This is a genomic window from Corynebacterium oculi (assembly GCF_001412105.1).
Taxonomy (GTDB): Bacteria; Actinomycetota; Actinomycetes; order Mycobacteriales; family Mycobacteriaceae; genus Corynebacterium; species Corynebacterium oculi.
In genome coordinates this window covers 169707-225456 of sequence record NZ_LKST01000004.1, presented here as the reverse complement: position 1 = coordinate 225456, position 55750 = coordinate 169707, and the positions used below count along the sequence as shown (strand labels likewise).

The following is a 55750-nucleotide window of genomic DNA, read 5'->3' as shown; positions in this document are numbered from 1 at the left end:
CCCCACGGTGGCGGACTTGATGGCCTGGGCACGCCAGGAATACATTGCGGTGGTGGCGATTGATAATACCCCGGGCAGCGTGCCCCTAGAGACGGCTCGATTGCCGCGCCGCTGCGTGCTGCTTTTTGGTCAGGAAGGCCCCGGGGTGACCCCGGAGGCCCAGGAGGCGGCGGTGATGACCTGCTCGATCGCGCAGTTTGGCTCCACCCGATCCATCAACGCCGGGGTGGCGGCGGGCATCGCCATGCACGCCTGGGTGCGCCAGCACGCCGATCTTGGCCGCGCGTGGTGATTCTTGGTTAGGATCGTGGGGAAGAACACCACGAAACACTAATGAGGCGTAACAGTGCTGGAGAAATGGGCACACCGGGCGGATCTTGCGGAGTCCGCCATTCATGATCGACATGCCAGCCGCCTATGGGGCCTGCCGCGCACCAATCTCGCGGTGGTGGCCTGGCCCCCCACGTCCAAGGACAAGCTTTTTATCCGCTGGCATTACTGGTGGCAGGCGCATTACCTGGACTGCCTGCTTGACGCCTATGCCCGCCGCAGCACCAACGCGCGCCGAACCCGGATCAATGAGACCATGCGGGGAATCCGCTGGCGCAACCGGAATAAGTTGGTGCACAACCGCTATTACGACGATAAGGCGTGGCTGGCCCTCGCCCTGGGGCGCGCGGCCTGGCTGAAAAAGATGAAAAAGCCCAAGCAACTAGACGCCCTGGAGTTCAATATCCTCAGCGGCATCGACGGGCTGACCAACGTGTTGCCGTGGCGCACCGGAGAGACCTTTTATAACGTGCCCTCCAACGGGCCCGCCGCGATCATGATGGCGCGCACCGGGCGGTTGGAACAGGCGATGGGCGTGGTGGACTGGATCCTGGACACCCTCATCAACGATGACGGCCTGATTATGGACGGCCTGCGCATGCGCATGCACGGCCCGGAACTGGTGCGCGATATTCACCCCTACTGCCAGGGCGTGACCATCGGGGCCTGCCTGGAAATCGCCCTGCGGCTGCGCGAGCGCGCCGGGTTCGCGGAGGAGGAGGTGCTCGCTTACGCCGACGCGGAGCGCGTGGACGACTCCATGAAGTACATCACGGCTATTCGCTCCATCGTGCAGGCGGTGGCCAAGGAGATGGCCACCCCCCAGGGGGTGATCGACTGGGACACCGGGGAGGGCGATGGCGGCCTGTTCAAGGGGATCCTGGTGCGGTACCTGGCGGACGTGGCGGTGCGTCTGCCTGCGGATTCGCCCACCAACCGCGCCACCAAGAAGGTGGCGGCGCGCCTGGTGCTGGCCTCCGCCCAGAGCGTGTGGAATCACCGCCTGGAGGTGGATGGCCTGCCGATCTTTGCCACGGACTGGACCGACGATGCCCGCCTGCCGCATAACTTTGGCCTGGGGCCCAAGAGCCTCGCGGAGACCGCCGGGGTGATCCGCATCGCGGAGCGGGATCTGTCCGTGCAGCTTTCCGGGTGGATGCTCATCGAGGCGGCGGCCCGGGTGCAGGAGCACCTGGAAGAGGCTTAGCGGTGGTGCTAGCGGCGTCGATAAGCGCGGGCGGCGAGGAACTGCCTGGTCGCGCCGATGATGCCGGGGAGGACGGAGACAAACACGATGAGCAGGAAGATCGCCTCGATGTTCTCCCTGATGAAGGTGTACTGGCCTAGCCACGCGCCGAGCAGCGTCACCCCGCCGCCCCAGAGCAGGCCCCCGAGGATGTTGTAGGTGATGAACACGCGGTAGCGCATGCCGGACATGCCAGCCACAAGCGGGGCGTAGGTGCGCACGATGGGAACGAAGCGGCAGATGATGACCGTGATGGGGCCGTGCTTTTCAAAGAATTCGTGGGATTGGGCGAGGTATTCCTGCTTGAAAAAGCGGCCGTCGGGGCGTTTTTGCAGTGCGTGGCCGAAGCGGGAGCCGATGAAGTAGCCCACCTGATCGCCCAGGATCGCGGCGGTGACGCACACCAGGATCACCAGCCAGAGGGGGGCGAAGGGATCGGGCTGCACGGAGAGCATTCCGGCGGTAAAGAGCAGGGAATCGCCGGGGAGCAGGGGGAAGAGGAGGCCGGATTCGATAAAGACGATGAGGGCCACGCCGGGGAGAATGAGGGAGCCGAAGGGGCCGGAGCCGCTGAGCAGGTGCATCGGGTCCATCCAGTCCGGCCCGAGCGCCAGGGTGCTCACGGTGGTGAGCGTGTCTGCCGTGTCGATCATGCTCCTTAGCGTAGGCGCGTTGCGGGTGCGGAGAAAGCCGCCGGGAACCCTCCGCCCGGCCCGCATGTATTTGATTATGTGGGATCATGTGGATTTTGGTGGGCGCGTGGGCGGCGGCGGAGTAGGGTGGAAGTTGGCATAATCGGTATATAGATCACGCCGCTGCGGCGTGTGCGACGATCACGACAACTGAGGAGTATTCATGCCTATTGCGACCCCTGAGGTTTATAACGAAATGCTCGATCGCGCCAAGAAGGAAGGCTTTGCCTACCCCGCGATCAACTGCACCTCGTCGGAAACGATCAACGCTGCGCTCAAGGGCTTCGCCGAGGTGGAGTCCGACGGCATCATTCAGTTCTCTACCGGCGGCGCTGAGTTCGGCTCCGGCCTGGCCGTGAAGAACAAGGTGGCCGGGGCCTGCGCCCTGGCCGCCTTTGCCCACGAGGCCGCCAAGCACTACGGCATCAACGTGGCCCTGCACACCGACCACTGCCAGAAGGAAGTGCTGGACGAGTACGTGCGCCCGCTCATCGCCATCTCCCAGGAGCGCGTGGATCGCGGCGAGCTGCCCCTCTTCCAGTCCCACATGTGGGACGGCTCCGCCATCCCGATCGACGAGAACCTGGAGATCGCCCAGGAACTCCTGGCCAAGGCCAAGGCCGCCAACATCATCCTGGAAGTGGAGATCGGCGTGGTGGGCGGCGAGGAGGACGGCGTGCAGGCCAAGGCCGGCGCGAACCTCTACACCACCCCGGAGGACTTTGAAAAGACCATCGACGCCCTGGGCACCGGCGAAAACGGCCGCTACCTGCTGGCCGCCACCTTCGGCAACGTCCACGGCGTGTACAAGCCCGGCAACGTCAAGCTGCGCCCCGAGGTGCTCCTGGAGGGCCAGCAGGTGGCCCGCAAGAAGCTCGGCCTGGCGGACGACGCCCTGGCCTTTGACTTTGTGTTCCACGGCGGCTCCGGCTCCGAGAAGGAGAAGATCGAGGAGGCGCTGCGCCACGGCGTGATCAAGATGAACGTGGACACGGACACCCAGTACGCCTTCACCCGCCCCGTGGCCGCCCACATGTTCTCCAACTACGACGGCGTGCTCAAGATCGACGGCGAGGTGGGCAACAAAAAGACCTACGATCCCCGCTCCTACATGAAGAAGGCCGAGCAGTCCATGTCCGAGCGCGTGGTGGAGGCCTGCCAGGACCTGCACTCCGTGGGCACCTCCGTGAGCAAGTAACCCCACGCAATTCGGGGGCTTGGGCCGTGCGGCCACCTGCCGGGGTGGCTTATGGTGGAACGCATGGCCAAGCAAAAAATGAGCACGCTTGCCCGGCTGCGCGTGGTGGATCAATCGCTGCACAGCCGGGCCGTCCGGGTACGCAAGCGCGCCTGGCCCATCGTGCAGTCCGCCGTGGCCGCCGGGCTCGCCTTCTGGGTGGCCCAACGCCTTTTCGGGCACCCGGTACCCTTCTTCGCCCCCATCGCGGCGGTGATTATCCTCGGCCTAGAGGGCGGGGACCGCATGAAGCGCGCCGTGGAGATGTCCATCGGCTGCATCGTGGGCGTGGCCCTGGGCGACCTTCTCTTCTACTACCTTGGCCCCGGAGCCTGGCAAATCTCGGTGGCGGTGGCCACCTCCCTGCTGCTGGCCTCCTTCATCTCCAAATCGCCCCTGGTGAACAACCAGGCCGCCATCGGCTCCATCCTCATCGCCACCATCATGCCGCCCGGCACCGTCTCCGCAATCACCGGCACCGGCAGCACCGGGCGCGTGGTGGACGCGATGGTGGGCTCCGTGGTGGGCCTCCTCGTGGTGGCGCTGATCCCCAGCGACCCGCTCAACGCCGGGCGCCAGGAGGTTTCCAAGGTGCTCGGCATCGCCTCCTCCGTGCTTCAAGACGTCTCCCAGGCCCTGCGCACGGGCGACCTCGACCTCATCAAGAACACCCTGGACGCCGTGCGCGGCACCCAGGGCGATATCAACTCTATGCTCGCCGCCGCCAAAACCGGGCGCGAATCCACCACCATCTCCCCGCTCATGTGGGGCAACTGGCGGCGCGTGCGCACCCTCGAACGCCTGCTGATCCCCGTGGACAACTCCATCCGCAACGTGCGCGTGCTGGCCCGCCGCGCACAGATCTTCATCGAGGATCAGGACTTTGTCTCCCCCGAACAGGTGGACATCATCGACGAGCTTTCCGACGTGGCCCTCCAACTCTCCGAGATGTACGAGCGCGGCACGGAGGTGAGCGAGGCTCAGGAGATTCCCGTGCTGGTGAATCAGCTGCGCCGCCTGGGTGGGCGCGCCACGATGGAGGTGGTGGAAGATCGGGTGCTCTCCGCGCACGTGGTGCTGGCGCAATCGCGCTCGCTGATTGTGGACTTCCTGCAAATCTGCGGCATGTCCAGGGAATCCGGGTTGGCGGTGCTGGCCCCCACCTCCTCCACGCCGGCGTATCCACCGGAGGTGTGGGAGGAATAGGGGTAGTAATGTGCCGTTAGGTGAGCTAGAATGTGAACAGGATCTTGCGGTTATCCCGCAAACCAACCCCGCCGCAGCCTCCACGGAAGTGGAGGCTGACGTGCTTTTACCACGTTCTGTGGTACCCGCGTTGAGCCAGGGGTTCTAGTTCTTTCCAGAGATTTTCAAAAACTTTGTGTGCGCGTGGGTCGGTATATTTCTGTATAAAGTTGCGTCGGTACACATAGGATATGAGATCAATTGCTTGCACCATGCGGCTATGGTGGGACGGGGTAAAATGCAGACCGTCGGTGAAACTGGTGAGTTTATTGGTGGGATCATCGGGTAGTCCATTCCTGCGAAAACTTGCGTACATGTCTTGGTAGATGGATTTATTTTGGACGTCATCGCAGAATGCTAACACTCTATCGTTTTTGCGCTTCATTAGAGTATCAATACATTCAAGGGTGAAAGTGAGTGACCACTTATGTGGATCATGCGGCGATTTTTCTGCGAGGCTGGTTGTCCCCCGGCAAATGGCAAGATCTGGGACGTGGGTTATCGCTGAAATAGCCTGCTTGTAGATGCGGGTCCGGGCTCGTGGTGTGGTGAGTGGTTCCCAGTCGCGTGTGCCGGAGCTGAGTTCATATCCGTGTAATTCCACCGTTGAGGGTATGTGGTGCTGTTTGCTGATTCGTTCTAGCGCCGCATTGAGATTTTCCTCGATGAGTGGAATCTGATCCATTGGTGAAACGAGCGCAAGAACGGAATGTTCTTTGCGCGGGTGAAAAGTTTCATCGAGATAGGCTACGTGCATGGGTCGATTGTACTGTTGTTTCGGCTTATGGAAGAAGGTTTGTGGCAACGTTGGTATTATGTGGCGTATGGACTACTTAATTCTTATCCTCGCCATCTCCCTCCCCCTTTGGCTCCTCTTTGTATTCTGGTACCAGCGCAAGCGCCTCAACCGCCGCAGGAAATATAAGGCTATGGGTGCGGATTGGCCGGTGGAGTGGATGGGCAGCAAGGGGATAGAGGAGATGTCCTGGGAGGACACCACCGCCCAACCGGCCTCCGCTGAGCGGGCAGAAGATTCACGGACGCGCGATCTGTAGATCCCGCAGGTGCCGGTAGAAGGTCACGCGCTTCACGGGCCGCTTGGCGCTCACTCCGTCCACGGTCACGCGAATGTTCTCCCCGCCGGATTGCACGGCGCGCCCAGTGGCGAGCGATTCTGGATCGACCACGCCCACGGGTTGCTCCGCCCCGCGCACCAGCCAGCGGGTGCCGGGGGAGTTCCACAGCCGTTCTACCCCGCGCGGCCCCACGCGGCGGCTCACCAGCGCACCGAGCCCGGAACCGCGTTGCGCAGCAGCCCCACCCTCAGCATCTGCTACCGCCGTGCGCAGTTCCACGGCGGCGATGCCGGGCGCGGTGGTCATGGGCACCAGCCGCGCCCCGTAGTGCCCAAAGAGGGGGCGTTTTTCCTCCCCGTGGAGGAGCAGGCGGTGATCGTCCACGATGATCTCCCCAGTGTACTCGGTGTTATCCCAGTGGGTGATGGTGGCGCTCCCGGCCACCGCCAGCCCGGAATCGGTGCGGATCACGGGCACCGGTCGCACCGGGGCCTCCGAGGCGAGCGCCAGGGCTTCGGCCGGGGCGTCGTTAAGCGGAAGCCCCCAGTTGGTCGCGGCGGGGGAGCCACCGGTGGGTACGTAGCCGAACTCCACCCAGAGGTAGTCGGCACGCATGGCGCGGGTGAGCACGGCGGATAGGGCGGCGTCGGAGCCGATGACCACCACGCGCAGGGGTTCGTCCAAGGCGCTCGCCTGCGGGGCGGGCTGTGGTTGCCCGAGGTGGGCGACGTCGGGCTGGGCGGCGATCTCGTCGAGGGAGGGGGTGGGGTCGTGGGGCAGGGCGCGGGCCGCGGCGGCGTCGATAAGCTTGAGTTCCTGGCGGGTGGGCACCTCGGAGAGTTGGTGGGAGTCCGGGCTGAGGGGGAGGGGCGTGGTGCCGCAGTGCAGGAGAATCGTCCGCATGGTTCTTATCTTAGGAATGAGGCGCGGAGGTGGGTACAATGTGGGGCTGTTCTGTGCGCGCCCCGGTGGGGCGGAAATCTACCTGTAGCGGAAGTGTGATGCCAGTATGGCTGCGATCGTGATCGTCGGGGCTCAGTGGGGCGATGAAGGCAAGGGAAAGGCCACCGATATTCTGGGCGGCCGCGTGGATTACGTGGTCAAGCCCAATGGCGGCAATAACGCCGGGCACACCGTGGTGGTGGGTGGAGAGAAGTATGAATTGAAGCTTCTGCCCGCCGGGTTGCTCTCTGAAAATGCGGTGCCGGTGCTGGGCAACGGCGTGGTGATCAACCTGGAGGCCCTGTTCGAGGAGATTGGGGGCCTGGAGGCGCGCGGCGCGGATGCCTCCCGCCTGCGCATTTCCGCCAACGCGCACCTGGTGGCCCCCTATCACCAGGTGCTTGATCGGGTGCAGGAGCGCTTCCTGGGCAAGCGAGCTATTGGCACCACGGGGCGCGGCATCGGCCCGGCTTATGCGGATAAGGTTTCGCGCGTGGGTATCCGCGTGCAGGACGTATTCGATGAATCTATTTTGCGGCAGAAGATCGAGTCCGCCCTGGACATCAAGAATCAAATCCTGGTGAAGATGTATAACCGCCGGGCCATCGAGGCGAAGGAGGTGGTGCAGTACTTCCTTTCCTACGCGGATCGTTTGCGCCCGATGGTGATGGAGGCGGAATACGAACTCAATAAGGCCCTCGACGAGGGCAAGCACGTGCTCATGGAGGGCGGGCAGGCCACCATGCTGGACGTGGACCACGGCACCTACCCCTTTGTTACCTCCTCGAATCCCACGGCCGGCGGAGCCTGCGTGGGCGCGGGCATAGGCCCCACGCGCATTACCTCCTCCCTGGGCATTGTTAAGGCGTACACCACCCGCGTGGGCGCGGGGCCGTTCCCCACGGAACTCTTTGATAAGTGGGGCGAATACCTGCAAACCACCGGCGGCGAGGTGGGCGTGAATACCGGCCGTAAACGCCGCTGCGGTTGGTACGATTCCGTGATTACCCGCTACGCCTCCCGCGTGAACGGCTTTACCGATCTCTTCCTCACCAAACTGGACGTGCTCACCGGCATTGGGGAGATACCCATTTGCGTGGCCTATGACGTGGACGGCGAGCGTTTTGATGAGATGCCGCTGACTCAATCCCAGTTCCACCACGCCGAGCCGATCTTTGAGACCATGCCCGCCTGGGACGAGGACATCTCCGAGTGCCGCACCTTTGAGGACCTGCCGCAGCGCGCCCAGGATTATGTGCGACGCCTTGAGGAACTCTCCGGCTCGCGCATCTCCTACGTCGGCGTGGGGCCGGGCCGCGATCAGACGATCGTGGTGCATGACGTGCTGGAAGCATAGGGCGCACCGAGGGATGGTGATGTTACCCCTGTTGCAGGTGTGAAAACCTGTGAACAGGGTGAAAAATCTGCTTTTTCTGGTAGATTCCGGGGAAGAAAAGCAATCACTCGCTCCCCGAGAGGCGTTATCCCCCATGATCTTCCGCAAAATCGCCGCTACCGTGACCGCTTTGACCGCGCTTCCTGTGAGCGCCGTGACCGCCCTTGCCGCCCCGGCGCAGGCGGATTCCCTGGCCTGGGGCGAATGCCCCGTGGGTGCGGTGGCGGACTCGGCGGCCCAGTGCGCCACCTTTGAGGTGCCCAAGGACTACGCCCAGCCGGAGGGTGAGAAGATCACCCTCACCATGAGCAAACTCCCGGCCATCGGGGAGTCGCGCGGCGTGATCGCCGGTAATCCCGGCGGGCCGGGTGCTTCCGCGCTCGGAATGTTCCGGGGTGCCGATAACCTGCCGGGCACGGTGAAGTTGCCCGATTCCGTGCGGGAGCACTATGACCTCGTGGCGGTGCAGCCGCGCGGTTTGCCGTGGGGCGAGCCGCTGGATTGCGGGTTGGTACCGAGCTTCGAGGCCTGCGAGGCCAATAAACCGGGCTACACGCGCACCGTGAACACGGAGAACACCGCGCGTGATCTCGATGAGGCGCGCAAGGTGCTGGGCCAGGATCGCCTGAACCTCTACGGCGTTTCCTACGGAACCCTGCTCATGCCTACTTACGCCACCTTGTTCCCGCAGCACACGGGGAAGATGATGCTGGATTCCTCCATGAACCCCGATGACATTTGGTTCCAGTTGGGTGCCAGCCGCAAGCAGGCGCGTATCGACGCCCTCAATGCCATGTTTACCTGGATCGCGGAGCGGGACGCGGAGTACGGCCTGGGGGATACCCCGCTCAAGGTGTATAAGGCGTGGACGCAGCGCGTGAACGAGCACATGGGGCTGAGCGCCGCGCCGATCACCCCGCCCCCGGCCACCGAGGGGGATATTCCTGCGGGGATTTCCGTGGGTGAATTGGCGCTGGCCGGAACAAACTTGGTGGAGGAGGCCAAGTGGCGGATCGGCCGCCTCATGATCCTGCCGGATATTGCGCGGTCCTTCATCGAGCAGCCGGACGGTAACGCTCAGTGGTTCACGATGGTGTACGAGGATGCTGTGTATAGCGAAAAGGCCTGGCCGCGCGTGGCGGAGTCGCTGAAAACCGGCACCATCGTCCTTGATCCCCTGGCGGAGAACCTGTTCAATCGCATCGACGGTTTCTCGGAAGAGCAGATGGGAACGTTTGTCCAGCAGCAGGTAGAGGTAGTCAGGGGCCTGGGTAACGTGGATAAGGCGGTGATATGTAATGAGAATCGTACCCCCGCCGATCCCTCGCGCGTGGCATCTATAGTGGTGGAATCTATGATGGGGGATCAGCGCAAGATGGCGGAGGACGTTCTGGCCTCCGGCCAACACTGCGCAGGCTGGCCGGAGCCCGAACCGCTGGTGTGGGCCACGGGCGAGGCCCTGGAGACCAAGCCGCTGCTGGTGGGCTATGACCGCGATACCGCCACCACGGGGGCCGGTAACTATGCCATGCAGCGGGCGATGGGTGGTGAATTGCACGTTCTCCCCGGCTACAGCCACGGGGTGCTGCTCAACGATCCCGAGGCCGTGGAATCCCAGGTGGCGGCGTATTTCTCCTAAGCTCTGCACAGGTTATGTGGCTCTAGTTTTTAGAGTCCACAGTCTCCTGTGGGCTAGGGTGTAACGCATCGTATCCAAAAGTAGATAGAGAGCGTGTATGGGCTCCGCCGTGGTGGAACCCCGGTGCACGCATAAAGATTGGACGCATACATGAAGAAGAACATCGCCGCCCTGCGCGCGGCCGTCGTTGGTGCCGTGGCCGTGCTGGGCATGGGCCTGGCTGCCGTTCCCGCCACTGCGGCCCCGATTGTTCCGCTCCCCGAGCTGCCGGAACTGCCCGGTACCGTGCCGCAGACCACCCCGAACGGCAAGCAGATCGTGGCCTTTGGCGATTCTTATACCGCGCATGCGGGCAAGGGTGGCCCGCGCGGGGTGGATCCCGCGCAGACCCCGTGGGCTGCTAAGTGCGCCACCGATCGGGAGAGCTGGCCCAAGTTGGCCGGTGAGAGCCTGGGCAAGACCGTGGGCGATTGGTCGTGCAACGGCATGAGCGTGGACATGGCCCTGTATCTGGAGATGGCCATTCAGTACGGTGACCTGGGCCCGGATACGGAGGAGGTCGTGATTATGTACGGCGGCCTCGATCCCTTCTACTGGGTGGACGGTGCCGTGCAGATGGTGAACCCGGGCGCGGTGAATAATTCTTCCGCGTTCCGCCAGTTTCTGATCCGCGTGCAGGATCGCGTGCGTGAGGTGGCTCCGAACGCCCGCCTGACGCTGGCGAGCTACCCCGAGTACATTTCCGGCGAGATGTACTGCCCGGTGAACTTCGGCCCGGTGTCTACCCCGATTCCGGTTCCGGGTGCCACGGCGGTGCAGACGGCCATGCGCGATACCGTGCGGGAGACGGCCGCCGGCATCGGCGCGAACTTCATTGACGTGTACGCCCAGTCCATCGGGCACGGCACCTGCAACCCTGATCCGGCTCAGCGCTGGACCGTGGGGTTCATTGATAGCACCGAGCACACCATGCCCTCGCACCCCTCGAACGTGGGGCAGCGGGCGATGGGGAATATCGTGGCCGAGGGGCTGCGGGGCTAGTTTCCGGTATCCGGTAAAACTCCGGTAGGCCCGGTACAGGGGCGCGTGCTTGCACACACGAGGCGGCACGCGCCCCTGTGTTGTGAGGCGGGGCCGAAAATCTTTCACACTAGTCACACAAATAAACAAAAATCGCAGTGGTGCGGTAACGTGTAGCCGGATATGAGCGATACGCCTGGAGAATACAGGCGGGGAATAAGCGCATTGCCAGGATGGAGCCAAAGAAGCATGAAGAAGTTTTCCACGATGATGAAGTCCGCTGCGGCCACGGCAGCCGCGGCGTCGGTACTTGCTCTTTCCGCGGCCGTTCCGGCGGCGGCCTTGCCCAGCGTTCCGCTTTCCTCCTCCCCCTCCGCGCAGGATAACCACGGGCAGGAACTGGTGGTCTTTGGTGATTCCTTTGCCGCTCACGCCGGTAAGAACGGGGAGCGCTGGCTGGAGCCCGCGCGTGCCCCGCACATTCCGTTCTGCTCCACGGACAAGGAAAACTGGCCCAAGTTGATCGGGCAGCAGACCGGCAAGAGCGTGGCGGATTGGTCCTGCAATGGCACGGGGCGGGTTCCCGTGGCGGATCTGGCGAATTACGTGGAATCCGCCATTCGGCGTGGCGATCTGGGGCCGGGCACGCAGGACGTGGCGATCATGTACGGCGGCGTGACCATGCTTCAGTGGGCCGACCTCCCCGTGGAGGCCATAACCCCAAGCGGGCTGGACTTCACCCCGTTCCGCCTGGAACTGCGCGCGATCAAGGAACGGATTCACAGCGTGGCCCCGCGGGCGCGGGTGACCATGCTGAGCTACCCGGAGCTGCTCAGCGGTGATTTCTTCTGCCCCGCCAACATGGGCTCCACGCAGACCCCCGTGTTGATCCCCGGCGGGAAACTTTTGCAGGACACCATGCGCAATAACCTCCGCGATACCGCCCGCTCCATCGGCGCGAACTTCATCGACGTCTACCAGGCCTCCCTGGGACACGGCATGTGCAACCCCGATCCGGCGCAGCGCTGGACGGTGGGCTTCATGGATGATTCCGCGCACACCATGCCCATGCACCCCTCCGACGAGGGGCAGCGCGCGATGGCGAACATCATCTCCGCCGGTCTCTACGGATAAGAAAACGGATAGGAAGAAGCCGAAGGGGCGTCGATAAGCAGGCGTCCAACCAAACCAGGGATTCTGTGGCCCCGCCGCGATCGCCCTATCATGGAGCGCATGGTTAATCCGGAAGTAATCGGAACCCCGCACACGCCCTCCGCCACCAAGGTCATGCTGCTGGGCTCGGGCTATCTCAGCCGCGAACTCGCCATGTCCTTTCAGCGCCTCGGCGTGGAGGTCCATGCGGCGGATCGGGCGCGCAACGCCCCGGCGCAGCAGGTGGCGCACGTGGCACATGTGGTGGACGTGGCCGATGCCCGGGCCGTGACCAACCTGATCGCCCAGGTACGCCCGGACTTCATCGTGCCCGAGGTGGAGAGCGTGGCGGCGAACGTCCTCACCGCCGTGGAGGCCACGGAACAGGCCGCCGTGGTGCCCAACGCCAAGGCGGCGGAACTGGCGCTCAACCGCGAGGGGGTGCGCAAGTTGGCGGCGGAGGAGCTGGGCCTGCCCACCACCAACTACCAGTTTGTTTCCGAGTACACGGAGTTCGAGGTGGCCGTGGGGTCCATCGGCTACCCCTGCGTGGCCAAGCCGGACATTGGCGGCCCCGGGGCCAAGGATCACCGCATGATCCGCAGCGAGGAAGAGGTGGAACCCGCCTGGCGCTACCTCACCTCCGATTTCCCCGCCGAGGTGCCCCCGGAGGGGCAGCGCATCGTGGTAGAGCGCGTGATCGACTTCGATTACGAGGTCACCCTGGTGGCCGTGCGCTCCATCGACCCCGCCACCGGGAAACTGGCCACGTGGTTCTGCGAGCCCATCGGCTGCATTTATCGCAGCGGAGAATACACCGAGGCGTGGCAGCCGGTGCACATGGAGCCCGCCGCCCTGGATAACGCCCGCTCCGTGGCCGCCCGCGTGTCCAACGCCCTGGGCGGGCGCGGCGTGTTCAGCGTCAAGATGTTCGTCTCCGGGGAGGACGTGTACTTCTCCGAGGTGCTGCCGCGCCCCCACTGCACAGGGTTGGTCACGCTGTGCTCCCAGCGCTTCTCGCAGTTCGACCTCCATGCCCGCGCGGTGCTGGGCCTGCCCATCGACGTCACCCTGGTTTCCCCCGGCGCCGCCGCCATGATCCTTAGCCCCGTGGAGACGGAAAACCCACAGTACAGCGGCCTGGATCGGGCGTGCGCGGTACCGGAGGCCACCGTGGAGTTCTTTGGCAAGCAGCGCGCCCGCGAGGGACGGATCATGGGGGTGGCCCTGGCCACGGGAGAGATCACGGAGGCGGCGCGGGAGGCGGCCGCCCAAGCAGCCGGTGCGGTCACCGTGAGGTGACGGTAATCTGACGGTGATCTAACGGTGGGCCCCGCAAAGAGAGGGCCTAATCTAAGGGGCATGGATACCCAGAATCCTCCCCTCATCCTGGCCATTACCGCGTGCCCCACGGGGATAGCGCACACGTATATGGCCGCAGAAAAGTTGCAGGCGGCGGCCGAGGAATCGGGCGTGCGCCTCAAGGTGGAAACGCACGGCTCCATCGGCGTGGAGGGCACGTTCAGCGCCGCCGACATCGCGGCGGCCGACGCCGTGATTATCGCCGCAGACGTGGCGATCCCCAAGGATCGCTTCGCGGGCAAACGCGTGCTCGCCACGGCCGTGGACGAGGCGATCAAGCGCCCCAAGGAACTTCTCGAACGCGCACAGGAGGCCTCCGTGGAGCGCGGCGTCGCGGCGTCGGCAAGCGACCCCGGAGCCTCGGCAGGCGGCGCGCAGGAGCACCTGCGCACGATGTACCAGGCGCTGATGAACGGCGTGTCCCACATGATCCCCTTCGTGGTCACCGGCGGGCTGCTGCTGGCCGTGGCGCTCTCCATAGGCGGGCAGCCCACGGCGGAAGGCCTGGTGATCCCGGAGGGATCGTTCTGGGCCACCGTGGAACAACTCGGATCGCTGGCCTTCAGCCTCATGGTTCCGGTGCTCTCCGCGTACATCGCGGCGGGGATCGCGCAGCGGCCGGGCCTCGCGCCGGGCTTCATCACCGGCCTGGTGGCGGTCACGGGTTCTCTCTATGGCTCGGAGGCGGGCGCGGGCTTCATCGGCGGCATTATTACGGGCATCCTCTCCGGGTACGTGGCCCTGGGAATTAGGCGTATCCCGGTGAATAGGTTTGTGGCCCCCATCTGGCCCATCATCGTTATTCCTATTGCCACCAGTTTGATCGTGGGGTTGCTGTTCATTTACGTCATCGGGCACCCCGTGGCGGCGCTTTTTGAGGCCCTGATGAGCGCCCTTCAGGGGCTCGATGGGGGCTCCGCGATTATCCTGGGCGCGGTGATCGGCGGCATGATCGCCTTCGATATGGGCGGGCCGTTTAATAAGACGGCGTTCCTCTTTGGCGGCGGGCTCATCGCCGCCGGTAACCCCTATCCGATGGGCATGGCCGCGGCGGCGATCTCCGTCCCGCCCCTGGCCGTGGGGGCGGCCACGCTCCTGCGGCGGCGCTGGTTCACCCCGGCCGAGCGTGAGACCGGCGCCGCCTCCCTGGTCATGGGGTTCTTTGGCATCAGCGAGGGGGCCATACCGTTGGCGGCGGCCCGCCCCCTCCAGGTGATCCCGGCCAACGTGGTGGGCGGGGCCATCGCCGGGGCACTGGCCGGGTGGTGGTCCGTGGCGGATCACGTGATGCACGGCGGGCCGATCGTGGCGCTTCTGGGCGCCGTGGACGGCGTGGCCTGGTTCTTCCTGGCGCTCACCGCCGGGGTGGCGGCCACCACCGCCATCATCGTGATCGCGGTGGGGGTGCGCCAGCCCAAGGCGCAGAAAGCGTTGCTGAGCGAGCGGGCGGTGCTGCTCGACGCCCACCCCCGCGACCGCGAGCACCTGCTGCGCCTGCTTATCGACGCCGCCGGTGACCGCATCGCGCGCCCCGATCAGGTACTGCGCGCGGCGCTCGACAGGGAGGCGAAGAGCACCACGGCGGTGGGCGACGCCGTGGCGATCCCGCACGCCCGCTGCGCCGGGGTGCGCGAACCGGTGCTGGCGGTGGCCCGGTTGGGGGAAGCCGAGGCGGTGGAGTGGGACGCGCCGGACGAACAGCCGGTGCGCCTGGTCTTTCTCATCGCCGTGCCGGAGGAGGCGGGCAAGCAGCACCTGGCCATTTTGGCGCGGATCGCGCGGGCGCTGACCACCTCCGATTTCCGCGCGCGGCTGCTGAGCGCGGAGAACAAGAGCGAGGTGGTGGCACATGTGACGTCCGTCCTGCCCCCGAATGAGGGGAATGGCTCCAGGGCCCTTGTGGACAGTGGAGAGCGGACTTAGTGTGATCGGTGACCCGAAAAACTAATAGCGGAAAAGAGCGCACACATGAGAATACGGCGTACAGCATGGGCCCTGATGGCCTCCCTGACGTGCGTGCCCGCCGTGGCCACCGCGGCAGAGGTGGCACCGGGCGCGCCCATGCGGATCTACCCCGTGATAGAGCAGGACGATCCCCTGGCGCAGGCCCCGCAGCACATGGTTACGCAGTACTGCACCCAGGGCGTGCCGGGCACCGTCACGCTGCCGGACGGCTCCCAGAAGAACGTGATGGTCACTGCGGCCCACTGCGTGTGGGGAACCACGGCACAGCCGGATGAATCTCACCCGGAGATATATGTTCCGCTGCCCGAGGGAGACCGGGTGATCGGCGTGCGCGAGGGCGGCCGCCAGCCCTTCGAAGCCGGGGAGGAGGCGACGCTGGAGGACGTGTACCACCAGGTGATCGACGACGACTGGGCCACCATCGCCCTCGACGAGGACGCCGAGATGACCCGCGTGGCGGATTCCGTAGACCAGTTTGGGCAATCCCACGGGGAACCCGTGGTGCTCACCGGGGTGCGCGATTACCCCTACCTGGAACAGGGCCAGCTTTCCTTTGACAACCTCGGCCAGCCCATCTGCCAGGACGGGCAGACCAGCGGGAGAACCTGCGGAGTGCAGCTCATGCGCGTGGGCAACCGCCTGTGGAGCGTGCAGGCCATCGACTCCGGCGATTCCGGCGGCATCAATTACGATCCCCACACCCGCGAGGCCCTGGGCGTATCCACCGATGGCTTTGGCCTGCTGAGCATCACGCAGGCGGCCGACGTAGCCCTGGAGGAAACCTACGGTATCCCCGACGGGCAGGTCAACGAGCGTTTCCGCCTGCCGGAATCCGAGCAGCCGCACACCCCCATGCGCACGATGGACGCGGATCGCCAGGAGGCCCTGGCCTGGGTGGAGGTCAACGCGCCCGAGTACGCCCCGGAGCCTGCTTCCGAACCCCCGGCGGCCGTGGAGGTGGCGCAGGCCAATGGCCAGGCCGCCGTGGAGGAGATCGCGCAGTGGGGCGAGCAAGCCCTGAACTCTGTGCAGGATCCCGCTAGTATCCCTACCGTGATCGACAACGCTCGGGATAGCGCCGCGTATCTGGGAGACCTCGCGGCGGATACTTTCTTTGCCTTTGATGAAGCCCTTCGGGAGGGATAGATGAAAAACCGTGGTGTGTTCGGCGTGGTCAGCGCCGTGATGGGTGCGGCCCTAGCGGCGTCGATAAGCGCTCCCGTGGCCGGTGCCGCCGAGGTAGCCCCCGGCGCCCGCATGCAGATGTTCCCGCCGCTGGAGGGGGCCATAACGGAGGATATTCCGATGGAGATCTTTGCCCAACACTGCTCCCAGGGCGTGCCGGGCACCGTCACTCTGCCGGACGGCTCCCAGAAGAACGTGATGGTCACCGCCGGGCACTGCCTGTGGGGCATCGAGGGCTCCGCGATGGGGGAGATGGCCCCCGAGGTCTATGCGCCGCTGCCCGGGGGGAACCAGCTCATTGCCGTGCGGGATCAGGGCCAGCCGGTGCACCCGGCGCTCGATGACCGCGACCCCGAGGAACTGCGGCTGATGTATGACGGCGATGACTGGGCCACCGCAGAGATCGCGCCGGACGTGGGAATGACCCGCGTGGCGGATTCCATCGACCAGTACGGCGTCTCCCACGGGGACTCCGTGACGCTCACCGGGGTGCGGGATTACCGCGACCTGGAGCCCTGGGAAATCTCCTTTGATAACGCCGGGCAGCCCATCTGCAAGGAGGGGCAGACCACCGGGCGCACCTGCGGCGTGCAGGTGCTGCGATCCAGCAACGGCCTGTGGTACCTCGGAACCTCGCTGCCGGGAGATTCCGGCGGCGTGAACTATGATCCGATGACCGGCGAGGTTCTGGGCGTGACCTCCATGAGCGTGTACGGGCTCATCGGGCGCGCGCAGCCGGTGGACGTGGCCGTGGAAAAGGCCTATGACATCCCGGACGGGCAGGTCAACGAGCGCTTTGCCCTGCCGGAGTCCACGGAGGAGCACACCCCCATGCGTTCCTTCGCGGAGGATCAGGCCACGGTGCAGGACTGGGCGCGGGACGTCATCGCGGAGGAACTTCCCACCCCGGAGACGGCGGTGGAGGTGGCGCAGAACAACGCCGAGGCTGCCGTGGACGAGGTGAGTGGCCTGGTGGAAACTTCCACCGAGCAGGTTCTGGAAGATCCCACTAATTGGGAGCCGATTCTCCAGAATACGGCCGAGACCATTGATACGCTGGGAACATTGGCCGAGGACACGGCCGGTGCGGCTCTTGGGGCAGGCCTGGGTCTGGCCCTGCAAGAGCACAACTGAGTTGGTGAGAAGAATAAGGATAAGAAAATGAAGATTCGTACTTCCGCCGTGGCGCTGTGCGCAGCCGCCACTGCCGCCACCGCCGTTCCGGCGTTGGTCCCCGCAGCCGGCGCCGCCGAGGTGGCCCCCGGCTCCCCCATGCGCGCGGATGACTACAGCGAGCTCACCGACTCGCTGCCGGAGAACTGCCCGATGAGTACAAGCGCCTGACCTGCTCCCAGGGCGTGCCCGGCACCGTCACCCTGGCCGACGGCACCCAGAAGGACATCCTGGTCAGCGCCGGGCACTGCGTGTACGGCGTGGAGACCGTGTCCGAGGTGGGAGACACGGTGTACCTGCCCACCCCGAGGGCGATGTGGTGATCGGCCACCCCGACGCGGGCGGCCCCATCACGGTGGGGGACGAGGAGGACTTCTCGCTCCTGGAGGGCATGAACCAGGCCTTTAACTCCCCGGACTGGGGCACCGTGGAACTGGAACCCGGCGTGACCACCACCCGTCTCTCTGACTCCGTGGACATGTACGGCAACTCCCACGGCGAGCCGGTGGAACTGACCGGGGTGCGCGACTACGAGGACCTGGGCTTCTGGGAGGTCTCCGCCGATAACTTTGGCCAGCCGATCTGCAAGGACGGCAACACCAGCGGGCGCTCCTGCGGCGTGCAGCTCTTCCGCACCCAAAACGGCGTGTGGAGCGCGGGCCTGAACTACCAGAACGGTGATTCCGGCGGAGTGAACTTTGACCCGGAGACGGGCGAGGCCCTGGGCGTGACCTCGATGGGCTTTGGCACCATCGGCCGCGCGCAGCCCATCGACCTGGCGATCTAGGAGGGCTATGGCATCGAGGACGGGCAGGTCAATGAGTACTTTGCCCTCCCGGACTCCGCCGAGCCCGCTAACCCCACCCGCACCCAGGACGATGACGTCCAGGGCGCCGTGGCGTGGTATGAGGAGAACCCGGAATCCGCCCCGGAGATTCCCGATCCCCTGGACCTGCTGGGGCAGGAATTGGAGTCCAGCCTGGATGAGGCCCTGGGCGGACTCTTCTAGGGGCTTCTGTGCCTTAAGGCCGGGGTATCAGTTCTGAGAACTGGCACCCCGGCCTTTCTTCATGGGAGCCGCACCCAGCGTGCCTACTGCCGCGTTTACTTGCTCAGCACGCATTCCCCGGGCAAGCCCACCCGCCCGCTGGCCTGCACTCCGAGGGATTCCCAATCACCTAGGTCAAGGCGGTGTTCGGTGTCGGTGCTGCCCATCGTGAAGGTTTCCATGCGGGGCGTATCGCCGGTGCCGGTGATGCTCACCTCGATCTCATCGCCGGGCTGCCCGCGATAGACCAGAACGTTATCCTCCACGCTTAGCACCTCCGGGTCGCAGGCCCCCTCCGCGCTTACGGCACCCAAAATGGGATCGTCGGGGGTGCGTATCCCCTCCATGCTCATGGATTCGCTGGGTTCGGTCACCTCCACCGTGCGCTGCGTGGAGCAGCCCGAGGCCGCTAGGCCGATGGCGATCAGCGCACAGGGGAGGAACATGCTTCGCGTCATTCTATGGTGAGCCTTCCGCTGAGAGCCCGGGAAAGGGTGAGCTCGTCTACGAACTCCAGATCCCCGCCCAGAGGCATTCCCGAGGCGAGTTTAGAGATGGTCAGTCCGGGGAAATCGCGCAGCAGCCGCACGAGGTAGGAGGCCGTGGCCTCGCCCTCGGTATTGGGGTCGGTGGCCAGGATCACCTCCGTGATCTCCGGAGCGGAATCATAGAGCGGATTCTCCGGGGTGGAGTCCGCGAGCTGGCGATCCGGCAGGGCCCCGCCGATGCGTTGCAGCAGGGTGGTGATGTTCAGCTCCCGGGGCCCGATGTTGGCCAGGGGATTAAGCGAGCCGCCCAGCACGTGATAGCGGCCGGTGTACTCCCCGGTGCGCTCGATCACCTGAATGTCCTTGGGCTCCTCCACCACGCACACCACGGAGCGATTGCGGCCGGAATCCGCACAGATGCGGCACACCTCCGCCGAGGAGATGTTGCAGCAGATGCGGCAGAATGTCACCCCCGTGCTGACCTCCCCCAGCGCGCGTTGCAGGCGCGCAATATCCTCGGGATCGGTGTGCAGGAGGTGAAACGCAATGCGTTGCGCGCTCTTGGGGCCTACGCCAGGTAGGCGCGAGAACTCGTCGATGAGGTCTTGGAGAGGTCCTTCAAACACCGCTGCTACGTTACCCGAGCATCCCGCCGAGGCCGCCGCCAAGGCCCTGGGAAAGCGGGCCCATCTTCTGCTCGGCCAGCTGCCCCACCTTCTTGTGGGCGTCCGCGAACGCCCCGGCGATGAGGTCCTGCAGGGTATCCACGTCCTCGGGGTCTACCACCTCGGGGGAGATCTGCACGTCCTTGACCTCCCCGCCGCCGGTCATGGTGATGGTGACCAGGCCGTTGCCTGCGGTGCCGGAGACGTCGGTGGCCAGGATCTCCTTCTGCGCTTGCTGGAGCTGCAACTGCATCTCCTGGGCCTGCTGGAGGATGGCCTGCATATCGGGCTGAGACATGATGATGCCTTTCTTGTGGGGATTAATTACTAGGCTTCGAGTCTACCGGCCTCCCCCTAGAGCGGCTTGGCCCCTAACTCCTGGGCGAGCAGCTCCATCACCACGGTCATGGCGTCGCGGCGATCCCGGCTGCCGGGTTCGCTGGCGGCCGCGCGCAGCATCTCCTCCTCCTCGGACTCCTCCGCCGGGGTGGGTTCCGGCGCGAGGGCCTCCTCCGGGGGCGCATAGGGGTCCTCGGGCTCGGGGGGCAGGGGCACCTCATCCACCGGGGGAGCCGGATCGGGCTGCCGACGCCCGGCGGTGGGCACCGTGATTTTGGGCGCGGACGTGGGCGAGGGCGGGGCTTTGGGGGCCTGTGCAGGGGCGGTCTGGGGGGTGGCTTGCTTGCTTTCCCGCCCGCCGAGGGCCGCCGGTTTGCCCCACACGGGGGCGGATCTGGCGGGCTCCTTGGGTTCAGAGGAAGCGGAGTGTTCCCTGGGGGTGGCCTTGGTGGGGGCGTCCGAGGGATTCCACGGACGCTGTTTCGGCGGGGCGGCCTCGAAGCCTTGGGCGGTGGGATCCGTTCCCACCACGCACTGCACCTTCAACGGGGTGCCCGCCAGGCGGGCCACCGCTTCCGCGATGTCCTTGTTATTGCGCTCGGCATTGATGCGGGCGGCCAGCGCCCCGGTGTTGTGCCCAAGCACCAGGGTGTCCTCGCGGATCCCCAGCACGGTGGCCTCGGTGAGCATGATCTGGGCTACGCGATTGCGGGCACCGATGGTCTCCCGCAACTGGGCCCATTCGCGCCGGATCGTCTCCAGCGCCGAGGCCGGGGGTTCCTGCGTGGATTTCTCGGGGGCGCTGGGGGGAGCGGCGGGGGGCTGCGGGGCTTCCGGCTTTGGTTGTTCCTGGCGCGCGGGCTGGGCCTGTTGGTCCTGGCGTCCCGCGCGCTGGGAGGGGCGCTCGTACACGCGCCCCCCGGCCCCGGTGATCTTCCCGGAGGGGGCCGATGGCGCGGTGGTTGATTGAGTGGTAGCCGCCTGCACTGCGGCCTTGGCGGCGTGCTGCGGGGAGGCCGCCAGCGGGGCGGGGGGCTGCTCGGCGGGAAGCAGGAGGTGCGCCGCCAGGATTTCCAGGAGCAGGCGCGGGGAGGTGGCCCCGCGCAGATCCGTGATGCGGCTATTGACCTGATCCGCCAGGCGCGTGATGTGGGGGCCGGTGAACCGCGCGGCCTGGGCTCGCAGCACCTCGGCGCGGTCAGCGGGGGCGTCCACCAGGCCCATATCCAGGGCCTCGGGCACGGCTTCGAGCACCATGAGGTCGCGCAGGCGGTCGAGCAGGTCGGAGACGAACCTGCGGGGTTCGATGCCGGTCTCGATGACCTCGTCGATGGTCTGGAAAAGCCGGGGCTTATCGCCCTCGGCGAGGGCCTCCACGGTGGCGTCGAGAAGCGAAAGGTCGGTGACCCCCAGCAGCGGCAGGGCCTCCTGGTAGGTCAGGCCGCCCGGCCCGGCCCCGGCGAGCAACTGATCCAGGATGGACAGCGAATCGCGGGGGCTGCCGCCGCCGGCGCGGATCACGAGCGGGTAGACGGAATCCTCCACGGACATGCCCTCGGACTCCACCGTGCGCGCGAGCAGGCCCTTCATGGCCTGGGGGGTGAGCAGGCGGAAAGGGTAGTGGTGCGTGCGGGAGCGAATGGTGCCGATGACCTTTTCCGGCTCCGTGGTGGCGAAGATGAAGATGAGGTGCTCGGGGGGCTCCTCCACGATCTTGAGCAGGGCGTTAGAACCCGCGTTGGAGATCATATGGGCCTCGTCGATGATGAACACGCGGTACCGGGAATCCGCCGGGGCGTAGTAGGCGCGGTCGCGCAGCTCGCGCATGTCCTCCACGCCGTTGTGGCTGGCGGCGTCGAGTTCCGTGACGTCGAGGTTGCCCGGCCCCCCGGGGGCCAACGAGCGGCAAGAGGCGCACTCGCCGCACGGGGTGGAGGTGGGGCCGTGCACGCAGTTGAGGGAGCGCGCCAGGATGCGCGCGGAGGAGGTTTTGCCGCAGCCGCGCGGCCCGGAGAAGAGGTAGGCGTGGTTGATCCGCCCGGAATCGAGCGCGGCGGACAGCGGCCTGGTGACCTGTTCCTGCCCGACGACCTCGGCAAAGGAGGCGGGACGATACTTCCGGTAAAGCGACACGCCCCACAGCCTACCTGCGTGCTATCGACGCCAGTTATGCACCGGGATCTGCTCGGCCTGAACCTCGCTGAGGAAGCGGCTCATGCCCTCGCGCATGACGCGCTCGCGCTCCTCGTCCGTCAGCATGATGAGTTGGAGCATGACGGTCAGCCTCCCGGCGCCGGGGGTGACGCCCTCCCCGTGGACATCGCCCGCCTCCTCCGTGAATTGCGGAACGGGCCCGCCCCACATGAAGGGGGGAACGAGCAGGCCGTGCAGGATGGTAATCCCGGAATCGAAGCCAAACTGATCCACCAGCACGCCGGAGCGGTGCGCCAGATCGGGCAGCATGGTGCCCGGCTCTGCGGGCAGCACGGAGGCGTTCTTGCGCAGGACATCGACGGCGTTGCCCAAAACGCGCACGGCGGGAACCACAGACCCGTCAATGACGGTAAAAAGCTCGCTGCGCACGTCCGTGGGCGTGCTCTCCCCGTCCACCTGCAAGCCAGTATCCACGCGCGCGAAGTTCGTGGTGCAGGCAATGGCCTGGCCGCCGAACTCCGCAACGCCAATGTGCACACCACCGGCAGGGTGAACACTCAACTTGGCGGGCATGAAATCATCGAGCCAGTATTCCGTCTCAGACCTATTCACTGTCCCGTCATGCTCCTTCCTCTGCCGCTTCGCGCTTGCTTGCTACTCACCCAACTTCTCCACCGCGGCCAGCAACACGCAGGTAGCCACGCCGTCCATCGCCTCCGCAATCTCCTCCACCGGGGGGAGGGAGGGCGCAAGGCGAATGTTGCGGTCATTGGGGTCCCGGTGCAGCGGGAACGACGATCCCGCGCCCGTAAGCGCAATGCCCGCCTCGCGCGCCAATTCCACCACGCGCGCGGCGGTGCCATCGAGCACATCCAGGGAGATGAAATAGCCGCCCTGTGGAGAAGTCCAACGCGCTACATCATACGTGCCCAGGCGCTCCTGGAGAATCCCCAGCACACGGTCAAACTTGGGGGCTAACGACGCCGCGTGCTTGCGCATGAGGGAGCGAACCCCCTCCGCATCGCGGAAAAACAGGGCGTGGGCCAACTGATTGACCTTATTGGGGCCGATGCCGCGCGCCCCGGCGAGGGAGACATACCAATCCAGGTTCTGCGTGGACGAGGCGAAGAAACTCACGCCCGCCCCCGCGTGCGTGATCTTGGAGGTGGAGGACATCCACCAGAAGCGATTGGGGTTCCCGGCCTGCGCGGAGAGGGCCAGGACATCAAGCACCTCGGGGAACTCCTCGGTGAGGGTGTGCACGGCGTAGGCGTTATCCCAGATGATGCGGAAATCAGGGGCCGCCGCCTCCATCTCCGCCAGGGCCTTTGTTTTTTCCGCCGAGAACGTCACGCCGGTGGGGTTGCCGAAGATCGGCACCGTCCACATGCCCTTGACCTGGGAGTCCTTGACCAGCTCGCGGATCGCGTCCACATCGGGGCCGTCCTCCAGCATGGGGACGGGGATCATCTCAAAGCCGAACTTCTCCGTGATGGTGAAGTGACGATCATACCCGGGAACGGGGCAAATCCACTTGACCGACTCCTCCTGAGACCACGGGCGCGGAGAATCCGGGGTGCCCCAGATGTACGCGAGGCTGATGAGGTCGAACATGATGTTCAGGCTGGAGGCATCGCCCGCGATGATGTTCTGCGGATCAATGCCTAGCAGATCGCCCCAGATCTGGCGCAGATCCATCAGGCCGCGCAGGTTGCCGTAATTGCGTACATCGGTCCCGGAGGAATCGTGGTACACGTCGCCGGGAAGGGAGAGGAGGGCGTTGGAAAAATCTAATTGTTCAGCGGAAGGCTTGCCCCGGGTGAGATCGAGGCTGAGGCCCTTGGCCTGGAGTTCTTGGTACTGTCCGCGCACCTGGGCAGCGAGTTCTGCGCGCTGTTCAGGGCTGAGATCAAGGAGAGACAACAGGGGTTCCTTCCGGTGGGGGCGATAACGGCACAATAATGTAGCCCTATCCTACCTGCTGCGTCTGTGGTTTGGCTGGGTGCTGAGGGGTGGCCGAGGCGGATAACGGACGGCTGGCCAGAAGGATGAAATGAAGAGTTCCCCGAAAAAATAAGGGGACCTCGCGCACCCGCGAGAGCTCGCTGACCCTTGCTGCATTCCTGCCCTGGGGGAGTTCACAAGATACACGCCGCGCGAGATCCGGGTTTCGATTATAGCGCATGGCGAGGGGGTGGCCAAAGAGTGGGAGATGGGCCGCGAGGAGAGACGGGTGTGCAGGAGATTTGTTTCCCCGGTGGGGGTGAGTGTACTGTAGTCCCGGTACGCGGCGGTTATGCCGAGTGTGCGCTGGAGGATTCGACTAGCGGCCTATGTCACACGCCTGGAACGCGTGCGGGGTTCACGCCCCTCGTGGGTTCAAATCCCACATCCTCCGCCAGTAAGCCCCCTGACTTTTACCAGGTCAGGGGGTGTTTTGTGGTTCGGGGCGGGGCCTCGCCCACGGCCTGCCCCCTTGCCGTGCTTATTGAGGCTTACTGAGGCTTACTGCGCCCCCACCACGGGCTGCACGTCGGTGGGGAAGCAACCCAGCGGGGACTGCCCGTTATCCGCCACGATGTCTAGGCACTTGGAGGTCAGCACCTCGGGGGTGAGCGATCCCTCTAGGGCCTGGTTGGCGCGAGCCTCGGCCTCGTTGGTGGCCTTCTTCTGCTCCGCGATGCGGGTGCGGGCGATCTCGGATTGCAGCTCGTCGATCCGCGCCTGGGTGGCCTCATCGAAGTTGATGATGGGAATGGTGACGGAGTGAACCTCAATCTGGCCGCTCACCTTGGTGCGCATCTTTTCCAGGGTTTGCTGGGAGAGCACGGCCAGTGTGTCCTTATCGGCGTCGATGCTTTCCTGGGAGAGGGGGTCGTACCCGCTCATCACCTCGTTGAGGGCGGCGCGGAAATTGCGGTCAACGAGGTTGGATTGAATCCCCTCGAAGGTGCGGTAGTCCATGAAGAGTTCCTCGGCGCGATCTACCTTGAGCTGCCATTGCAGTGAGGCGTCCACGGTGGCCTTGGCATCATTGCCCAGGCGCACCTCGATGCTGCCCAGGGTGTTCTCGCCGCCGTCGCGGTAGATGTCATTTTGCTTTGCGCCGTCGAGCTTGGTCACGGATTCCCAGGGGGCCTTGATGTGCAGGCCGTTGCCCAGGGAGCCGGTGGGCTTGCCAAAGGCGGTTTTGATTCCGACGGTGCGCGGCTGCACCACGGTCACGGAGGAGAGGACGAGTATGACCACGGCCGCGGCGACGATGAAGCCGCCGGTGATTCTCATGGAACGCCTGGATACGGCGGGGGAGGCGGTGCTGCCGTCCGTGTTCTGACCGGGTTTTTTCTGGCTGGGGGTGTAGAAGAAGGTGATGATGCCGATGAGGATGAGGGCGATGGATAGGATGAATAAGAACATAAGACGCTCCTGCCTACGAAATGGTTGCAGTGCTCATGACGGTCAGTACCCGCACCCCCGAAGGGGTGCCCCTGTTCCGGGTAACTAACCTAAATTATACCAGATAATACCCTCAAATGGGGGTGGTTTTCGTAGGCTTTCGTTCCTCCCGACCCCTCCCGTTAGCCCCGTTCCGCCACGTGCTGCCGAATCTCGGGAAGTTGGTACCACAGGTTGCGCCCGGGGCAGTCCTTGGAAATGCCGGTGACGCTTTGCCAATCCCGGTGCCCGCTGATGGTGGGCTGCGTGATATCCACCTCTGTTGCGGGATTGGTGTAGCGCACCTGGCCGAGGGGATCGAGGGCGCAGGCGCGGCAGAGCGCGCCGAGCACCGTGACGAGCGAGCGGTAGGCGGCGGTGGTGGGGTGATCCTGGGTGAAGTTGCCGATCACGCATACGCCGATGTTGCCCACGTTGGCCTTGAACACGTGCCCGGCGGTGACCGCTTGGCCCGCCGAGGCGTCAGAAAACACAGCCTGAGCGGGAGTCCCGGTGGTGCGCCCCTGGTACACGGTGCCCTCAGGATCGATGAGCAGGTGATAGCCGATGTCTCCCCAGCCTCGCCCGCCGTTATCGGAGGAGGCATGAAAGCGGTAGATAGCGCGCACGGCGGCGGGCCAATTGTGCTGGTACTCGGGCTCGTGCCCGGTGGGAATCTCCGTGTGGTGCACCGTGATGCACGTCGGGGCGCCGTATTCCGGGGCCCAGGTCATGAGGGATTCGTCGGCTCCCCATTGTTCGCGGGAGAGAACGCGGAGGTCCTCGGTGACGGCGGCCTCGGGCTCGCTCGGCGCAACGGCGGAAGCGGACCGGTTGAGGGGGATGGCGGGACTGGTGAGCGGCGGGTGGAGATGCGTGCTGACCTCCGGCGGGGCCGTGATCTCGGTGGTGTTTTCGGGCACGGCGATGAGTTCGGAGCACAGGGGAAACTCCCCGTCGCGGCAATGCGGTGAGGGATAAACGAGGCGGGAGATGGTGGAGCCGTTGGCGTGAAAGCGCACGGTGACGGGCGGGGCGTCGGGAGTAAGCGTGGTGCCGGGGAAGCGGAGGCTGAGGGCGTAATCGTTGGGGTGGGCGGCGCGCGCGGGGAGGGGAAGCCGGGTGGCGGCGAGGAGGGTGCCGGCGGCGAGGGCGGCGCGGCCCAGTTGCCTGCGGCTCAATACGGTTTTCATGGGGAGAAACGTACGCCGCCTGCCGCGAAGGGGGTGTGGCGTGCGGAACAAAGAGAGTGTGAGGGGAAAGATCACAAAGAAAAATTGAACGCCGTTTAATTGGCTGGCTATGCTCGGTATTGATCCTCTGATCCCGCCACAACCGAAGGGAGCCACCCTCCGTGTCTATCCTCTCCGCCGCCCGATCCAAGTCCCTCAACGATGGGGAGGGGCTCGCGCAGGAGGAGGTGTTAGAAATCCTCCGCCTCCCGGACTCGGAGATACCCGACCTGCTGGAATTGGCACACGAGACCCGCTTGCGCTGGTGTGGCGAGGAGGTGGAAATAGAGGGGATCGTCTCGCTCAAAACGGGTGGTTGCCCCGAGGATTGTCATTTCTGCTCCCAATCGGGATTGTTTGAATCCCCCGTGCGCGCGGTGTGGCTGGACATAGAAAAACTGGTGGAGTCCGCCAAGCATACGGCCAAGACCGGAGCCACGGAGTTCTGCATCGTGGCGGCGGTCAAGGGCCCGGACGAGCGTCTCCTGCGCCAACTGGAAAGCGCGGTGGCGGCCATTCGGGCTGAGGTGGATATTCAGGTGGCCGCCTCCGTGGGCACGCTGAACGAGCCGCAGGTGCGTCGATTAGCCAAGGCCGGGATACATCGCTATAACCACAATCTAGAAACCGCACGCAGTTACTTCCCGCAGGTGGTGACCACCCACACCTGGGAGGAACGCCGGGCGACGCTCGACCTGGTGCGGGAGGCCGGAATGGAGGTCTGCTCCGGGGGAATCATCGGCATGGGAGAAACGCTGGCGCAGCGCGCGGAGTTCGCGGTGCAGTTGGCGCAGGTGGAACCCGCCGAGGTACCCATGAACTTCCTCGATCCCCGCCCCGGTACCCCCTTTGCGGACTATCCCGTCATGGATTCCCGCGACGCCCTGCGCGCCGTGGGGGCCTTTAGGCTCGCCATGCCGCGCACCACGCTGCGTTTCGCCGGAGGGCGGGAACTCACCCTGGGCGAACGCGGCGCGGAACAGGGGCTTCTGGGTGGGATCAACGCCATGATCGTGGGCAATTACCTCACCACCCTGGGCCGCCCGATGGAGGAGGACCTGGACATGATGGGCAAGATTCGGCTGCCCATCAAGGCCCTCAACTCGGCGGTCTAAGGAAGGCTGGCAGTGAGCCGAGAAGCTTTCGACGACCTCGCCGCCGCGGTGCTGGCCGGGGCCGAGCCGATCTTTGATCCTCACACGGGGGTATCCGGCTCGGGGGAGACCTTCGCCGGAAGGGGCGGCCGAGCCAAGCCCCGATCGCCCGGCGCCGCCTCCCCCGGTGCCCGCGCGGGCTACGAGCCGCCGCGCTACTGCCAGCTTTGCGGGCGGGCGCTGGCGGTGCAGGTATTCCCCCAGGGGTGGACGGCGCGGTGTTCCCGCCACGGGGAACTAGATTCCGCCTGGTTGGAGCGTTAACCGCCTACCCTTGCGGCCCGGCGTGGCGCACCATATCCTCCCACTCCACGATCTTCTTGCGCTCGCGGCCCTCGGCTTCGCCCAGGGCGCGCTCGGCTTCGTCCAGGCGGTGCCAGCCCTCCCAGGTGGTCACGGCGATGCCCTTGTTTTCCAGGAACTCCAGGGCGGCCTCGGGCGTGGCGCGCTCGGGCGCGGGGGCGGTGAGGGAACCCGCAGCGTGATCGGCCAGGAGCATCTCGATGGTCTCCTTGGCATCGGACTTGGTGTTGCCGATCAGCCCCACGGGGCCGCGCTTGATCCAGCCGGTGGCGTACAGGCCGGGCACCACGGAGCCCCCGGGGGCGTCGAGCACGTGGCCGCCGTCGTTGGGGATCACGGCCTTGGCGGCGTCGAAAGGCACGCCCGCAACCTCGTCGGAGCGGTAGCCCACGGCGCGGTAGACGGCCTGCACTGGCCAGGTGGTGTACTTCCCGGTGCCGCGCACCCCGCCGTTGCCGTCGAGTTCCATGCGCTCGGTCTTGATGGCGGCCACGTGGCCGTCCTCCCCGATGATCTCCACGGGGGATTCAAAGAAGTGAATGTAGAGCTTGTGGGGCGCGCCTTTGGGGTCGCGCATGGCGTACTTTTCTAGGGTCTGGCACACCAGGTCGGTGGACTTGGAGGCGCGGCGAGCCTCCTCGGAGGCGGCATCATAGTCAATGTCCTCCGGGTCCACGATCACCTCGATGGTGGGGGAATGATCGAGTTCCTTGAGCTCCATCGGGGTGAACTTGGCCTGGGCGGGGCCCCGGCGGCCAAAGATGTGCACCTCCTTGGCGGCGTTGGCGGAAAGGCCCTCGAACACGTTGTCCGGGATCTCGGTGACGTGAAGTTCCTCGCCGGTCTTGGCCAGCACGCGGGCGATGTCCAATCCCACGTTGCCCACGCCCACCACGGCCACGGCGGGGGCGGTGAGGTTCCAATCGCGGGTGAAGTCCGGGTTGCCGTCATAAAAGCCCACGAACTGCCCGGCGCCGTAGGACTCGGGCAGCTCGGAGCCGGGAATGGGGAGGTCGCGGTCGCCGGTGGCCCCGGTGGAGAACACCACGGCGTCATAAAACTCCTGGAGTTCCTCCACGGTCATGTCCTTGCCCACCTCGATGTTGCCCAGCAGGCGAATTTCGGGCTTGTCCAGCACGTTGTGCAGGGACTTCACGATCCCCTTGATACGAGGGTGATCGGGGGCCACGCCGTAGCGAATCAGCCCGAAGGGGGCGGGCATCCGCTCGTACAGATCAATCTGGACGTCCTGATCGGACTTCACCAGCAGATCGGAGGCATAAATACCGGCGGGGCCAGCACCGACGACGGCGACGCGAAGCGGACGAGACATAGGGAACATATTCCTTATCTATTGCGGGGATCTTGGGGAACCTATGGGCACACAGTGTACCGATGCGGGGAATGCGGGCGGAGAAAGCGGCGGCACGAGCGGTGCTGGCGGTAAAACTGGGGTGGGATTTTCCTCGTATCATGCGGGCTAAGACGGTAAAATTGGACGAGTCATCGCTGTTTGTGCGCGGGTGAAATTAATCCGCTCCGCCAGAAAGGTTGTCCATGACGCATCCTCGCTCCTTCCTGCTTACCGCCATTAACCGCGCCGTCGAGGGGGTGAACGAGGAACCCTGGGCCACCGAGCGGGGCCTGCGCCACCTCAGCATCGCCGGGGAAACGCAGCCCACCCTGGCCGGAGTTCTGGCCGCAGATCCCCTCGCCCAGGGCCCCGCGCTGCTGCGCGGCACGGGCAACCACCTTTTTGATGCGCAGGTGGCCGCCGCCCTCGGGGTACCCGTGGTGGCGCTTATCGACGCCCCCGGGCCCCACATTGACCTCGCCGTGGCCCAGATGGAGGACGCCGGGGCGGTGGTGGCACAGACCATCACCCCCGCCGAGTTCGCGAACCTGGGTGAGATCGAGGCCGAGGCGCAGCCCTACATGTCCGCCGAGGTCTTTGAGACCTGGCTGCTGGGCAAGGCGGCGGAGGCCACGGCGCACATCGTGCTCCCGGAGGGGGAGGACGATCGCATCCTGCGCGCCGCGCACGCGCTCCTGGCCCGCAACGTGGTGAAACTCACCATCCTGGGCAAGCCGGAGCAGATCGCCTCCCGCGCGGAGGAACTGGGCCTCAATCTTGAGGGGGCGCAGGTGGTGGATCATGAAAGCGATCCGCGCGCCGAGGACTTTGCCGAGGAGTTTGCCCGGTTGCGCAAGGCCAAGGGCGTGACGGTGGAGCAGGCGCGCGAGACGATGCGCGATATTTCCTACTTTGCCACGATGATGGTGCACACCGGCCAGGCCGACGGCATGGTCTCCGGGGCGGCGCACACCACCGCGCACACCATCAAACCCGCATTCCAGATCATCAAGAACGCCCCGGAGGCCTCCGTGGTGTCCTCCATCTTCCTCATGGTCATGCCGGGGCGGCTGTGGGCCTTTGGCGACTGCGCCGTCAACCCCAACCCCACCGCCGAGCAGCTGGGGGAGATCGCCGTGGTCTCGGCCAAGACGGCGGCCCAGTTTGGCATTGACCCCCGCGTGGCCGTGCTCTCCTACTCCACCGGAACCTCCGGCAGCGGCCCGGACGTGGAGCGCGCGGTGGCGGCCACCGAGCACGCCCGCGCCGCCGCACCACACCTCAAGGTGGACGGCCCGCTGCAATTCGACGCCGCCGTGGACGCCGCCGTGGCGGCCAAGAAGATGCCGGATTCCCCGGTGGCGGGCCAGGCCAACGTGTTTATCTTCCCCGACCTTGAGGCCGGCAACATCGCCTACAAGACGGCCCAGCGCACCGCCAACGCCCTGGCCGTGGGCCCGATCTTGCAGGGGCTGAACAAGCCCATCAATGATCTTTCGCGCGGGGCCACGGTGGCGGACATCGTGAACACGGTGGCGATCACCGCGATTCAGGCAGGAGGAAAGTAATGTCCTTTGCGCTGGTGCTGAACTCCGGTTCTTCCTCCATCAAGTTCCAGCTCGTCGATCCCGCCAACGGGGCCACCGAGGCCCCCTTCGTCAGCGGCCTCGTGGAACAGATCGGGGAACCCTCGGGGAAGATCGTCCTCAAGCACGCGGGGAACACCCACGAGGTTGAGGAAGAGGTGCCCGATCACTCCACCGGGTTGAAACGAGTATTCGCCCTCATGGAGGAGCACGGCTGCGGCCCGCAGCAGGTGGACGTGGTGGCGGTGGGGCACCGTGTGGTGCACGGCGGCATTCTCTTTTCCGCCCCCGAGCTCATCACCGACGAGATCGTGGAGATGATCCGTGACCTCATCCCCCTGGCCCCACTCCACAACCCGGCCAACGTGGACGGCATCGAGGTGGCGCGCGCCCTGCTGCCCGATATCCCCCACGTGGCGGTGTTTGATACCGGCTTCTTCCACACCCTCCCGCCCGCCGCCGCGCTCTATGCGATCAACAAGGACGTGGCCCTGGACAACGGGGTGCGCCGCTACGGCTTCCACGGCACCAGCCACGAGTACGTGTCCCAGCAGGTGCCCGAGCTTTTGGGACTGCCCGCCGAGGCCGTCAACCAGATCACCCTCCACCTGGGCAACGGGGCCTCGGCCGCCGCGATCAAGGGCGGCCAGGCCGTGGATACCTCGATGGGGCTCACGCCCCTGGCGGGCCTGGCCATGGGCACCCGATCCGGTGACATTGACCCCGGCATCGTGTTCCACCTGCACCGCCAGGCCGGCATGAGCATCGACGAGATCGACCGGCTGCTCAACAAGCAATCCGGTGTCAAGGGGCTCTCCGGGGTCAACGACTTCCGCGCCCTGCGGCGGATGATCGAGGACGAGGATGAGGACGCCTGGCTGGCCTATAACATCTACATTCACCAACTGCGCAGGTACATCGGCTCCTACATGATCGCGCTGGGCCGGGTAAACGCCATCACCTTCACCGCCGGGGTGGGGGAGAATGACGCCGCCGTGCGGGCCGATGCGCTCGCCGGGCTGGAAACCTACGGGATCAAGATCGACCGGGAGCGCAACGCCCAGCGAGGGGAGGGAGCGCGGGAAATATCCACGGACGATTCCGCGATCAAGGTCTTTGTGGTGCCTACCAACGAGGAGCTGGCCATTGCCCGGTACGCGGTGGCCTTTGCGTAGGGTGAGGGGCGCGCGGTGAGGCGGGAGGGGCGGCGTCGATAAGCACAAGGGGTTATCCTAGGCAGGCAAACTATCCCCCACCCAGGAGCCTCGCAGTGGCAGAGTTCCCCTACACCCCGCAAACCTCCCCACACCTGGCGGCCTCCGGCATGGCCACCATGCACTCGGATGCCCAATCCTCCGACGCCACCCCGCTTCCCGGCCCCGGCGCGCGGCCGTGGCGGGTCTCCACCGTCAACCTCGGCGGCGCCTGCCCCACCGTGCTGTGCGGTAGCGACGGCCTCGTTCAAGTGCTGGTCACCCAGCGCATTGGCTCCGGGCTGACGTTCCTGCGCCCCAAGGTCGTGGTGCTTGACCCCGACACCGGGGAGGTGCGGGGCGAACTGGAAATCACCAAGGGAGCGCTGCTGGGCGGCGTGTACGCCTTCCTTGACTCCGCTGACCGCATGGTGCTGGTAGACGGCACCAACACCCTGATGCGCGTGGCGCACGATCCCACCGGAAGCCACCTGTGGGTGGACGAGCGCCTGGACCTCGGGCGCTTCCTCCACCGCCGCGAGGGCGACCAGGTGGTGGGCCTGGTGCCGGACTGGGAAGGCCGCGTGTGGGTTGCCTCCGGCCAAGGCCAGGTGGCGGTGGTGGACGAGGCCATGCGCACGGTTCACGCCCTGAGCCTGGGGGAGGACGAGCGCATCGATAACTCCATCTCCGCCGCCCCCGAGGGCGTGAGCGTGATTACCTCCCGCGCGATCTATCTGCTCGACGCCGCTCCCGGCCAGGCCCCCGAGGTGCGGTGGCGGCGGGACTACGACGCCGGCTCCGCCCGCAAACCCGGCCAACTCTCCTGGGGCTCCGGGGCCTCACCCACCTTCTTTGGGCCCAGCGGAAGCGACTACGTGATGCTCAGCGATAACGCCGACGAGCAGGCCAAGGTCATCGTGTACCGCACCGCCACCGGCGAACCCGTGGGCGAGGCCGGGCTCTTCCAACCGGGAGCCTCGGGCACAGAAAACTCCATGATCGGCGTGGGCACCACCCTCATCGGGGCCTCCACCTACGGCTATCCCTACCCCCGTTACCCGGAAAACGCCGGGGAATCCGTGCCCAAGGAAGCGCCCTTCGCGCCGGGCATGGAGCGCTGGGACGTCATCGATAGCGGCCTGGTCAACGTGTGGAAGCGCGATGACCTCTACTCCTCCGCCGTGCCGCGCCTCTCCTGCCCCGACGGCTTGGTGTACACCTGCGAACGACGCCCCGGTGCGCTGGGCAACGGCGTGCGGATTCACGCCGTGGCTATCGACGCCGCCACCGGAGAAACCAAGTATGAGCAGCAACTACCCGGACTCATCACGCTCTTTGGGGTAGACACCTTGCAGATGGTGGGCACGATCAGCCCCGGTGGGGTGTGGTGGCAGGGCACCATCGGCGGCGTGGTGCGGATCGCGGCGGAATAGGAATCGGCGGAGTAGGAGAAAAGAGATGGATAGACGGAACTTTTTAAAGATCGGCGCCCTCGCCGTGGCCGTGGGGGCGATCAAAGTGGTGCCGGGCGCGGGGGCTGGTATCGGCATGGGGCCTGCTGCGGCTGCGGCCGTGGAGGGAGCCGGTGGCCTGCGGCTCGACCTGGCCGCCGAACCCACCTCCGAGGGCGGGGTGCTCACCCTCCTGCGCGTACACAACGGCACCGATAGCGCGGTGGAACAGGGAACGGAACTGCACCTGGTGGCGCGCCTCCTTGATGGTGCGGGCCTTGTGGGCGGGGCGGGCTGGGAACCCTCGGAGCCTTTTGCTTCTTCTACGAGCCCCGGTGAGGGGCGCTGGGTGATCGCCCTCCCCGAGGCCGTGGCGCCGGGAGAGACGGCGGAGGTGCCGCTGACCTGGACTTATGGTGGCGGTTCTGGGCTGGGGAGCAGCGGTGCAGCGGGCCGGGCGCAGGTGTTTGCCAGCCTGGTGGTGGAAAGCGATCCCTACCACGAGGTGCAGTCCCCCGAGGTGCTGGTGGAGGTGTGATTAGGGGGTGATTTCCGGCCACTCGGTTGTGAGATACGCCTCCACCGCTTGATTGCGGAAGGTATAAGGCTTGCCCCGTTTGATAATCCCGCGGACTTGGTCGAGCCGCCGTGTAGCCGTTCCTAATTTTGTCGCCGGACTAATTCCGGCTGTGTGCGCGATAGCACTCAACGTCCGTTCTGCGGGGTCTAATTCTCCCATGACCTCAACGAACAATCGTTCCTGCTCGGGGAGCCGGTCAAGAATGTTCGCCACGTGTGATTCCGCCTCGGCGCGGACGGTTTGCCACCCCACTAGTACGTCCTCGCGCGTGATGGTATCGGTGTTTCCAGCGTGCCAGGCGGAATTACCGGCGAGTTGAAAAAGGAATGGTTCCCCCTTGCTGAGGTGAATGATCGCATCGCGGGCATCTTGATCCATGTACACATGCTTGATGCCGCCCTCTTCATCGCTGATCTCCCATCCCTGATTGACGAGGAGAGCGAGGGCTTTCTCCATTTCCGTGGCGGTCACTGAGCCGAGCAGCGTTGTTTTGAACCGACGGGCAAATGTTGCTCCTTGACGGGTGCGCGTCATCTGCTCAAAATCTGGGAGGCCGGAGAGATATACCGCGATGGGAAGGTATCGTGTGATCTCACGATCTCCGGGGCCGGAACCGTCACTTCCTTAGCCAAAGCATCGCCCAAGGAGATGAGCAACTGCGAGAGAATCGCCTCGTCGGTGATGTTCTCGATCTCGTCGATGCAGATGAGCACCATCACGTTTGCCTTGATGGCGGCGCGCCCGATTTCCACCAAGAGGTCGGTGAGCGCGGTATAAGCCTCTTCGCCCTCGGGCTGAGAGAGGGACACGGAGACGCCGAGCGCGGCGATACTACGCACTCGATCAAGGAGCGCCGTTAAGCTTTTTTCCGTGCGGGTGGAAAGCCCCGCCTGATCCGCGATTGCGAGCAGGGCCTTGGCCACCCTCTTCAGAGCATCGGTGGCGGGAGGGATACGGAGTTGATCGGTGACCCAATCGCCCTGTTCCCGCGCCCGGCTCAAATCCGGGGGATCACGTCTGATCCCGGGCTGAACGGTGAGTCGATGAGGCCTCTCAGGCTTGTTAAATTTAACAAACGCTGTGCGGGTCTGTCATGCGAGCCCAGAGAACGTCTGCCCCTAAAACCACGTCACCGGCCGCACCTGGTTCGCCATATCCACTAGGTCATAGCGGTGCCGGGGGAAGGGGGCGTTGCGGGCCTGGCGGCGCAGGGAGTCCGCGAGCGCGTAGCGCAGGCCGCGCTGGGTGAAGGGGTAATCGAGTAGCGCGTTGGGGGAGGCCGCCTGATCCAGGCCGGAATCCCGGAGGAACTTCAGCGCGGCGGAGAAGATGGCAGTCTTGATCTGGAGGAAGCGTGGCTCGTTGGTGGGGATCTCTTCCAGGCGGCGGGCGGCGCGGCGGATTCGGGATTCGGTGAGATCCTTGGAGATCAGTTGCAGGATATTGGTCAGTTGCGCCATGCGGTGATGCCGCGAGGCCTGGGGAACCTTATCCAGGGCCTGAATGGCCAGTTCCAGTTGGTTTTCCGCCATGAGTTGGCGGGCCAGGCCAAAGGCGGAGGAGACGGTGGCGGGGTTGGTCAGCCACACCAGGCTGTAGAGCCTAATGGCGTGGAAGCGCAGCACGAGGGGATCGTGGGTGAGGTGCGTCCAGTCGCGGTCGATGCGGGTGAAAAAGTCCCTGGCTAGTTCCTCAAAGTTCAGCCCGGCGGTGGTGATGGTGTGGGCGGCGTCCTCGGGGAGGAGGGTTTGTTCCGTGTAGCCGAGGTCTTGGAGGATCAACTCGTCCACGGCGGCCAGCGCCAACTTGGGGGCGGCCTCGCCGGGCAGAATGCGCAGCACGTGATAGAAGTGCTGCTGGGCCTGCTGGTAATCCTCCATGAGCAGGTGGGTGGTGGCGGAGTACCACTGGTAGCGCCAGTCATGGCCCAGGCGGTATTCCAGGGAGGCCAGCCAGGAGCGCGCCTGGCCGGTAAAGCCCAGGTCAAGCATGGCGCGCACCACGCCGAAGGGGATTTCCGCGGACTTTTCGTACTCCGGGGTGTTCATCGCCTGGTGCAGGGTTTCCAGGGCCTCCTCCGGCTCGGTATAGGAAAACCCGGAGAGCATCCCGGCGCCCACATCGTTGCGATCCACCAGGGGCACGGGCAGGGCCTGCATGACCTCCCCGGAGGTGATGCGCACGGTGCGGTCGATGCCGTCGATAAGCTGATCGGTGCGGAACACCAGGTGCTTGGTGCCAAAGGTGCGGCGCTGGGGGGAGAACAGGGAGTGCTGCGCGGGGAACTGCCGGCCGTCGCGTAGCGCGATGACCTCCCGCAGCACGCCGTAGAGCTGACTGCGCAGCGCGGCGAGGCTGGTGAAGCGCTCCTCCGGGTTGGGGTTGGTGGCGCGCACGAGGAGCCGATAGAAACTCAGGTAGCGGCGCAGCAGTGGTTCGTCGGTGGGGGAGGGAATGCCGGGGTCGAGCGCGCCGTCGGTGGTGGGCATGGTGATGGTCAGCGCGGCGAGGGTGCGGCCCACCGTGTAAATATCACTGGCGATGCTGGGGCCTTGGGTGGGCACCTCCGGGGCCTGGTAGCCGCGGGTGCCGTAGATGTAGCCGTAGGCCCCGATGCCGGACACCGCGCCGAGGTCGATGAGCTTGACCTGATCCTCGGTGGCGATGATGTTTTCCGGCTTGAGATCGTTGTACACCACCCCGCGCGAGTGCAGATACTCCAGGGCCGGAAGGATCTCCAGGACGTAGGCGATGGCGACGTCGATGGACAGGTTGCTGCCGGGGTAGGTGCGCATGCGATCGCGCAGGCTGGGCCCGCTGACGTACTCCATGACGATGAACCCGCCGGGCACGCGGGGATCGTCGATGAAGTTAAAGATCTTCACGATGCCGGGGTGCGTGATGTCCGCCAGGAACTCCCGTTCCGCCACGGCGGCGCCGGCATCGTGCGCCTCTTTCTCCGCCTGCATTCCCTTGAGCACCACCAGGCGCTCGGAGACGTTACGATCCTCCGCCAGGTAAATCCAGCCCATGCCGCCGTGCGCAATCACACCCAGCACCTCGTACTGATCCGCCACCGTGTCGCCGGGAGAAAGCTGCGGGGGCGAGACCTTCTTGCCGGAAGGGTCTTGCAGCGCCTGCTCCGGGGGAAGCAGGTTGATAAAGGGCAAGGTGACCATGCCATCCGCCACGGTGCGATCCATGCGGCGCTCGGCGCGGCGGCGTCGGAACGTGCTCAGCGCCTCCCGGCACGCCCGCTCCGAGGTATCCATGCGGGCGGTGGCGGCGTCGCGCAGCGAGCCCATGTCGCTGAGCAGGGCGGCGATGTCACCCACCTCCTCGGCGTCCGTGTCCTCCTCATCGGCAAAGGGATCAAAGGGCACGGCGGCGGTGGCCGGGGCGTCCTCCTCGTCCGCGAAGGGGTCAAACGGCACGGCCTCCGTGGCGGGGCCCTCGGCGGTGTCCGCGTCGCCGCTCGGGGAGCTTGCCGACGCCCCCAAGGCCTCGCCGGAGTCCTCCGCGTAGAGGTGGGCCTCGTCATCGCGGGGAATATCTTCGCGGGGGGCCTCGGGGGTGTCCTCACTCTTCCTCATGGGTCTCCTCCTCCGGGCGGTAGTGCAGGGGCGGCGGGCCGGAACTATTCACGTAGGGGCCGAACCACAGGTTGTACATGTCCCACCAGGTGCCGTCGGAGCGAATCCGCTCCAGCGTGGAGTTCACCTGGCGCACCAGGCCGGGGCTGCCGCCCTCCTCCGGGAGAGCCATGGCCACCCCGTAATCCTCCTGGGAGAGCGCCGGGCCCACGATCTGCGTGAACTGATCCTGGGCGGCGATCCCGGAGAGGAGCACGTCATCGGCCAAGATGGCCTCCGTTTGGTGCTGTTGCAGGGCCACCAGGCAATCGGACCAGCTGCGCGTTTTGAGAATGGAGGAGGCCGGGGCCTGGGCGCGGGCCTCGATCAACCCGGTGGAACCATCGGCCACGCACACCGTGCGGCCCCCGAGGTCCTCGGTGGAGGTGATGTCCGCGCTATTGCTCACCAGCAGGCGCTTGTGGGTGGAGAGGTACGGGGCGGAGAAGGCCACGGTCTCCTGGCGCTCCGGGGTGATGCTCATGGTGCGGATCACGGCGTCCACCGCGCCCTTGTTCAGGGAATCCAGGCTGGCGGCGGACTCCATGAACCGGAACTCCACCTTGTGCGGGTCGCCAAAAATATCCCGGGCGATCTCGCGGGCCAGGTCTACCTCGAAGCCGCGCACGTCACCGTAGCGGGGATCCCGGTAACTAATGCGGTAGAGGGACTGATCCACGCCCACGATGAGGCGGCCGCGCTCGATGATCTCCGGCACCCGATCCTCCGGTTTGGCGGAATCCGGGCGCAGCGATCCCTCCGCCTCGTTCTCCCCGGAGGAGGAGGGGGCCGTGGTCTCGTGATGCTCACCGGGGCGTTCCAGCACGGCCCCCGCCGGCAGCGGGGGGCCGAAGTTCAGCGCCGCGGCGGCGGCCTCGGTGGCCTCGGCGTGTTCCTGGGGGCTGTTGCGCATGGCGCGCTCGGCCAGCGGAGAGGAACAGGCGGACAGCCCCAGGGCAAGGCCGGTGAGTCCGGCGAGGATCGCTAGGCGCTGATGACGAAGCCGGCCACGGCGTTGGGCGCGGGAAGCGGGTGGGGTGGGGCGGATCATAGGTACTCCTGCAAGCGGGGACGGATTCCCAGAACCACCGCCACGATGGAACTCAACGAGAGCAGCAGGACGGACATGGAGAGGAGCGCGGTGGCGGCCAGGCCGTCGCGGATAAAGGAGCGCATGGTGGAGCGGGATTGGGAGATGAGGTCCCCCAGGGAATCATCGAGGGCCGCGAACGCGCCCGCCGCCGTGGGGGAATCCGCGCCGTGGCTGGCGGTATCCGTGGTCAGCCGCAGCGCCTCGGAGAACTCCCCGGAGCGTAGCGTGCGCACCAGCTCCGCGTGTGCCTCCTCCCACTGGTGCAGCGCCGTGCGGGCGGAGTCCAGGGATTCCTGGGATCGCCCCCGAGAACGGGATTGCGCCTGCTCCACATCGTCGAGGGCGGAACTCAGCGCCTGGGTGGTCTCCTGGAAGGAAGAGTTGGTGTCCTCGATGCTCTGGCGTCGCACCAGCGCCAGCGTTTCCGAGGTGCGAGCCTGCTGGGCCAGGATGCGCGAGGCGGTCAGCGAGTCCCAGGGCAGGGCCGCCTGCTCGAAGCTGCGGTTACCCGCCTGCCAGGTGGCAAAGTTGGAGCCGGATACCCACAAGATAGCCAGGCACATCATGGCGGTGGCGGCCAGGAACCCCTTATTCAACCGCCGCCGCGTGACCCGCCACAGCCACCACTGTGCGATAAGCAGGAAGAGCACGGAGGCAACGAGCCCCGAAAGCGGCACCCACTGCGGGCGCATGGCCTGATACTGCTGGGTGGACACGTTGTGGCTGGCGCGGTCGAAGATCGCGGAGGCGTCCCGCAGAATCTCCTCGCGCATCAAGGCCGAGGCCTCCGCCATGTAGGACACGCTCACGGGATTGCCCTGGCGATTATTAGCGCGGGAGGTTTCCACCAGCCCGGCGTACACCGGCAACTGGCGCTGCACCCTGGAGATCAGTTCCGCCGCCGTGGGGTCCTCATCACCAAACCCCGCCGACACCTCGGAGGCCGCGTGCGAGGCCCGATCGAGGGCCTGGTAGTACAGGCTGAGGGATTCCTCCGGCATGATCCCCGATTGCACCATGCCGGTGGTGGCCATCGTGTCCGCCAGGGATAGCGAGGTATAGAGCTGGTGCGCGGCCGAACTCGTGGGCTCGGTGGTGTCCAGCATCTCCGTGAGGGACTGCTGCCGGGCGGCGGAGTACACGCTCATGGAATACCCGGCGGCGAAAAGGGCCACGGCTAAGATGATGGTGAGCGTGACCATCTTGCCCAGCGTGGTGGAGATGAACCGCCAGATCACCCGCAGCCGGTAGAGGGGCCCCGAAGAGGCGGAGACCCAGAGGGTCTTGAGGGAGGATCGGGGGGCCTCCTCGGGATCGTCCACCCGGTCAAGCCAGTGGTCCTCGGTGTCGTGGGGGAGCTCGGCGGCGTCGAAAAGCGGTGCCCTGTGCCTCCGGGATACCGCACGCTCCCAGGGCCCGCGCAGCCGCTGGCGCAGGTGTCCCTTGGGGGAGTGTCCCTGATCACCAGTCATTTTTTTAGGATAACGTGCTGGGCCGCCTCATGGCTAGCACTAGGCTGGGGAGGCATGAACGGAGACGGCAACGGATGGGCGGCGGGCCCCGAGGGCGGCACACTGTGGGGGAGATTCGGGGCCGCAGGCTTGCTCCTGGTGGCGCGCCGGGAGCGCACCGTGCTCATGCAACACCGCGCGCCGTGGACACACCACGGCGGAACCTGGGCCCTGCCCGGCGGGGCGCGGGACTCCCAGGAGACGGCTACCGACGCCGCCCTGCGCGAGGCCCACGAGGAAACAGACATCGACGCCACCCTGATTCGCGTGCTGGCCGAGCACCGCACCGCAGGTCCCTTCCCCGCCGACCCCGCCCGGCCCGACCTGGCGGGGCAGTGGACCTACACCACCGTGCTGGCGGAGACCGCCACGGGAAAGGCCGTGGCGCATCACCCCAACGAGGAGTCCGTGGAACTGCGGTGGGTACCCGTCGATGAGGTGGCGGACCTGCCGTTGCTCCCGGCCTTTGCTCGGGCATGGCCGGGTTTGAGGCATAAACTTATGGCACGCTTGTGGCGTGATTGAAGCAAAGGGATTAACAAAGAAATACGGCGGTACCCTCGCCGTGGATGACCTCAGCTTCTCCGTGCGTTCGGGAATGGTGACGGGTTTCCTTGGCCCCAACGGTGCGGGAAAGTCCACCACCATGCGCATGATTGTGGGGCTGGACAGGCCGAGCGCGGGCGGAGCCACGATCGACGGCACCCCCTACGCGCAGTTGCGTGAGCCGCTGCGGCACGTGGGCACCCTCCTGGACGCCAAGGCGGTGCACCCCCACCGCTCGGCGGCGCGGCACCTCCAGTGGATTGCCACCGCCAACGGCATCCCCCGCTCCCGCGTGGACGAGGTTCTGGGCATCGTGGGCCTCGGCGACGTAGCCGGCAAAAAAGCCGGGGGATTCTCCCTGGGCATGGGACAACGCCTGGGTCTTGCGGCGGCGCTGCTGGGCGACCCGCACACGCTCGTGCTCGACGAACCCGTCAACGGCCTCGATCCCGAGGGAATCCGCTGGGTGCGTAACTTCCTGCGCGCCTTCGCCGCTCAGGGACGCAGCGTGCTGGTGAGTTCCCACCTGCTCTCCGAGATGGCGCTCACGGCGGATCACCTGGTGGTGATCGGGCAGGGGCGGTTGATCGCGGACACCCCCACGGCGGAGTTTGTGAAGCAACATTCCGCCGCCACCGCGCGGGTGCGGGTGAACGCTCCGGCGGAGTTGGACCGCTTGGCGAGTACGCTGCGCGGCATGGGGTACCAGGTGCAGCCGGGCGTGGACGAGGAGAATCGCCCCGTGCTGACCGTCACGGGAATGAGCACCGATGAGGTGGGGCGAGTGGCCTTTGACAACGGCATCGCGCTGAGCGAACTAACGGAACAGCGGGCCTCGTTGGAGGACGCCTTCATGGACATCACCGGCGGCGCCGTGCAATACCGCACCGGGGGAGGAGAGGAATAACCATGACCGCTTTGCTGAACACGTACCGGGCCGAATACCTGAAACTACGCAGCACCGCCTCCCTATGGTGGACAAGCATCATCTTCGCCGCGATCGGCCTGGTTGTACCGATCTTCGTGGGCATCGCCGTGAACGCCGACTCCGCCGGGGCGGAGGAATACGGGGTGGTAATCAGCCCGGAAATGGCGGTGTCCGGCCTCGTCTACGCCTGACTCCCCGTGGTGGTGGTCCAGGCCGCCATGACCGTCACCACCGAATACCGCTTTGGCTTGCAGAGCGTGACGCTGCTGGCCACCCCGCGCCGGATCGTGGTGGCCGCCGCCAAGTGGTTGGCCTACACGGTGCACATCGCGGTGCTCACCCTGTTGGTGGTGCTGTTGGCCTACGTGATCGCGGGAACGCTGGTGCCGAGCCTGAGCCCCATGACCTTCCTGGGGGATAGTGATGGGTTGAAGTACCTGTGGGTGGTGCCGCTGGGCATGGTGCTGCTCACTACGTTCACGCAGGGCATAGCGATGATGGCGCGCAACACGGCCGGAGCCGTGGTGCTGGTGCTGGCCTGGATGTGGGTGCTGGAAAACGCCGTGCGGGTGGTGCCCAAGATCGGGGGATGGGTATCGGACTACCTGCCCTTCCAGTACCTCCAGAACTTCCTCACCCAGGAATCCGTGATGGGCTGGGGTGTGGCGCAGGGCGGGCTGTACTTTGCCGTGTGGGCCGTGGCGATCTGGGGCCTGGGCTTTGTGTTCTTTGACCGGAGGGATGCATAACATCCAGTAGTGGCAGGCTCACCTTCCTGCCTGTAGAGTGATCCATGTCTCTAATGATGGGAGTTGACATGATCGCTCGAGAGGGTGCCTTATTTAAGCGGGACAATGTGCCAGTGAATGCACGGACACTGATGGAGGAGTTTTTTCAGATTGTAACCGATAGGAGATTTCCTTGCTTTTTTGCTCGGAATGCTTTTCTGGATGATGATCTGTTGTTTGGAATGGCTGACATCTCTCACGGTATGGAATCTTTGAGGTTGTTATTCGACTCTTCGGTTGGGGCTATAGGGGAAAAACCTGACCAGACTATTGTTATATGGGTTACGGGATTTTCTTCGGTATCGTTAGATGATGACTATCGGGTGACTTCAAAGATTCTGAAGTATCTTTTGGAAAACGATGAGGTTGGTTGGCCAAGGGGTGTCCCTATTGATCCTGTTAGTCCTGAGTGGGATTTCTGGTATGGGGGAATTGATTTTTTGTGAATGTCAGTACGGCGAATCATTTATTGCGGCATAGTAGGAATCTAGGGTCTGCATATTCTTTGGTTGTGCAGCCGTGGTCTTCATTTAATTTTGTGGACGAGCAATGGCCAGATGCTTGTCGGACTATACGAAAATTGGTTGGCAGGTATGATTCTATCCCACTTTCTTCAGCGTTGGGTGTGCATGGGGAAAGTGTTGAGATAGATCAGTTCTTTTTGTGGGATGATAATTCCCATGAGGGAAATTATGATTTATTTTCTTGTGTAAATGGTGATGATTTTACTGAACCGGAAAAAGAAAGGCCCTGATTCATGCCCGCTGCACCACAAGTAATCACGCGCCGCTCCGTGCTGATCGCAGCGGGGCTGATCTTCATTGGCTCGGCAGGGATTCAAACCTCTTCCGCCGTCTCTGCTGGCCTATTTGATTCCTACGGCCCCTTTGGTACCAGCGCTTTACGCATGATGATCGCGGCTCTGATACTCCTGGCGATGGTGCGGCCCCGATTGCGGGGTCGTAGCCGTTCGGAGTGGCTGGGTATCGCGGTATATGGCGTGGCTATGGCCCTGATGAACCTCTGCCTTTATAGCGCCATCGAGCGCCTGCCCCTGGGTGTGGCGGTGACCCTCGATTTTCTCGGGCCGTGTGCGGTGGCGCTGGCGGCCTCGCGCAGGTGGCGCGAGGGGTTGTGTGCGGTGGCCTCGCTGCTGGGAGTGGCGCTGATTTCCGTGGGGCCGTGGGGCTACTTCGATCTGGTAGGCTACGCGGCGGGCCTGGGGGCGGCGTTCTTCTTTGGCCTGTACACGGTGTTTGCCAGCCGGGTGGGCAAGGCAGGCAACGGCCTCGATGGATTGGCGCTATCGGTTGCGGTGGCGGGGTTGTTCACACTGCCGCTGGGGGTGCCGCACGCGGCGTCGGTCAGTGCTTCCGAGTGGGGGCTTCTGGCGCTGTCTGCGGTAATCGGCGTGGTGATCCCGTATTCGGTGGACACGCTGGCGGGGCGGCTCACCTCGGCGCCGGTGATTGGCACGCTCTTTGCCATTGATCCAGCGATGGGCTCTCTGGTGGGGTGGCTCATGCTGGGGCAGACGATGAGCGCGGTGGCCCTGTGCGGGGTGTTCGTGGTGATGCTATCCGGTGCCCTGCTGGTGTGGCTCTCGGAGAAAGAGAGCCCGGGTGCGGCTTAGTGGCCGATCGCCCAGATCCCGAGGATGAGGGCGGGGAGCGCGTAGTAGGCCGTAATGAGTGCGCCGAGGGCGGCGGGGACGCGCGAGCTGGCTTGGCGCGCGTTCCAAGAGGCCAGGCTTAGCAGGGTGCGGCGCAGGAGGGGAACGAGGGTCACCAGGGCCACGCCCAGCACGTTGAAGATCACGTGGATCACGGCCGCCTGGAAAGCAAAGGCCTCCAGTGGGCTATCGGGCAGCGCGAGAAAGGCCAGGAAAACCCCCAGGGTGGTGCCCATATTGGCCCCCAGAATGAGGAAAAGCGCCTCGCGTTGCTTGAGCGAGCGGGTGGCGGCAAAGGGCAGCAGGGAGATGATGGTGACGGTGGAGGATTGGATCACCGCCGTGCCCACCGCCCCGGTGGTGATGCCCGCCGCGGCGGAGCCACCGAAGGCCTTTTCCAGGGCGCTGAGGGTGGTGGCGGCGAAGAGGGTGCGCAGGAGCGCGCGCATGATCCGCAGGCCGAGGAAGATGAGCAGGGCGCCGAAGAGGAGGCAGGCTAGGCCACCGAACGTGGGAAAGAGATCCCCGAGGAGCCCCTGGGTGCCCACCGCCGTGATGAGGGGGATCAGCGGGCCCGTGAGGGCGGGTTGCGCGGAGGCGCCGCTGGGGAGATCGGGGAATAGGGGGTCCGTGAGGGTCTGAGAGAGGGATTGCAGCGGGTGAAAGAGCAGCTCGATGGGGAGGAACACCGCCACCATGAGCACGTTGAACCAGGTGTGGAGGAAGGCGGCGCTGAGCGCCCTGCGCAGGGCCTCGCGCTGGCGGCTGAAGCTTAACGACGCCACCAGGGGCGTGAGGGTGGTGCCGATATTGGCCCCCATGATGAGGGGGATAGCCACGGGGACGGGGATGGCTCCGGTGCCCACGGCGGCGACGGTGAGGGCGGTGGCCGTGGACGAGGATTGCAACACGGCGGCGGTGAGAATGCCGACGACGAGTCCGATCAGGGGGTGCGTGGCGGAGGAAAAGACGCGCTGGGTATACCCCGCGCTCATGCCGTAGATGCCGTCCACTACGAGATAGAGGCCAAGGAGAAGGAAGAAGATCGCCCCCGCGATCCCGGCGCAGCGGGCGAGTTTTCCCGCGGTGGAGAGCATAATCATGTCATCGTGTGGGGCGATGACCTTGGGGTTCATGTAATGCTGGGTGCCTAAAAGCGGAGAGGAGTGGTCACGCGGTGTGGTGTGCGATACCACGGCACCTCCTGCCTTCAAGGCCGCGCGGGCGACGAGAAGTTTCCCCAGTGTTTTCTTATTAGTAACCTAGCATTCACGGTCGGCGGAACGTAATCTATGGCGCGCAGGAGGCCGCACGAAAAAAGCCCCGCGGGGCGGCGGGGCTGGTTCAGGGGTGGCGGGGTAAGCGTTCTACCAGAAGCGCTGCACCGCGTAGGTCTGATTCTTTTCGTTCTGGGCCCAGCCCACGCCCATGATCTCTACGTCCTTATCCAGCATGTTCGCGCGGTGGCCGGGGGAGTCGATCCACTTCTGTACCGCGTCATCCGTGGTTGGGTTGGTGCCGTAGTAGATGTTCTCTAGGGTGCGGGTGTTGGGGTCGTGGTCGAAGTTCTTGGTGTTGCGCATCGTCTCCGCCCACTCCTGGGACTCTGCGGTGAGGCTGTTATCGCAATTCACCTTCTTCAGGCCATTGGCGGCGCGGTAATCGTTGGTGGCGTTGACCACATCGACCACGTGGGCGTCGGCGCAATTGAAGGCGTGGGCGGCCTGCGCCGGAACGATCATCACGGCGGTGGCGAGGGCGGCGGTGGAGAGGGTCTTGGCGGTCTTACGCAGGGAGAACATTGTGGAACCTTTCGGGTTATCGCTGTGTTGCTTTGTTGATCCCCACACTATGGACGGGCGAGGTTCCGTGCGACTTTTCTCCCTATGGTATGAGATCATAACTATTTCTGTTATAGGTAAATACGATTGTAAATGGCTTCCGTTAGCCGATGTCAGAGGTGTGACCTCCCCGAAAAGGGGTATCCTATGCCGTAAATTGCATACATCATACGTCCGGGGACTGCGAAAAAATGGGGAGGTAGGATCACTGACGTGTGGCCGAAGGTATATTTTAGTGATACTAGTCACGTTTTAAATTCAGGAAAAATACCGTACCTTTTACCGCTTATGGTCTCTACTTTAGTCCTCTGACCTGCTGTTTATCGGTGGGACGTCTGAAGTGCTACGTCTGAACCTAATGGTCTGATGTTTATCCCGGCTGGTGGGCGCGCAGATCGGATGTCTGCACTGCCTGTGATAGAGAGGAAATCATTGCAGGGCGGAGGTCAGGCGCATGACGTTATCCACGTATCGACGCACAAAACCGCGCTGATTCCACTGTTCCAGGGTGAGTTCCGAGGAGACCGATTGGTAGGCCGCCGTGAGCTGGTTGAGCTGCGCGATGAGGTTGCCGCGCACCACCATGAGGGAGACCTCGTAATTGAGCCCGAAGCTGCGCATATCCATGTTGGAGGAGCCGAGCACGGCGATGGGGTCGCCGTCGGTGGCATCGGGATCGGCGAGGAGGAACTTGGTGTGCAACACGTAGGGAGCGGGGAATTGGTAAATGTGTACCCCGGCCTCTAAAAGCGCCTGGTAGTAGCTGGATTGAGCGTGATGAACCATGAACTGATCGGCCTCCTCGGAGACCAGGAGTTCCACCCGCACCCCCCGATAGCAGGCGGTGGTCACGGCGGAGAGCAGGGACTCATCGGGAATGAAGTAGGGGCTGCACAGGATCAACCGCTCCTTGGCGTGATGCACGATGGAGGTGAACATGCGCAGGTTGGGCTCCGTGGTGTACCCGGGGCCGGACGGCAACACCTGTGCCACGTTGGTGGAGGAGGAAGGAAGAGCGGAGAGCGGGGCCGGATGCGTGGTATTGCTCAATTCCAGATCCTCGCCGGATTCCAGATACCAATCCACGGCAAAGATCATCTCCAAGGAATCCACGATGGGCCCGGTTAATTCCACCATGGCGTCGATCCACTGGCGGTTCTTTTTGATGTTCTTGGGCATGAGGTAGGAGCGCGAGATCGCGTTTTGCGAGCCCATGAAGCCCACCGTTCCGTCCACCACCAGGATCTTGCGGTGGTTGCGCAGGTCGGGGCGTCGGAAGCGGCCATACCAGGGTTGCAGGGGGAGCATGAGCTGCCACTCCACCCCGATGGCGTCCAGGCGGCGGCCGAGCTTGCGGTAGCCGGGGTACTTATAGCTGCCTATCTGGTCAAAGAGCAGGCGCACCTGCACCCCCCGGGCCGCCGCCCGCTCCAGGGCGCGGAAGAACACGTCGGTGGTGTCATCCCAGGCCATGATGTAAATCTCCACGTGTACGTGCTTCTGGGCGCGATCCACGGCGGCGGCCATGCGGTGCAGGGTGTCATCGTAATCGGTGTGCAGGCCCACATTGACGGCCGGCAGGGCGGGAAAGTTGGTGAGCGAGCGGTTGAGGCGCACCAGGGAGGCCACCTCGGAGGAGAGGGTGACGCTGGGTGGGTAATCGGGGGCATCCTCCTGAATGTCCTCGATCATGGCGTTGGCCTCCTGCTGAATCCGGTGCCGACGCCTATTGATGTACGGGCTGCCCATGAGGAGAAACAGCGGCAGGCCCACCACGGGCAGGAGGAGAATGGCCAGAAGCCAGGCGGTGGAGGAACTGGGGCGGCGGCCCTCCGGGACGTAACCAATGGCGATGATCTTGATGGTGTAATCCACCAGGAGGCCAATGAACTGCCAGGTATCCAGATTAACGCTCAGAGAAAACACGCCGGTACCGCAGGCTTTCTAGCGCACGCTATCAAAATCGGGATTGCCGTCAAGGCGGTAATCCACCACCACGGGGGCGTGATCGGAGGCTCCCTTGGTGGAGCGCTCCTCCACGTCGATGAAGCCCGCCGTGGCGGTCCTTGCGAGCGCCTGGCTGGCCAGCTGAAAATCGATCCTCATGCCCTCGTTCTTGCCGAAGCGCCCCGAGGTGTAATCCCAGTAGGTGTAGCGGGTGGACTCGGTGAATTGGCGGGTGACCTCGCGCAGGCCGGCCTCTTCGAGGGCCTGGAAGGCCGCACGCTCGGGTTCCGTCACGTGGGTGCGGCCCTCAAAGACGCCCATGTCCCACACGTCCTCATCGCGCGGGGCGATGTTGAAATCGCCCAGAAGCAGCAGCTTGTCCTCGGGAGACTGATCCAGGTGTGCGGAGACCTGAGCGCGCAGCGTCCACAGCCACCGCAACTTGTAGTCGTAGTGGCGGTCGGCGATCTCGCGCCCGTTGGGAACATAAAGGCTCCACACCCGCACCCCGCCGCAGGTGGCCCCCACCGCGCGGGCCTCGCGGGCCTGTTCCGCCTCGGGGTCCTTGGCAAAGCCAGGCTGGTGGGGAAAGTGGGTGGACACGTCCTCCAAACCCACCCGGGAAAGAATGGCCACCCCGTTCCACTGGTGGTATCCCACGTGCGCCACCTGGTAACCAATCTCCTCGAAGCGGGAGTAGGGGAACTTATCGTCGGAGCACTTGGTCTCCTGCACCGCGAGCACGTCTACTCCGTGGCGAAGCAGAAAATCCGCCATGCGATCCGCGCGGGTGCGTGCCGAGTTGACGTTCCAGGTGGCTATGCGCATGGCTACGAGGATAGCCGGTGGTGCGCGTAACGGTGCCGATGATGCTCGATAAAACCCTGCGCGGTGTAGAGCCCCCTACCGGCGGCGTTGGATTCGAGCACCTGGAGGTAGGCGGCCTGCGCGCCGTGGAGGCGTCCCCAGGCCAGCATCTCCTCACCCAGCCAGGTGGCCAGCCCGCGGCGTCGATAAGCGGGATCTACCTCCACGGCCGAGTACCCCAGCCACCCTCGGCCGTCCTGGGAGTGGGTGACGGTGCCGCGCGTCACGGCCACGGTATCCCCCCGGGCATTGAGCAGGCGGCCGAAGCCCAGGGTGCCCTCGATGGTGGAGCTGAGCAGGCGCAGCGCGCGCGGCGGTAACGGCGTGCCGCGGAAGTGATACATGGTGAGCCAGGCGGCATCGGGCTGGGGGTCCACGCGGAAGCGGAAACCCGGCACGGAACGCGGCGTGGGGGCGGCGCCGATTGGCTTGGTCATCACCAGGATTTCCGGGCCCTGCTCCCACTGCGGCCCGGCACACAGGGCCTCCGCCGGGCGGCCGATGCGCTCGGGAATGTGAATGACCACCGGCAGGCCGTGGGCGGCGTAGAACTCCGTGATCTCTTCCAGGGGCACCGCGCTCAACCCGGCGGAAGGGCCCAGGGGGGTGGCGGAATTAGAGCGCTCCGTGATGCCATCGCCGGCGCGCAGTAGCCACTGGCCGTCGCGGCTCCAGCGATGCTCCAGGCCGGGAAAGGCGGCGGCGGTGGCCTGCTCAATGGCCCGAATATCGGAGTTGAGCACGCGGCGCGGGGAGAGCCTGCGCACCACCTGAATCTGCGCGGCGGGGATCACCACGCTGGGCGCCTGGGAGGGCAGGCCGCCCACCTTCTGCGGGCGCACGGTCAGCGGATCGAGGCTTAAGACGTGCCCCACCACGTCGCTGAGGTGCCCCGGGGTGTTCGGCAGGGTGCGGCGCACCACCACGCGGTCTCCCACCGCGATGGGCTGGTTGCGGAACCAGGTGCTCATGGCGTGGGTGGTTGGTTACTCGGCCGGGGCGGTGCCGGTGTTGGTGCCGGCGGGCTGGGGATCATCGTGTCCGAAGGGATCGGGATCCACGCCGGGCATCCAGGTGTTGCCCGGATGGTTCCACTCGTGCGCCTTGATGGCCTTCTTGGCCTGGCGCTTGTACCGCCCGATGAGCGTATCGGTGTACACGTAGCCGTCCAGGTGGCCTACCTCGTGTTGCAGGCAGCGGGCCAGGAACCCGGTGCCCTCCACCGCCACGGGGTTGCCGTCCAAGTCTACGCCGGTGACCTTGGCCCAGTGCGCGCGCCCCGTGGGGAAGCCTTCCCCGGGCACGGAGAGGCAGCCCTCGTCATCGCTGCCGTCATCGGCGGGCATGGTGGTGGGGATCTCGGAGGTTTCCAGCTCCGGGTTGATGACGTAGCCGCGGTGCCAGTGGCCCTCGTCATCGGGGCAGTTATAGACGAAAAGCCGCAGCGGCAGGCCGATCTGATTGGCGGCCAGGCCCACGCCATGAGCCACCTCCATCGTCTCGAACATGTCCTCGATGAGGGTTTCCTGATCGCGGTAGGGGGCGGGGACGGGCTGCGTGGGGTTATGCAGTACGGGGTCGCCGTAGATCACAATGGGGCGCACAGTCATGAAATACAGTGTAGGCATGGCCCTGAGTGACTTCGACGCCCGCCTGCTGGACTTTGCGCAGCGCGCCCCGCGCGCCCTGGGTGCGCGCGAGGAGGCGATCCGCGCGGAGCTGGGGATCAGCCCGGTGCGCTATTATCAGCGCCTCAATCTGCTTATCGACGCCCCCGAGGCGATGGCGACGCACCCCGCGCTGGTGCGACGGCTGGCGACGCTCCGGGAGAGCCACGGGAAATTGTAATTTTTGATATGTAAAGTGGCTATTGTGTCTGATGTGAATAAAGATCGAGAGAATTACGAGCCCTACGAGGACGACGCCGCTGCAGGCCTCGCCGGGGCCTCCGGGACCGAGGCGGACTTTTACGACGGTGAGGAAGCCCCCGAGGAGCAGGGCGAGGGCAGTGGCATCCCCCTCCGAGGCCTGGCCATGGTGCTCGTAGCCGTGGCGATCTTGCTGGCCATCTGGGGCGTGTGGGCGCTCGTGGGTGGTGACGACAAGAATGACGACTCCGGCGCGGACGCCACCACCGAGGCCACCGAGGTCACCGCTCCCGCCCAGCAGCCCGCCGGGCAAAGCCCCACCGGGCAAGCGCAGCCGGGTCAGGCCACCCAGCAGCCCGCGGTAACCGGCGCGCCGCAGACCCCGGCCACGCCCGCCCCCGCCGAGGCCAACGGCGTGGTGGGAGATAGCCAGCCGAGCACCCCGGCCCCTGCTCCCAGCACCCCGGCGGAGAACGCCCGCGAGGGACAGAATCAGGCTCAGGGAGACGGACAAAGCCAAGCGCAAAGCGGGCGCGTGAACGTGCTCAATAACTCCACCGTGCAGGATCTCGCGGCCAACACCTCCCGTCAGCTGGAGGGCCAGGGCAACCAGATCGGTGAGGTGGGCAACCTCCCCGAGGAGCAATACAAGGTCGATGAGACCACCGTGTTCTACCAGCCCAGCGCCCCCGGTAGCGAGGAGCGCGCGCGCCGCCTCGCGGATCAACTAGGCGGTGTGGCCCGCCCCTACGATCCCAATCTCCCCGCCACCACGGCGGGCCAGGGTGACCTCACGGTGGTGCTCGCCGGGGCTGTGGCCGCGCCCACCCGGTAGGATTCCTGTAGATCCACCTCCCCAACCCCGAAATGGAGGCGAGCGAACGCTATGCCTGAGATCAAGTTCGAGCGCTCCCCGCGCCCCACGCTGGGGGTGGAATGGGAGGTGGCGCTGATCGACCCCGCCACCTATGACCTCGCGCACAAGGCCGCCGAGGTCATAGAGATAGTGGAACGCGAGCACCCCGAGGTGCACCTGGAGCGTGAGTTTCTGCAAAACACCGTGGAACTGGTCACCGGGGTATGCGATACCGTTCCGCAGGCCGTGGCGGAACTCGCCCACGATCTCGACGCCGTGCGCCGCGCCGCAGCCCGGCTGGGCCTGCGAGTATGGTCCTCCGGCTCGCACCCCTTCTCCGACTTCCGAGAGAACCCCGTGTCCGTCAAGGGCTCCTACAACGAGATCATCGAACGCACGCAATACTGGGGCTCCCAGATGCTCATCTGGGGGATTCACGTGCACGTGGGCATCAGCCACGAGGACAGGGTATGGCCCATCATCAACGCGATCATGACCAAGTACCCCCACCTCCTAGCCCTCACCGCCTCCTCCCCGGGGTGGGACGGGGTGGACACCGGCTACGCCTCCAACCGCACCATGCTCTACCAGCAGCTACCCACCGCCGGCATGCCCTACCAGTTTGAATCCTGGGGGGAATGGGAGGGGTACATGCACGATCAGGGCGTCTCCGGCGTGATTAACCACACCGGCTCCATGCACTTTGACGTCCGCCCGGCACCCAAGTGGGGAACCATCGAGGTGCGCATCTCCGACGCCACCTCCAACCTCCGCGAACTCTCCGCCGTGGTGGCCCTCACGCACTGCCTGGTGGTGCACTATGACCGCATGTACGAGCGCGGGGAGGAACTCCCCACCTTGCAGCCCTGGCACGTGGCCGAAAATAAGTGGCGCGCCGCGCGCTACGGGCTCGACGCCCTGGTTATTACCTCCCGCCGCACCGACGAGGCCTGGGTGCGCGATGAACTGCGCGGTTTGGTATCCGAACTCATGCCCCTGGCCCGGGAACTGGGCTGCGCCGAGGAACTCGCACTGGTGGAGGGGATCCTTGACCGGGGAGCGGGCTACGCGCGGCAACGAGCCCTCTACCAGGAGACAGGTTCCTGGGTGCCCGCCGTCAAGGCCGCCTGCGATGAATTAGAGGCGTTGAGGTAGGAGGTAGGCACGGTTGCGGCTGGTAGGGGGAGCCGTGGCCTGGATCAGGCCGGAATCTACTAACCGGCGCAGGACTGGGCGCAGCGAGGCGAGGCTGCGCCCAGTGGCTTCAGAGATATTCCTGCTGGATTGGGGCTCGGTGGGAGAAAGCGCGCCAAGAATATCCCGCTCCGCCTCACTGAGATGATCCTCCGCAGTGGGAATACGGAAGTGATCGGGGCATACCTCTGCGAGAAACCCGCGATCCCGTAGTTGATGGAGGGCCACACGGAGATCATCGCTGTCCTGTCCGGTTTGGGTGCGCATATCCGCGATGCTGACCACGCCGAGTTCGCGGGCAAGCACGAGTGCGATGCCGTCCGTGGCGTGGTAGTCCCGCCCAAGAAGCCCGCTTAACCACTCGTTTACGCTGGGTTCCATGAGGCCAAAGCGGCGCAGTGTGACCTTCACCTGAGCGATGTTTACGGTGTACTCGGGGACGGGTAACCCGGCCTCCTGCATGGCCGCGAACATGCGGGGAATGCCGGAACCATTGCTCTCCGCGAGTACCCCACCGCTTTCCGTAGGAGTGGGGATCTCCGACAAAAGCCGCGCAAGCACGCGGTTCCGGGCGGCAGGAATGCCGTCGAGGAGATCCTTAGGGCTTTTGGCCCCGGGAAAACCACCGGGGTTGGTGATCTCTACGCGGTCGGGATAGATGTCCACGTGAATCCTTTGGGCCAGGGCCTGCTCGGAATAATCGCGGTGCATGACGGCGTTGGCAAGGGCCTCGCGGAGCACGTCCTCGGGAATCTCTAGGACGTCGTGGCCCTGAGCACCGGAGACCACGCGCCGCACGCGCAGATTCTTTTTTATGGTTTGGAGGCAATCGTGCAGCATGGCCGGAATATGGCCATCGCACACCTTGCGATCGAGGAAGCGCGTGTGGGCGGTGGTGCTCTTTGTGTTCCCGGGGTGAACCGCTACGTCGATGAGATGATGCGGAAAGGCCTCCTGGGGGTAGGTGCCAAGACAGAGCAGACCGGCCACGGTCAATTCTCCGGTGGGGGCGGTGATCTTGATGTGCCGGAGCCACTGACCCTTGCCGCCGCTGAGAGCCCGGCTTCCGGTGGAGCGGAGGTGCTTTTTCACCGAATCGAGCAGATCAGGGTCAAGGTCATCGGTGGTGGTGCGGGGAACCGGGTTGGCGTCGATGGTGAGTTGGTCAAAGCGGTGTTGCAACTCGTAAATCTCTAAGGGAGAAAGGTTCCTGTCGGCCTCTCCCACGCGCTTGAAACTGCCGTTTTTGATTCCTCTTTCCCTCACGTAGCAGGGGCCATTGACAGAGAGGGGCTCTATGCGCGCAACTACCACGGGGGCTTTGTCCAGGTACTCGATCTGCACGGAGTAATCGGGAACGGGCTCAACCTTAGCCCCGGTGCTATCGGCGGCATCAAGGCCTTGATGGAGCCTGGCGATCACATCCTGGGCGTCAAATCCGGGGGCTGGGGTGAAGCCGAGTTCTTTATCCTCGTTGAGCCCCAGGAAGAGGAAGCCGCCCGTGGTGTTGGCAAAGGCACTCACGCTCTCCCATAGGCTCCTGATCTCGGGGTTTTTCTTCCCAAGGTGCCCGGCGAGGGCCTTGACCTCCACCTGGTCATCGTCCTGTCCCTGGGCGCGCAGCCGGGCGAGGTGATCGTGAAAGGCAAGACCGCTCATGCGTGCTCAGTGTAGTTCACTGAGCGCCTCAGTGTGTAGAGTGAGGCCCTCACTGAGCACACTGAGCCCTTCAGTGAGTAGAGTGACGCCCTCAGTGAACCGCACTGACGCGATCACTGAGGGCGGGGCGGAGGGCCGAGAAGCGCGGGCCTAACGCTTCTTGCCCAGCGCGCGGTCGGCGGGGGCGTCGTTACGCGACATGCACTCTTTCTCCCCGTAGAGCCCCTCGCGGCGGGCCACACGCCCAATGCGCTGGGCGGTGACGGGCGAGGTGAGAAAGGAGAAAACGATGAGGAGAAGCAGGATTCCCATGTCACCGCGCTCGCCGGGGCTGAGGGTCTTGCTGCCCGCTATGCGGATGATGGCTCCGAGGATCGTAATGATGAGGCCCGCCGTTTGGGGCTTGGCCACGGCGTGAATGCGCGACATTGTGTCGTTAAAGCGCACCAGCCCCACGGAACCGGCGAAGGAGAGTAGCGCCCCCAGCACGATGAGGATGAGGGAGAGGATGTCGGTGACGAGTTGAACGTTCATGTTAGGAACCATCCCTCTTGCGGAAGCGGGCCACGGACACGGAGGAGATGAAGCCCAGCAGGGCGATCACGAGCATGGCGTTGGAGACGGTGGTGTCGAGCGTCCAACAGATGTACACCGCGAGGGTGCACTGCATCATGGCCACCAGGCCATCGAGCCCCACCACGCG

The 55750-nt window shown here is 65.1% G+C and carries 56 protein-coding genes, 1 tRNA gene, 1 other RNA gene and 1 pseudogene (2 of these 59 only partly in view); 32 read left to right on the top strand and 27 right to left on the bottom strand.

The window, feature by feature from the left end:
• Together Cocul_RS10770 and Cocul_RS10765 are read left to right on the top strand one after the other, a co-directional pair.
• A protein-coding gene (locus Cocul_RS10770) for a TrmH family RNA methyltransferase (RefSeq protein ID WP_055123290.1) crosses the window boundary here: on the top strand, positions 1-292 show its final stretch. Its footprint begins 359 nt before the window's first position; the window shows 292 of its 651 coding nt (coding positions 360-651); the start codon falls outside the window, past its left edge; the stop codon is at positions 290-292.
• Positions 293-346: 54 nt separating this feature from the next.
• Positions 347-1537 (top strand): glycoside hydrolase family 76 protein, encoded by a 1191-nt coding sequence (locus Cocul_RS10765; RefSeq protein WP_055123289.1) that lies wholly within the window; start codon positions 347-349, stop codon positions 1535-1537.
• A gap of 8 nt (positions 1538-1545) precedes the next feature.
• On the opposite strand, the gene Cocul_RS10760 is transcribed toward Cocul_RS10765, so the two are convergent.
• The gene (locus Cocul_RS10760; RefSeq protein ID WP_055123288.1) at positions 1546-2229 is read right to left on the bottom strand and encodes a VTT domain-containing protein; all 684 of its coding nucleotides are present in this window, start codon (positions 2227-2229) and stop codon (positions 1546-1548) included.
• Between the two features lie 202 nt (positions 2230-2431).
• Between Cocul_RS10760 and fbaA the strand changes: the two genes are divergently transcribed.
• Entirely contained in the window at positions 2432-3466 is a 1035-nt protein-coding gene (gene fbaA / locus Cocul_RS10755; RefSeq protein WP_055123287.1) for a class II fructose-bisphosphate aldolase, read from the top strand.
• A 63-nt stretch (positions 3467-3529) separates the two neighbouring features.
• Positions 3530-4711 (top strand): FUSC family protein, encoded by a 1182-nt coding sequence (locus tag Cocul_RS10750; RefSeq protein WP_055123426.1) that lies wholly within the window; start codon positions 3530-3532, stop codon positions 4709-4711.
• Between the two features lie 106 nt (positions 4712-4817).
• Here the strand turns inward: Cocul_RS10750 and Cocul_RS12405 are convergent, their stop codons facing one another.
• Positions 4818-5507 (bottom strand): DUF3800 domain-containing protein, encoded by a 690-nt coding sequence (locus Cocul_RS12405; RefSeq protein WP_150114467.1) that lies wholly within the window; start codon positions 5505-5507, stop codon positions 4818-4820.
• 67 nt (positions 5508-5574) lie between these two features.
• On the opposite strand from Cocul_RS12405, the gene Cocul_RS10745 reads away from it, so the two are divergent.
• On the top strand, positions 5575-5805 hold the full coding sequence (locus Cocul_RS10745) for a hypothetical protein (protein WP_055123286.1): 231 nt from the start codon (positions 5575-5577) through the stop codon (positions 5803-5805).
• Here the strand turns inward: Cocul_RS10745 and Cocul_RS10740 are convergent.
• Positions 5785-6729, bottom strand: coding sequence for a hypothetical protein (locus Cocul_RS10740; RefSeq protein WP_055123285.1), 945 nt, complete (start codon positions 6727-6729; stop codon positions 5785-5787). The genes Cocul_RS10745 and Cocul_RS10740 overlap by 21 nt on opposite strands.
• A 106-nt stretch (positions 6730-6835) precedes the next feature.
• Here Cocul_RS10740 and Cocul_RS10735 point away from each other — a divergent pair, with 106 nt between their 5' ends.
• The 11 genes from Cocul_RS10735 (at position 6836) to Cocul_RS10690 (ending at position 18447) form a co-directional block, all read left to right on the top strand.
• On the top strand, positions 6836-8125 hold the full coding sequence (locus tag Cocul_RS10735; RefSeq protein WP_055123284.1) for an adenylosuccinate synthase: 1290 nt from the start codon (positions 6836-6838) through the stop codon (positions 8123-8125).
• Positions 8126-8258: 133 nt separating this feature from the next.
• Positions 8259-9803: an alpha/beta fold hydrolase gene (locus Cocul_RS10730; RefSeq protein ID WP_069723638.1), complete on the top strand. Its 1545-nt coding sequence runs from the start codon at positions 8259-8261 to the stop codon at positions 9801-9803.
• A gap of 150 nt (positions 9804-9953) precedes the next feature.
• The gene (locus tag Cocul_RS10725) at positions 9954-10844 is read left to right on the top strand and encodes a GDSL-type esterase/lipase family protein (RefSeq protein ID WP_055123282.1); all 891 of its coding nucleotides are present in this window, start codon (positions 9954-9956) and stop codon (positions 10842-10844) included.
• A 228-nt stretch (positions 10845-11072) separates the two neighbouring features.
• Positions 11073-11957 carry an SGNH/GDSL hydrolase family protein gene (locus Cocul_RS10720; RefSeq protein ID WP_055123281.1) on the top strand — a complete coding sequence of 295 codons (885 nt, stop codon included), beginning with the start codon at positions 11073-11075 and terminating at the stop codon, positions 11955-11957.
• A 99-nt stretch (positions 11958-12056) separates the two neighbouring features.
• Entirely contained in the window at positions 12057-13277 is a 1221-nt protein-coding gene (purT, locus tag Cocul_RS10715) for a formate-dependent phosphoribosylglycinamide formyltransferase (RefSeq protein ID WP_055123425.1), read from the top strand.
• Positions 13278-13337: 60 nt separating this feature from the next.
• Positions 13338-15260 carry a fructose-specific PTS transporter subunit EIIC gene (locus Cocul_RS10710; protein WP_055123280.1) on the top strand — a complete coding sequence of 641 codons (1923 nt, stop codon included), beginning with the start codon at positions 13338-13340 and terminating at the stop codon, positions 15258-15260.
• A gap of 75 nt (positions 15261-15335) precedes the next feature.
• Positions 15336-16448 (top strand): chymotrypsin family serine protease, encoded by a 1113-nt coding sequence (locus Cocul_RS12515; RefSeq protein ID WP_055123279.1) that lies wholly within the window; start codon positions 15336-15338, stop codon positions 16446-16448.
• Complete coding sequence (locus tag Cocul_RS10700; protein ID WP_055123278.1) at positions 16449-17621, top strand: chymotrypsin family serine protease; 1173 nt, start codon at positions 16449-16451, stop codon at positions 17619-17621.
• Positions 17622-17648: 27 nt separating this feature from the next.
• Positions 17649-17831 carry a hypothetical protein gene (locus Cocul_RS12935; protein WP_055123277.1) on the top strand — a complete coding sequence of 61 codons (183 nt, stop codon included), beginning with the start codon at positions 17649-17651 and terminating at the stop codon, positions 17829-17831.
• Between the two features lie 14 nt (positions 17832-17845).
• Positions 17846-17983 (top strand): hypothetical protein, encoded by a 138-nt coding sequence (locus tag Cocul_RS12930; protein ID WP_245622225.1) that lies wholly within the window; start codon positions 17846-17848, stop codon positions 17981-17983.
• Positions 17980-18447 (top strand): chymotrypsin family serine protease, encoded by a 468-nt coding sequence (locus tag Cocul_RS10690; RefSeq protein WP_150114466.1) that lies wholly within the window; start codon positions 17980-17982, stop codon positions 18445-18447. Before Cocul_RS12930 ends, Cocul_RS10690 begins: the two co-directional genes overlap by 4 nt.
• A 317-nt stretch (positions 18448-18764) precedes the next feature.
• Here Cocul_RS10690 and Cocul_RS10685 read toward each other — a convergent pair whose 3' ends face one another.
• From Cocul_RS10685 to ffs, 7 genes are all read right to left on the bottom strand, one after another.
• The gene (locus tag Cocul_RS10685) at positions 18765-19166 is read right to left on the bottom strand and encodes a hypothetical protein (RefSeq protein WP_055123275.1); all 402 of its coding nucleotides are present in this window, start codon (positions 19164-19166) and stop codon (positions 18765-18767) included.
• On the bottom strand, positions 19163-19822 hold the full coding sequence (locus tag Cocul_RS10680) for a recombination mediator RecR (RefSeq protein WP_055123274.1): 660 nt from the start codon (positions 19820-19822) through the stop codon (positions 19163-19165). The genes Cocul_RS10685 and Cocul_RS10680 overlap by 4 nt, the downstream gene beginning before the upstream one ends.
• A 10-nt stretch (positions 19823-19832) precedes the next feature.
• The gene (locus Cocul_RS10675) at positions 19833-20159 is read right to left on the bottom strand and encodes a YbaB/EbfC family nucleoid-associated protein (RefSeq protein WP_055123273.1); all 327 of its coding nucleotides are present in this window, start codon (positions 20157-20159) and stop codon (positions 19833-19835) included.
• A 56-nt stretch (positions 20160-20215) separates the two neighbouring features.
• Positions 20216-22333: a DNA polymerase III subunit gamma and tau gene (locus tag Cocul_RS10670; protein WP_055123272.1), complete on the bottom strand. Its 2118-nt coding sequence runs from the start codon at positions 22331-22333 to the stop codon at positions 20216-20218.
• Positions 22334-22354: 21 nt separating this feature from the next.
• Positions 22355-22966 carry a hypothetical protein gene (locus tag Cocul_RS10665; protein ID WP_055123271.1) on the bottom strand — a complete coding sequence of 204 codons (612 nt, stop codon included), beginning with the start codon at positions 22964-22966 and terminating at the stop codon, positions 22355-22357.
• 42 nt (positions 22967-23008) lie between these two features.
• Positions 23009-24277 (bottom strand): aspartate aminotransferase type Ic, encoded by a 1269-nt coding sequence (locus Cocul_RS10660; protein WP_055123270.1) that lies wholly within the window; start codon positions 24275-24277, stop codon positions 23009-23011.
• Positions 24278-24427: 150 nt separating this feature from the next.
• Positions 24428-24522, bottom strand: an RNA gene (gene ffs / locus Cocul_RS11545) — signal recognition particle sRNA small type.
• A 144-nt stretch (positions 24523-24666) separates the two neighbouring features.
• On the opposite strand from ffs, the gene Cocul_RS10655 reads away from it, so the two are divergent.
• Positions 24667-24755 (top strand) — tRNA-Ser (locus tag Cocul_RS10655).
• Between the two features lie 104 nt (positions 24756-24859).
• Here Cocul_RS10655 and Cocul_RS10650 read toward each other — a convergent pair.
• Entirely contained in the window at positions 24860-25771 is a 912-nt protein-coding gene (locus Cocul_RS10650) for an SPFH domain-containing protein (protein ID WP_055123269.1), read from the bottom strand.
• A gap of 161 nt (positions 25772-25932) precedes the next feature.
• Complete coding sequence (locus Cocul_RS10645) at positions 25933-26982, bottom strand: peptidoglycan recognition protein family protein (RefSeq protein ID WP_055123268.1); 1050 nt, start codon at positions 26980-26982, stop codon at positions 25933-25935.
• 161 nt (positions 26983-27143) lie between these two features.
• On the opposite strand from Cocul_RS10645, the gene bioB reads away from it, so the two are divergent.
• Together bioB and bsaP are read left to right on the top strand one after the other, a co-directional pair.
• Positions 27144-28136, top strand: coding sequence for a biotin synthase BioB (gene bioB, locus Cocul_RS10640; protein ID WP_055123267.1), 993 nt, complete (start codon positions 27144-27146; stop codon positions 28134-28136).
• Between the two features lie 12 nt (positions 28137-28148).
• A complete protein-coding gene (gene bsaP / locus Cocul_RS10635; RefSeq protein ID WP_055123266.1) occupies positions 28149-28439 on the top strand; it encodes a biotin synthase auxiliary protein BsaP in 291 nt (96 codons plus the stop codon).
• Positions 28440-28443: 4 nt separating this feature from the next.
• Here bsaP and Cocul_RS10630 read toward each other — a convergent pair whose 3' ends face one another.
• Positions 28444-29811: an FAD-dependent oxidoreductase gene (locus tag Cocul_RS10630; RefSeq protein ID WP_055123265.1), complete on the bottom strand. Its 1368-nt coding sequence runs from the start codon at positions 29809-29811 to the stop codon at positions 28444-28446.
• A 224-nt stretch (positions 29812-30035) separates the two neighbouring features.
• Between Cocul_RS10630 and pta the strand changes: the two genes are divergently transcribed.
• From pta to Cocul_RS10610, 4 genes are all read left to right on the top strand, one after another.
• Positions 30036-31400, top strand: a complete 1365-nt coding sequence (pta, locus tag Cocul_RS10625; RefSeq protein ID WP_082422296.1) for a phosphate acetyltransferase — start codon at positions 30036-30038, stop codon at positions 31398-31400.
• Entirely contained in the window at positions 31400-32593 is a 1194-nt protein-coding gene (locus Cocul_RS10620; RefSeq protein ID WP_055123263.1) for an acetate kinase, read from the top strand. The genes pta and Cocul_RS10620 overlap by 1 nt, the downstream gene beginning before the upstream one ends.
• 95 nt (positions 32594-32688) lie before the next feature.
• Positions 32689-34047 (top strand): hypothetical protein, encoded by a 1359-nt coding sequence (locus tag Cocul_RS10615; RefSeq protein WP_055123262.1) that lies wholly within the window; start codon positions 32689-32691, stop codon positions 34045-34047.
• A 25-nt stretch (positions 34048-34072) separates the two neighbouring features.
• Entirely contained in the window at positions 34073-34603 is a 531-nt protein-coding gene (locus Cocul_RS10610; protein WP_055123261.1) for a hypothetical protein, read from the top strand.
• Here the strand turns inward: Cocul_RS10610 and Cocul_RS12655 are convergent, their stop codons facing one another.
• The 5 genes from Cocul_RS12655 to Cocul_RS10585 all read right to left on the bottom strand — a co-directional run bounded on the left by Cocul_RS12655 (position 34604) and on the right by Cocul_RS10585 (position 40842).
• Positions 34604-35179 (bottom strand): hypothetical protein, encoded by a 576-nt coding sequence (locus Cocul_RS12655; RefSeq protein ID WP_211257128.1) that lies wholly within the window; start codon positions 35177-35179, stop codon positions 34604-34606.
• Positions 35176-35646: a hypothetical protein gene (locus tag Cocul_RS12650; protein ID WP_055123259.1), complete on the bottom strand. Its 471-nt coding sequence runs from the start codon at positions 35644-35646 to the stop codon at positions 35176-35178. The genes Cocul_RS12655 and Cocul_RS12650 overlap by 4 nt, the downstream gene beginning before the upstream one ends.
• Before the next feature lie 117 nt (positions 35647-35763).
• Positions 35764-38238 (bottom strand): serine/threonine protein kinase, encoded by a 2475-nt coding sequence (locus Cocul_RS10595; RefSeq protein WP_055123258.1) that lies wholly within the window; start codon positions 38236-38238, stop codon positions 35764-35766.
• Positions 38225-39328: a glutamate ABC transporter substrate-binding protein gene (locus tag Cocul_RS10590; protein WP_069723628.1), complete on the bottom strand. Its 1104-nt coding sequence runs from the start codon at positions 39326-39328 to the stop codon at positions 38225-38227. Before Cocul_RS10590 ends, Cocul_RS10595 begins: the two co-directional genes overlap by 14 nt.
• Positions 39325-40842: a hypothetical protein gene (locus Cocul_RS10585; protein WP_055123257.1), complete on the bottom strand. Its 1518-nt coding sequence runs from the start codon at positions 40840-40842 to the stop codon at positions 39325-39327. Before Cocul_RS10585 ends, Cocul_RS10590 begins: the two co-directional genes overlap by 4 nt.
• A 54-nt stretch (positions 40843-40896) precedes the next feature.
• Here Cocul_RS10585 and Cocul_RS10580 point away from each other — a divergent pair, with 54 nt between their 5' ends.
• From Cocul_RS10580 to Cocul_RS10560, 6 genes and pseudogenes are all read left to right on the top strand, one after another.
• On the top strand, positions 40897-41406 hold the full coding sequence (locus Cocul_RS10580; RefSeq protein WP_055123256.1) for an NUDIX hydrolase: 510 nt from the start codon (positions 40897-40899) through the stop codon (positions 41404-41406).
• Positions 41399-42334, top strand: coding sequence for an ABC transporter ATP-binding protein (locus Cocul_RS10575; RefSeq protein ID WP_055123255.1), 936 nt, complete (start codon positions 41399-41401; stop codon positions 42332-42334). The genes Cocul_RS10580 and Cocul_RS10575 overlap by 8 nt, the downstream gene beginning before the upstream one ends.
• 2 nt (positions 42335-42336) lie before the next feature.
• Positions 42337-42546 carry a hypothetical protein gene (locus Cocul_RS10570; protein WP_055123254.1) on the top strand — a complete coding sequence of 70 codons (210 nt, stop codon included), beginning with the start codon at positions 42337-42339 and terminating at the stop codon, positions 42544-42546.
• A 27-nt stretch (positions 42547-42573) separates the two neighbouring features.
• Entirely contained in the window at positions 42574-43104 is a 531-nt protein-coding gene (locus Cocul_RS10565) for a multidrug ABC transporter permease (protein ID WP_150114465.1), read from the top strand.
• 44 nt (positions 43105-43148) lie between these two features.
• Positions 43149-43897: pseudogene (locus Cocul_RS13100) on the top strand (YqcI/YcgG family protein).
• 3 nt (positions 43898-43900) lie between these two features.
• A complete protein-coding gene (locus Cocul_RS10560) occupies positions 43901-44776 on the top strand; it encodes an EamA family transporter (protein ID WP_055123252.1) in 876 nt (291 codons plus the stop codon).
• Here Cocul_RS10560 and Cocul_RS10555 read toward each other — a convergent pair.
• From Cocul_RS10555 to Cocul_RS10530, 6 genes are all read right to left on the bottom strand, one after another.
• Positions 44773-45951, bottom strand: a complete 1179-nt coding sequence (locus Cocul_RS10555) for a Na/Pi symporter (RefSeq protein ID WP_055123251.1) — start codon at positions 45949-45951, stop codon at positions 44773-44775. The genes Cocul_RS10560 and Cocul_RS10555 overlap by 4 nt on opposite strands.
• A 231-nt stretch (positions 45952-46182) precedes the next feature.
• Complete coding sequence (locus tag Cocul_RS10550) at positions 46183-46617, bottom strand: CAP domain-containing protein (RefSeq protein ID WP_055123250.1); 435 nt, start codon at positions 46615-46617, stop codon at positions 46183-46185.
• A gap of 468 nt (positions 46618-47085) precedes the next feature.
• The gene (gene cls / locus Cocul_RS10545) at positions 47086-48582 is read right to left on the bottom strand and encodes a cardiolipin synthase (protein ID WP_055123249.1); all 1497 of its coding nucleotides are present in this window, start codon (positions 48580-48582) and stop codon (positions 47086-47088) included.
• Between the two features lie 18 nt (positions 48583-48600).
• On the bottom strand, positions 48601-49431 hold the full coding sequence (locus tag Cocul_RS10540; protein ID WP_055123248.1) for an exodeoxyribonuclease III: 831 nt from the start codon (positions 49429-49431) through the stop codon (positions 48601-48603).
• Positions 49432-49433: 2 nt separating this feature from the next.
• On the bottom strand, positions 49434-50441 hold the full coding sequence (locus Cocul_RS10535) for an N-acetylglutamate synthase, CG3035 family (RefSeq protein WP_055123247.1): 1008 nt from the start codon (positions 50439-50441) through the stop codon (positions 49434-49436).
• Positions 50442-50456: 15 nt separating this feature from the next.
• A complete protein-coding gene (locus Cocul_RS10530; protein WP_055123246.1) occupies positions 50457-51080 on the bottom strand; it encodes a peptide deformylase in 624 nt (207 codons plus the stop codon).
• Between the two features lie 16 nt (positions 51081-51096).
• On the opposite strand from Cocul_RS10530, the gene Cocul_RS10525 reads away from it, so the two are divergent.
• From Cocul_RS10525 to Cocul_RS10515, 3 genes are read left to right on the top strand one after another with little or no spacing between them, the layout of a single operon-like run.
• Positions 51097-51318 carry a DUF3263 domain-containing protein gene (locus Cocul_RS10525; RefSeq protein WP_245622223.1) on the top strand — a complete coding sequence of 74 codons (222 nt, stop codon included), beginning with the start codon at positions 51097-51099 and terminating at the stop codon, positions 51316-51318.
• Between the two features lie 33 nt (positions 51319-51351).
• Positions 51352-52173, top strand: coding sequence for a LytR C-terminal domain-containing protein (locus Cocul_RS10520; RefSeq protein ID WP_150114463.1), 822 nt, complete (start codon positions 51352-51354; stop codon positions 52171-52173).
• Between the two features lie 51 nt (positions 52174-52224).
• Positions 52225-53349 carry a glutamate--cysteine ligase gene (locus Cocul_RS10515; RefSeq protein WP_055123243.1) on the top strand — a complete coding sequence of 375 codons (1125 nt, stop codon included), beginning with the start codon at positions 52225-52227 and terminating at the stop codon, positions 53347-53349.
• On the opposite strand, the gene Cocul_RS10510 is transcribed toward Cocul_RS10515, so the two are convergent.
• The 3 genes from Cocul_RS10510 to Cocul_RS10500 all read right to left on the bottom strand — a co-directional run.
• Entirely contained in the window at positions 53332-55047 is a 1716-nt protein-coding gene (locus tag Cocul_RS10510; protein WP_055123242.1) for an ATP-binding protein, read from the bottom strand. The genes Cocul_RS10515 and Cocul_RS10510 overlap by 18 nt on opposite strands.
• 150 nt (positions 55048-55197) lie before the next feature.
• Complete coding sequence (mnhG, locus tag Cocul_RS10505) at positions 55198-55581, bottom strand: monovalent cation/H(+) antiporter subunit G (protein ID WP_055123241.1); 384 nt, start codon at positions 55579-55581, stop codon at positions 55198-55200.
• A gap of 1 nt (position 55582) precedes the next feature.
• On the bottom strand, positions 55583-55750 hold the 3' portion of the coding sequence (locus Cocul_RS10500; protein ID WP_055123240.1) for a monovalent cation/H+ antiporter complex subunit F. Its footprint extends 108 nt past the window's final position; the window shows 168 of its 276 coding nt (coding positions 109-276); its start codon lies off the right edge, out of view — the gene reads right to left on this strand; its stop codon occupies positions 55583-55585.

Excerpts from the sequence above, each read along its gene's own strand:
- Cocul_RS10735 (WP_055123284.1), top strand. The coding sequence starts at position 6,836 with ATGGCTGCGATCGTGATCGTCGGGGCTCAGTGGGGCGATGAAGGCAAG.
- Cocul_RS12405 (WP_150114467.1), bottom strand. The coding sequence starts at position 5,507 with ATGCACGTAGCCTATCTCGATGAAACTTTTCACCCGCGCAAAGAACAT.
- Cocul_RS10630 (WP_055123265.1), bottom strand. The coding sequence starts at position 29,811 with ATGTCTCGTCCGCTTCGCGTCGCCGTCGTCGGTGCTGGCCCCGCCGGT.
- Cocul_RS10685 (WP_055123275.1), bottom strand. The coding sequence starts at position 19,166 with ATGACGCGAAGCATGTTCCTCCCCTGTGCGCTGATCGCCATCGGCCTA.
- Cocul_RS12655 (WP_211257128.1), bottom strand. The coding sequence starts at position 35,179 with ATGACGCGCACCCGTCAAGGAGCAACATTTGCCCGTCGGTTCAAAACA.
- Cocul_RS10540 (WP_055123248.1), bottom strand. The coding sequence starts at position 49,431 with ATGCGCATAGCCACCTGGAACGTCAACTCGGCACGCACCCGCGCGGAT.
- Cocul_RS10595 (WP_055123258.1), bottom strand. The coding sequence starts at position 38,238 with ATGAGGAAGAGTGAGGACACCCCCGAGGCCCCCCGCGAAGATATTCCC.
- Cocul_RS10565 (WP_150114465.1), top strand. The coding sequence starts at position 42,574 with ATGACCGTCACCACCGAATACCGCTTTGGCTTGCAGAGCGTGACGCTG.
- Cocul_RS10590 (WP_069723628.1), bottom strand. The coding sequence starts at position 39,328 with ATGATCCGCCCCACCCCACCCGCTTCCCGCGCCCAACGCCGTGGCCGG.
- Cocul_RS10740 (WP_055123285.1), bottom strand. The coding sequence starts at position 6,729 with ATGCGGACGATTCTCCTGCACTGCGGCACCACGCCCCTCCCCCTCAGC.
- Cocul_RS10650 (WP_055123269.1), bottom strand. The coding sequence starts at position 25,771 with ATGTTCTTATTCATCCTATCCATCGCCCTCATCCTCATCGGCATCATC.
- Cocul_RS10550 (WP_055123250.1), bottom strand. The coding sequence starts at position 46,617 with ATGTTCTCCCTGCGTAAGACCGCCAAGACCCTCTCCACCGCCGCCCTC.
- Cocul_RS10610 (WP_055123261.1), top strand. The coding sequence starts at position 34,073 with ATGGATAGACGGAACTTTTTAAAGATCGGCGCCCTCGCCGTGGCCGTG.
- purT (WP_055123425.1), top strand. The coding sequence starts at position 12,057 with ATGGTTAATCCGGAAGTAATCGGAACCCCGCACACGCCCTCCGCCACC.
- Cocul_RS10745 (WP_055123286.1), top strand. The coding sequence starts at position 5,575 with ATGGACTACTTAATTCTTATCCTCGCCATCTCCCTCCCCCTTTGGCTC.
- Cocul_RS10730 (WP_069723638.1), top strand. The coding sequence starts at position 8,259 with ATGATCTTCCGCAAAATCGCCGCTACCGTGACCGCTTTGACCGCGCTT.
- Cocul_RS10570 (WP_055123254.1), top strand. The coding sequence starts at position 42,337 with ATGACCGCTTTGCTGAACACGTACCGGGCCGAATACCTGAAACTACGC.
- Cocul_RS12515 (WP_055123279.1), top strand. The coding sequence starts at position 15,336 with ATGGCCTCCCTGACGTGCGTGCCCGCCGTGGCCACCGCGGCAGAGGTG.
- Cocul_RS10725 (WP_055123282.1), top strand. The coding sequence starts at position 9,954 with ATGAAGAAGAACATCGCCGCCCTGCGCGCGGCCGTCGTTGGTGCCGTG.
- fbaA (WP_055123287.1), top strand. The coding sequence starts at position 2,432 with ATGCCTATTGCGACCCCTGAGGTTTATAACGAAATGCTCGATCGCGCC.
- Cocul_RS10510 (WP_055123242.1), bottom strand. The coding sequence starts at position 55,047 with ATGAGCGGTCTTGCCTTTCACGATCACCTCGCCCGGCTGCGCGCCCAG.
- Cocul_RS10720 (WP_055123281.1), top strand. The coding sequence starts at position 11,073 with ATGAAGAAGTTTTCCACGATGATGAAGTCCGCTGCGGCCACGGCAGCC.
- Cocul_RS10645 (WP_055123268.1), bottom strand. The coding sequence starts at position 26,982 with ATGAAAACCGTATTGAGCCGCAGGCAACTGGGCCGCGCCGCCCTCGCC.
- Cocul_RS10560 (WP_055123252.1), top strand. The coding sequence starts at position 43,901 with ATGCCCGCTGCACCACAAGTAATCACGCGCCGCTCCGTGCTGATCGCA.
- Cocul_RS10750 (WP_055123426.1), top strand. The coding sequence starts at position 3,530 with ATGGCCAAGCAAAAAATGAGCACGCTTGCCCGGCTGCGCGTGGTGGAT.
- Cocul_RS10620 (WP_055123263.1), top strand. The coding sequence starts at position 31,400 with ATGTCCTTTGCGCTGGTGCTGAACTCCGGTTCTTCCTCCATCAAGTTC.
- pta (WP_082422296.1), top strand. The coding sequence starts at position 30,036 with ATGACGCATCCTCGCTCCTTCCTGCTTACCGCCATTAACCGCGCCGTC.
- Cocul_RS10535 (WP_055123247.1), bottom strand. The coding sequence starts at position 50,441 with ATGAGCACCTGGTTCCGCAACCAGCCCATCGCGGTGGGAGACCGCGTG.
- Cocul_RS10710 (WP_055123280.1), top strand. The coding sequence starts at position 13,338 with ATGGATACCCAGAATCCTCCCCTCATCCTGGCCATTACCGCGTGCCCC.
- mnhG (WP_055123241.1), bottom strand. The coding sequence starts at position 55,581 with ATGAACGTTCAACTCGTCACCGACATCCTCTCCCTCATCCTCATCGTG.
- Cocul_RS10530 (WP_055123246.1), bottom strand. The coding sequence starts at position 51,080 with ATGACTGTGCGCCCCATTGTGATCTACGGCGACCCCGTACTGCATAAC.
- Cocul_RS10555 (WP_055123251.1), bottom strand. The coding sequence starts at position 45,951 with ATGAACCCCAAGGTCATCGCCCCACACGATGACATGATTATGCTCTCC.
- Cocul_RS10675 (WP_055123273.1), bottom strand. The coding sequence starts at position 20,159 with ATGTCTCAGCCCGATATGCAGGCCATCCTCCAGCAGGCCCAGGAGATG.
- Cocul_RS10585 (WP_055123257.1), bottom strand. The coding sequence starts at position 40,842 with ATGACTGGTGATCAGGGACACTCCCCCAAGGGACACCTGCGCCAGCGG.
- Cocul_RS10525 (WP_245622223.1), top strand. The coding sequence starts at position 51,097 with ATGGCCCTGAGTGACTTCGACGCCCGCCTGCTGGACTTTGCGCAGCGC.
- Cocul_RS10760 (WP_055123288.1), bottom strand. The coding sequence starts at position 2,229 with ATGATCGACACGGCAGACACGCTCACCACCGTGAGCACCCTGGCGCTC.
- Cocul_RS12935 (WP_055123277.1), top strand. The coding sequence starts at position 17,649 with ATGAAGATTCGTACTTCCGCCGTGGCGCTGTGCGCAGCCGCCACTGCC.
- Cocul_RS10515 (WP_055123243.1), top strand. The coding sequence starts at position 52,225 with ATGCCTGAGATCAAGTTCGAGCGCTCCCCGCGCCCCACGCTGGGGGTG.
- Cocul_RS10700 (WP_055123278.1), top strand. The coding sequence starts at position 16,449 with ATGAAAAACCGTGGTGTGTTCGGCGTGGTCAGCGCCGTGATGGGTGCG.
- Cocul_RS10580 (WP_055123256.1), top strand. The coding sequence starts at position 40,897 with ATGAACGGAGACGGCAACGGATGGGCGGCGGGCCCCGAGGGCGGCACA.